Raw genomic sequence first — 57,671 nt, forward strand, 5'->3', positions numbered from 1 at the left:
GACAAAAAGCGCTCAATTAGAGCGCTTTTTGTCTTTTAGGCTAAGTGTTTTTTAGCGTTATAGCGATGAACAAGAGGCCTATATGCAGGCCTCTTCAAGATGGGTTAGTTTTTGATTGGCGTGACCTGTTTAGGCAAGTACTTTTTCGTTGCCTTAAGCTCCGATAAGTAAGGGCCTTTGTGCAGCTTATCTGGCCAATCTAATAACATCATAGCCAATACATTACGGTGCTCACCGATAACTAAGTCTGGGTTGCCTCGCGGAGACGGAATGATCTGCTCTTTGGTGTCGAAGGCATTAATTATGTGTTGCTGTGTTTTTTTCACCACAGGGTGATCAGCTTTGCCCGCAAGCAAGAAGCTTATTCCCACTTCGGCAATAATATCGTCTGTAGCATCTTCTAGAATGCGGTCAATGTTGTGCTCGAAATGATCCAAAATCCAGGCGAACTCTTTGGCATCGACATTGTGCTGGTAGTATTCGCTGGCAGCGAAGATAAAGTGAGTCATGCCGTATAGCTTGTTGCGATACTGTTTTTTATTGAGCTTACTATCTTTACTGTCTGGGTAGACTTCGATAAAGGCTTGCTTGTAATCTGCGAGGTAATCCCCCACGCCAATCTGCTTGGCCCAGTATACATAGTTCACTAGCTGAGCCGCCCAAGTCTCTATCATGGCTTTATCGGTTAGCCCGGTTTTTAAGTCGGCACTCTTCAGTGCGGCGGTTAGCTTGTCGTGACAGGGGCCAGTAAAGCCAAACTCATTGATTCGGCTCGAGAATCGAAGTAGAACATCTGTGTAGAAGATAAACTCAGGAAAGGGCTGTAACGCCTTCTTACGTGCTTTGGCGCGGGGGCCTTTGCCAAGTACTGAGATAGCTTGTTCGGCTTGGTCGCTGATAAAGCCAGGCTTATCGAGATTACAGGCGTAGAAAGCTTGCGATTCGGTAACCGCATAGAGATCGACAAGTGCTGCATTGGCATACTTACTATCACCGGTCATACGGTATTGGCGTATGCCGTAATGCCCTTGTACGCGGGGGGGCAGTTCAAATAGATGTTCTTCTAGATTGTTTTTGATCCCTTGATACACTTGGGCTTTTGATGACTCTGTGACAGCAAGGTCTGCGGCAAAGCTATTTGCGCAAAAGAGTACAGCGGCGAGGGTGCTGATCTTGATGATTGAAGGCATGTTGAGTCCTTTTGATGAGTGAGTCATTAGTTATCGGCTCACCTAATAACAGCTGCAATCTGTCTGCAAGCTTGTTAGATGATTCATTAACCACTAAATAATCGAAAACAAGTTTTTGATTCTGACAGTCTTTTGTCGATTGGTAAATATAGTTTGCTAAGGCTTTTTGCCACAAGCTTTGGTAATAAACAGGCCCTTCATAGGCTATGGCACTATAGGTATAAGGGGCATCATTTATATTTTCCCAGCGAGCCCCAAATGCCTCTGTAAAGGCACTCTCAAGGTTGAACTTTAGCGGGCTATCACTTGCCAAGTAAGTATTGAGGGCGACTTTAGCTCTAAATACCTTCAACTGCCATGCATATTGCTGCAATAGCGCTTCTCTGCTGTCTTGCTTTAATGCTGGCAGCAGTTTGCCTTTAAGGTATTGCTGTAACCAGAAGGTATCAATTTGGGCGGTATCTTGGGTTTCGCCTATGGTGTTTGCTAAGTAATATTTCTGGCCACTTGCGAATTGGCTGATGATCCTTGCCAGCGCATCGATTACCTCGCTTTGTTGCTGATAGGTTTTTAACTCGGCTTTGAGCTCCAACTCAATCTGGCCAAATTGCTGACCCACAACTTGCTGGCGAATAGCTTTTACTTGGGTTTTAGTACTTAGCGTTATGTAGATATCGCCAAGTAAACGCCCCTCTAGCCAGACCCGGTATAGCTTGTCGTTAACCGGCGTGATCGCAATGGCAAAGGTTTCCAGTTCCGTCGCTATCTGTTGTAGCCAAAGTTTAGCTGAAATAGGGTTCACTTTAGTCGGCTGGGCCTGAGATAGGGTAGGACCTAAGTTCCAAGGTGCGATATCAATTGCTTGGGTTTGACCATTAAGAAATTGAGCCACCGACTCTGGCGTTGATAACCATTGTTCGTGGAGCTGCTGGTGGCTGTAGTCGAGAAAACCTACTTGCCTTGCCTGTTGCTGGCGTAGATCGAGGATCCTTGTTAATGGGGCTTTGTTGCGACTCGATGCCCTAGCTTGGTATGCCTGCCATACCTGCTGGCGGCAGGTCTCATTCGGCTGCTTAATTAAATAGCTAGCGAGTGAACCATTGAAGTCGATTGTCGAGGTCTTGTCACTGTCAGCGTCATCATCGGTAAGCTTACACTGCTCATTAAGAAAGTTGAGGCTCAAGGATTGACTGCTTATCCCTTGCTTGAATGCAGCCTGCGCGGTGTGCAATTGCGCCTTATAGTTGGGGGAGTCGCTATTTTTAGCGAGGCGGCTGAGGCGCATAGCTAGGGCGTTGACTGATGGCTCATCGCTGCCTGCTAAGCCGAACTGAATCGATTGGAACTTAGCCGAGTTAAAAAATAGCGCTAACTCATCGGCCAAGTAAAGTTGGCATTGCAGTAATAGCTCACGGTCGCCATAGTTTAGCGGGAATTGGCGATAATATTTAATTCTGTCGTTAATGTTGAAAAAACCGATTAGATCTCGCTCAAGTTCAATCGCTTGAATGTCGCTAGTTTGGCTTTTTCTGTGTTGGACTGAGGCGGTCGGCAGCGTTGGCAACTGGTAACTTAAACACTGTTCGACCAAGAGTGGGATAGGTGATACGGCAGCATGGGCTGCCGTACTAAACCAACAAGTAATAACTATAAGTACAGTTAATAGGCCGCTGATTTTATGAGTTGCTGGCACTGAAGTGTATTTTTGCATAGGCCACGCGTTCTTCCACTGACATATTGTGGTTACCCATTTTTTCAACATGGCGCAGATTAGGCAAAATACCACGGCCGTTGGCGATCTGAATCGCCAATCCCGGACGTGCGTTAAGCTCAAGTAACAGCGGGCCCTTATTCTTATCTAGCACCATATCGGTACCTAGATAACCTAGCTCCGACATCTCATAGGCCATAGAGGCGGTATGTAGCAGAGTATCCCACTGCGGCACGGCAATAGAGATCAGCTCTTTTTGGGTATCAGGATGCAGGTCAATCGGTTGATCGAACTGCACCGCATGCAAGCCTTTACCGGTCGCGATATCGATGCCCACGCCGACAGCGCCTTGGTGAAGGTTGGCTTTACCATCAGATGCTGCCGTTGATAATCGCAGCATGCCCATGATCGGGAAACCTTTAAAGATAATCAGACGAATATCCGGTACACCTTCATAGGAATAACCATCGAACACGGGATCAAATTGAATAAGACCTTCAACAATCGCCACATCTGGCTTGCCACCTAGGGAAAACAGACCACTGAGAATGTTAGAAACATGTCGATCGACTTCAGATGGCGTGACCTCTTGGCCATTAGGCTTATAGTAACGCCCATGTTCGACCTTGGTAACCACTAGAATACCTTTACCCCCAGAGCCTTTAGAGGGCTTGATGACGAAGCCCTCTGTGTCATTGACCATAGCGGGAATGCTGGCGATATCATGCTGTTCGCAGACCGTTCCGATCAGATCTGGCACCGCGATATTATTCGCCAGTGCCAACTGTTTGGTGGTTAACTTATCATCGACGCGTTTGTAATACTTACGCGGATTATATCGACCTATGTAGTCGATATTGCGCTTGTTCATACAAAGGACGCCGTTACGCCTTAAGTCTGAAGGGTTAGCTAGGAACATTATTTATCTCCGGCTAGTGGCTTAAAGCGCTTAAGCTCTAGTAAGCGATAACCTGTGTATTGGCCCATTAATAACACGAGCGCCAAAATCACTAGGTGAATACCTAAGAAGTTAAATACCCAATGCTGTACCCATGATGCGCTCATCGCTAGGTAGGCGAGGGTTGCAACAAACAGGCTACCACCACCTTGAACAAACACCTCTTTTGGACCTTCCTCTTCCCATAGGATAGACATTCTTTCGATGGTCCATGCCAAGATAATCATTGGGAAGAAGGTGATCGTTAACCCTTCGCTGAGACCAAACTTATAAGAGAGCAGGGTAAATAAGCCAATGATGCCGATCACCACGATAATCACCGCGGAGATCCGCGAGATCAGCAAGAGGTTGAGCTCCGATAGATAAGAGCGGATCATCAAACCGAACGCGACAATCAGTAAGAAGCCAATTAAACCCGTGAGTAGTGTGGTCTGGATAAAGGCCAAGGCAATCAATACAGGCATAAAGGTGCCCGATGTCTTGATACCGATAATCACGCGCAGGAACACCACCATCAATACGCCAATAGGGATAAGTAGGATCCCTTTAAATAGACTTTGCTCTTCTAATGGTAATTGATACAAAGAGAAGTCTAATGCGTTGTCATTCTTCATGACGTCGATAGCGGTGGCTAGGGCCGAACGCGTATCTTGCAGCATGGAGAAGTTAACTTGTGAATTGACGCCCCCGATCACATCAAGCACAGAGGTGCCAGAGCGATCCCATAGTAGCAAGTTATCTGGGCGGCCTTGACTGCCATCTTCAGCATTGAATAGGTGCCATTGACCGTCATGGTAAACTTCAACAAAGTTAGCGAGTTGCTGTCTGCGGCGTTGGTCTTCTAAATAGAGACCACTGACCTCTTTTGCAGGGATCCCTTTGCTGTGCAGCATTCTGATGAACAGCTTGCTTGGGGAGTTGCTTGTTAGCAGTAGCTCAATATTTTGGCTGCGCTCGTTGGCGTTTAACGCCTTGTTGAGTTGCTGTGCAAATGAAAGGCTGGTTGCACTTCGAGACCATACCTCTTCAATAGCTTGCTGTGCAGCGGCTTCCTCTGTTGCGGGCCAAGTATAAGTGCTTGGTGCGGCAGGGATGCCATCGGCCTTAAGTATACCTTGGCCAGTTGGGATCAAGGTGACCTTGTAATAGAGGTCTTGGGTACCAGCGGCCCTTCTTATCGACCAGATTGCGCGACGGTCGATCTCGTTATTGGTAATGGTTAAACCGTAACCTGGAGATGTTGCGTTCTCGACTAGGATCTCATATGCAGGATCTTCAGGCAGTGAAAAAGAAACTTCAGCTGGCTCGCCTGTACCTTGAAAGCTAACTTTAGCATCCACAGTCCAGCTTTGAACCTGTTTACCCGGTAGGAATGGAACATTGTGCTCAATGCCACGGTAAACGCTGGCAGCTATCCCGGCGATAAACAGTAAAGCGACTAAAATATAAAAAGGCTTTCTAGAATGCATTTGCAATTATCCTATTATTTCGTTTTCGACGCTTTAGCGTCTTGTTTTTTTCCGTGGATATAGGTTTGCCCAACATCGACAACCGCGATGTCTTGCATAAACTTGCGGCCAAGTAGTAACGGATACTCCAAATGGCTACGATCGCTTAAATTAAGATCGGTCTCGGCTTTATATTGACCAATCTCTAAGTGAGCGTGAATAACTGGGCGACGATCGCTTTTATTGTCGGCGTCTTGTTTGATGCGTACGAAACGTTCAACTTTTGACTCGAAGGTTTTAGCTGGCTGCTTCTCGCCTTGGGTAAAGACGTCAAATCGTACCCACTGACTGCCGTCTCTCTCAAATAGGATGATGTTGCGCGCATCCAATGATGAAGACTCGGCGCCGGTATCGATTCGGGTATCAAAGCTGGCCTTAACCTCATCGACGTAAACATGTTCGACAGCACCTAGCATAAACTTGTCACCGATAGGCGAAGGTGGACACTGCACTGGAGCGACAACAGGCACGACAGCGGCTTCTTTTTTCACTTCTAACTGAGCCACTTTGGTATTGAGTGCCTCTATTTGACTGCTTAGTTGGGCATATCCTGCAGACTGGGCTTGGTTGCAACTATCAATTGCTCCAAGAATATTTGTTTCTTGTTTCGTTAGACTGGCTTCGAGCGCTGTGGCATCAACAGGGATCGGTGCGTTAGTGTCTTTGGTCGTTGCACAACCTGAAATAAAGGCTGAAATTGCGGCGATACAAATTATCTGCTTGAACATAGTGCTTCCCATTTACTATTTGGCTAGATCAAATCTTTGTTAGGCTGATTCTTGGTGGCAATGATGGTGGCTCTCTTTGGTGCCGGGTAGCCTTCCACGGTTAGGCTAACATCATTAGGGTCTAAATAATCGACTAGTGATTCATTTGGCATCCAAGGAGTGCTTCTTTGCTCTGCTAAAGAGGTCACATCGACATCAACACAACGTATGTCAGTGAAGTCGCATTTCTTAAGCCATAGCATTAGCGCATCAACAGAGGGCAAGAACCAAACATTATTCATCTTGCCATATCTATCTTTCGGCACAAGTACGGTATTCTCATCACCATCTATGACTAATGTTTCGAGTACAAGCTCGCCGCCAGTGCGCAGCTGATCTCTTAATTGATAGATATGATCGATAGGGGAACGGCGATGATATAAGACACCCATCGAGAAAACCGTATCAAACGCATCTAACGCTGGAAGCTCTTCAATTCCGAGTGGTAAAAAGTGAACAGGATGTTCATTACCCGCTAAGCGTTTAACTGCTTCGAATTGGCACATAAATAGTGGTGATGGATCGATACCCACAACGTGTTTCGCGCCTTCACCCAGCATACGCCACATATGGTAGCCGCTGCCGCATCCGACATCTAGCACGGTACGATTTTGCAGTGGTGAGATATGGGGAACGACCCGTTCCCATTTCCAGTCGGAGCGCCACTCGGTATCGATTTCGATTCCGTGTAGTGAGTACGGTCCTTTACGCCAAGGCTTGAAAATCCCTAAAAGGTTTTCAAGCTTTTGTCTTTCACCATCGCTAAGCTGTTCACCTGATCCAATCTTTACGCTGGTCTTAAAATCGATGATATCGGCTTCAGGGTAATGCAGTTTATTGAGTACCTTTTCCCACTTTGGCAGTGAGCCATGTTTATGCTCACGTTGCCATTGACCGAGAATAGCAGGAAGAGTCTCCAGCCAGTGTTGAAGGCTAGAGTCAGAAATTTGTTTGTAAAATGAGCTAAAGCTAATCACTTAATTGCCACCATTGATGCGAAGTTAAAACATTGGAACCAAACGCTGAACTGGCTAAATCCTTGTGCTCTGATCCGATTCTCATGTTCGATGAGTGTATCAGGTTTCATCACATTTTCTAACGAACTACGTTTTTGACTGATCTCTAACTCACTGTAACCATTTGCTCTTTTGAAATCGAGGTGTAAATCATCTAATGTCGATTGGATTTTGTCCTCTTTAAAGTAAAGTTTTTCAGAGAGCACCAATAAACCACCGGGCAGTAGGCCTTGATAAATTTTGTTGAGCAGGCTTTCACGATCGCTTGGCGCAAGAAATTGCATCGTGAAATTAAGCACGACTAAAGAGGCGTTTTCTATCTTAATATCGCGAATATCACCACAGACCAGCTCAACAGGGGTTTCACTCACATAAGCCGATAGGTTCTCACTGCAGCGCTCAATCATAGATTCGCTATTATCTATAGCGATGATCTGGCAGTTACGGCCTTCTACGCGGCGGCGAATACTTAACGTTGCTGCGCCTAGTGAGCAGCCTAGATCATAAATTTTACTGTTAGGCGTAGCGTACTTTTGGGCTAAATCCCCAATAGTATTGATTATTTGACCATAACCAGGAACGGAGCGCCTGATCATATCATTAAATACACCTGCTACTTTGTCATCGAATTGAAAGTCGCTGACGCGTTCGTATGGCTTGGCAAAGAGATTGTCTTGAGAAGAGTTCATGTGATCAAATAGTGAGAGTTCAACTCTTCATTCTAGCTAAACATGTCTATAACCAGCAAGACTAGCACTGGAATTTCCTCATAAAATTTTGTCTAATAGCAATAATGAAACAAAAACAATTCAGTTTGTTAACTTTGTGGAAGATGTAATTGAAAACTATCACTTGTTTATTGCGACTTTTTGCGCTGATGTTTATCGCGTTTCCGGCCTTTTCGGATGCCGAGGTAAAGGAAACACCCCTAACCATTGCAATGAGCAACGACAGTTACCCCTTTCAATTTGTCGATGAAAATAATCAGCCAAGCGGTCTTTTGGTCGATATCTGGCTGGAATGGTCGAAGCAGACCAATAGGCAAGTGCTCTTCAAGCCGTCTAACTGGGACACATCATTAAAAGATGTAGAGATGGGCGATGCAGACGTTCATATCGGTATGGCCAAGACAGCCGCGAGAGAAGATGACTATGAGTTCTCTGAAGAGATAGCCAGTGTAACCAGTTACCTCTACATTAATTATCAATTACCAGTAGCACATAGTTTTGCCGATATTATTCCTTATAAAGTCGGTGTCGTTAAAGGTGCGGCGCAAATAGCAATCTTAGAAAAGCTGCAGCCAAAGCTGACATTTACCTACTTTGATAATCGCAGTGAACTCATTAAAGCAGTGATTAATGAGGAGGTTTTTGTATTTGTGGGTTTGGAGGGCTTTTTACGTCAAAGCCAAGTTAACAATATTATTTCGGTTAATTTTCCCGTTGAGAATCGTAAACTTATCTCGGCCTTGTCAATTTCACCCGCACTAAAAAAAGGCAATCATCACCAGGCAGCCATGATTGCCAAAGGGTTTTGTGAAATTAACCCCGAGGTGATAGAGGGTCACCAGCGTAGGTGGCTTGGCAACTTGCGCTATCAAAACGATATCGTGATAGCGATGCAGACAGGCGTCGAGCCTTTTGCTGATATTGGCTCTGATGGGTTACCCCATGGATTATTAGTCGATATCTGGAAGCTATGGTCTGAAAAAACAGGGCTGCCGATACGATTCGTAGCCGGTAGCATGAAACAGAGTATCGATAATATTAAGCGCGGTATTGCCGATGTTCACTTAGGCTATCCAGAATCTGCTGCGATGCAGACGGGCCTGAATCGCACTCACACGATATATCGTGTAGCCAGCCGTTTATTTTCATTTGAAAAACCGTTGCAAAGCTTGGACGATCTTAAGGGAAAAGTCGTGGCGGTTGCTCCAACGGCGCCTTACTTACCTGAATTAGTCGATGCCTTGCCGGATTCGGATATTCGTTACTATCACTCTGTCGACAGCATGATTGAAGCCGCTAAGAGCGGCGAGATCAGCGCGTTCGTTGCAGCAGCAGCTTGGACTCAACATTATCTGCTTTTAAATCACAGTTGGGAGCAGTTTCATCAGTATATGGACTTAGAGTTTAAGACTGATCTGTTTGTGCTCAATCGCGGCAGTGAGCAGGGCTTCGCCCAGCGGGTTGCGGCGGGATTCAACCTTATAACCCAGGGGGAATTGGCTAGCATTGAACGCAAGTGGATGTTAAACCCAGAGGATAGGATCTATAAGAATAAACGGGGCTTAATTGATTTAACGCCTGTTCAGCAACGATTAATCGAAGACGTTGGTACTGTAAAGGTGGGATATTTGCGTAACTGGCGACCGATGGAGTATCAGCAAGAGGGGCAGTATGGGGGAATAAACAGTGATATTGTCAATATTATCGCTGAAGAGTTGGGCCTTAATATTCAAACGCAGGTGTTCGATGAATGGCAAGATTTACTTGATGCACTAATAAGCGGAGAGGTCGACATGGCGGGCTCGGTGGCTAAGACGCCAGAGCGAGAGTTTCAATTAAGCTTCACCGATTCATACTGGCCTGCGCCTTGGGGGCTGGTGACTTCATTTAATCACGTTAACGTTTTTAGCCTAGATGATCTCAAGGGACAGAGAGTCGCTGTGGTTGAGGGCTATCATATTATTAGTCAGTTAATGCGTGAACATCCAAGGTTAAAGCTGATTTTAGTACCCGACAGTCAAGCTGGATTAAAAGCGGTAGAGCAGGGCAAGGCGGATGTGTTTATCGACAAAGTGGTGAACTTAAGCAGTAACTTGCGCAATGATAAGTTTGCCAACTTAAAGATGTCGATGTTAGTTGGTTTTGCCCAGCAGCGTAGTCACTTTGGAGTCCATCATAGTAAAAAAGAACTGCTGCCGTTAATCAACGCGGTTTTGGCGAATATCGACTCCACTCGGCAGCAACAGATCCATCAGAAGTGGGTGTCGCAGACAGTTGAGTTTGGGCGTGATGAATATGAGAACAAACTCAAAATGGGTATAGTGGCATTTTCGATTCTGACCTTAGTCATTATCGTTGCCTTACTGGCTATTCGGCGTTTACGTAGAGAGGTTGCGCTGCGTATTGAAGCCGAGAATAAGATGGCACACTTTGCCAAGCACGATGCGTTGACTCAGCTACCCAATCGAATGTTAATCGAAGACAGGCTCGAGCAGGCGATATTACAGCATGCCCGTGATACTGCCCAGTTTGCGGTGATCTTTATCGACTTAGATGGTTTTAAGTTGATCAATGATAAGTATGGCCATCAGGTTGGCGATAAGTTTTTGGTGCATGTGAGCGAGGTGCTCGCCAACAGCATTCGTCGCTCAGATACCGTAGGGCGCCTTGGTGGCGATGAGTTCGTGGTAATTTTAAATGATATCAAAGATGTTAAATCGGTTTATGATGTGACCGAAAACTTACTAAGCAACCTGTCAACGCCCTTTGTGATTAATGAACAGAGTGTCAGCGCATCGGCGAGTATCGGCATCGCCGTTTATCCAAAAGATGGTGATTGTATCGATGCGCTATTGAAAACAGCAGATAAACAGATGTATCGTGCAAAAAATGCGGGTGGCAGGGCATATCGAAGCACCTAGTTTTGCTAAGATAAGCCAAACTATTTAATTTTTAATCTAAATTGATTGATAGTTAGCCGACTAATCGAGAAGTTATTTGGAAAACGGCAATATTTCTCTATAATGCCGCTTTTGTCTTATTTTGAACCAGATCCTCAAGCATCGCTTTGCGGAATAAAGGAAAGAGTTAAATGCGCAGTCATTATTGTGGAGACGTCAACAAGTCTCACGTAGGTCAAGAAGTGACCCTAGTGGGTTGGGTTAATCGCAGCCGAGATTTAGGCGGCGTTGTTTTTCTCGATCTTCGTGATAGAGAAGGTATCGTTCAGGTTGTTTATGATCCAGACCTTCCGGAAGTTTTTGATGTTGCAAGCACACTACGCAGCGAATTTTGTGTTCAGATTAAGGGCCTTGTAAGAGCAAGACCCGATAGCCAGGTTAACGCCGATATGCGTACTGGTGAGGTTGAGATCTTAGGTCTAGAGCTAACCATTTTGAACAGCTCTGCGCCATTGCCGATCAATATGGACAAAAATCAGCACAACACCGAAGAGCAGCGTCTTAAGTATCGCTATTTAGACTTACGTCGCCCAGAGATGGCCGACCGTATTATCTTCCGCTCTAAAGTGACGAGTGCAGTAAGACGTTTCCTAGACGGTAACGGTTTCTTAGATATTGAAACGCCAATTCTGACTAAGGCGACACCAGAAGGTGCGCGTGACTACTTAGTACCGAGCCGTACTTACAAAGGTCAGTTCTTCGCTTTGCCACAATCACCACAGTTGTTTAAGCAGTTGTTGATGATGTCTGGTTTTGACCGTTACTACCAGATCGTTAAGTGTTTCCGTGATGAAGACTTACGTGCCGATCGCCAGCCAGAATTTACTCAGATCGATATCGAAACTTCATTCATGACCTCTGAGCAAGTCATGGATAAGACAGAAGAGATGGTTCGCGGTTTATTTAAAGAGTTATTGAATGTTGATTTAGGCCAGTTCCCTAAGATGACATTCGAAGAAGCGATGCGTCGTTTTGGCTCTGATAAGCCAGACTTACGTAACCCGCTTGAGCTGATTGACGTTGCCGATATCGTTAAAGATGTTGAGTTTGCAGTATTTAATGGCCCGGCTAACGATCCTGAAGGCCGCGTTGCGGTACTGAGCATTCCAGGTGGCGCTAAGCTTTCACGTAAGCAGCTAGATGAATACGCTAAGTATGTCACTATCTATGGCGCCAAAGGCCTAGCTTGGATGAAGGTTAACGATCTTGAGCAGGGCATGGAAGGCATCCAGTCTCCAGTGCTTAAGTTCCTAAGCGAAGACGTTGTTAAGGCACTACTAGAGCGCACTGGCGCAAAAACTGGCGATCTAATCCTATTTGGTGCAGATAAAGCCAATATCGTTGCCGAAGCGATGGGCGCACTGCGTCTAAAAGCGGGTGAAGACTTCGAACTACTTCAAGGTGAGTGGAAACCGCTTTGGGTTGTTGACTTCCCAATGTTTGAGCGTACCTCTGATGGCGGACTGCATGCAATGCACCACCCATTCACCGCGCCAAGCAACATGACACCTGAAGAGCTAGAAGCTAATCCAACGGGTGCGATTTCTGACGCTTATGACATGGTATTAAATGGTTGTGAATTAGGCGGTGGTTCTGTGCGTATTCATGACAGTAAGATGCAGTCAGCAGTATTTAGAATTCTAGGTATTAATGACGAAGAAGCGAGCGAGAAGTTTGGCTTCTTGCTTGAAGCACTGCGTTACGGTACACCACCACATGCAGGCCTAGCCTTTGGTCTTGACCGTATCATCATGCTTATGACGGGCGCAAGCTCAATCCGTGACGTGATGGCGTTCCCTAAGACAACGACTGCAGCTTGTCCGTTAACTAATGCACCAGGATTTGCTAATCCTGTGCAGTTAGCCGAGCTTGGCGTCAGCGTTGTTGAAGCGGAAACGAAAGATGCTGAAGCAAAAGACGCTGAATAAATAAGCTGAAATAAGAGCCGAGTTAAGACTCGGCTTTTTTTTCGACTAATTGAGACCAAACAGTATAATAATTAGCCCTATACCCAAGTCACTTGCATATTAATTTAGTTATTTCTTACGATTTTCAGGTAGTTTGGGTATAAAAGGCATTTAGGAGAAAGATATGGCAGGACACAGTAAATGGGCCAACATCAAGCATCGTAAAGCGGCTCAAGACGCAAAGCGTGGCAAACTTTTTACCAAGTTCATTCGTGAGCTGACAGTCGCCGCTCGTGAAGGTGGCTCTGACCCTGACTCAAACCCACGTTTACGTGCAGCTATCGACAAGTCTCTCTCAAATAACATGACTCGAGATACGGTAGAGCGTGCAATTAAGCGTGGCGCTGGCGAGTTAGATGGCCAGGTACTGGAAACCATTATTTATGAAGGTTATGGCCCAGGTGGCACCGCGGTGTTAGTTGAAACCATGACAGACAATAAAAACCGCACCGTATCGGGCGTTCGTAATGCATTTAGCAAGTCTGGTGGTAACCTAGGCACCGATGGCTCAGTGGCTTACCTGTTCGATAAGAAAGGCATCATCTCTTATGAAGGTGTCGATGAAGACACTGTGATGGATGCGGCATTGGAAGCGGGAGCCGAAGATGTGGTGACCAATGAAGACGGCTCTATCGACGTACTCACATCCCCTGAAGATTTTGGTAGTGTGAAAGATGCATTAGATGCAGCAGGACTCGAGTCTGTCAATGCTGAGGTAACGATGATCCCATCGACTAAGGCCGAGTTAGATGCCGACACTGCACCTAAATTCCTACGTCTAATTGATAATCTTGAAGATCATGATGATGTTCAAGAGGTTTATCATAATGCAGAGATTTCTGACGAAGTGATGGAAGGTCTGGAATAAAGCTTATATGGCAATAATTTTAGGAGTCGACCCTGGCTCTAGGATCACTGGATATGGCGTAATTAATTGCGTCGGTCGTCAGCAGATCTATGTCGGCAGTGGTTGTATTCGTACAACCTCTGACGAGCTCCCCATACGCTTGAAGCAAATTTTCGATGGTCTTTCTGAGATCATCAGACAATACCAACCCGACGAGTTTGCTATTGAGCGTGTGTTTATGGCAAAAAATGCCGACTCAGCGCTTAAACTCGGACAGGCTCGCGGCGCCGCAATCGTTGCGGCGACTGCGGCAGATCTGCCCGTCGCTGAGTATAGTGCGACGCAGATTAAAAGTGCGGTGGTGGGGACGGGCCGTGCACAGAAAACTCAAGTACAGCATATGATCCAGCAGTTACTTAAATTACCTAGCGCCCCGCAAGCCGATGCCGCCGATGCCCTTGGTGTGGCAGTGTGTCATTATCATACTTGCCAGAGTTTGGTCGCCCTTGGTGGTAGAGCCAATGTAAGAACATATGGACGATATAAATGATAGGTCGTATTCGCGGATTATTAATAGAGAAACAGGCACCCGAAGTGCTAGTGGATGTTTCTGGGGTGGGTTATGAAATTCAAATGCCCCTCACCAGTTTTTACGAATTACCAGAATTGGGTCAAGAAGCCGTTATCTATACACATTTTGTTGTGCGAGAAGATGCCCAGTTACTCTATGGTTTCGTCTCTAAACAGGAGAGAAGCCTATTTAGACTGCTGATTAAGGCTAACGGTGTCGGTCCTAAGCTTGCGTTAACGATCTTATCGGGCATGACGGCAAGTGAATTTGTCGCTTGTGTCGAGCGCGATGATATCGCCACACTCGTTAAGTTACCCGGTGTTGGTAAGAAAACGGCAGAACGATTGTTGGTGGAGATGCGCGATAAACTCAAGAGCCTGATGGAAGCTTCTGTTGGCTCCGAGCGAGAGTTTATGCTTCAATCCAATTATAAGGTCCCTGAAGCGGTTAATACCGCCGAAGAAGACGCAATCGCTGCGCTACTCTCTTTAGGTTACAAACCTGCACAAGCAAGCAAAGCGGTTTCGGCGGTTTATACAGATGGCATGAGTTCAGAAGAGCTGATTAAATCAGCACTGAAGTCGATGCTTTAAGGAAAATAGATGATTGAAGCTGACCGACTGATCCAGCCCAACATTTTAGATAGAGATGAAGTAGAAGCTGTCGATCGCGCCATGCGACCTAAACTGCTGGATGAGTATACTGGTCAAGATGATACTCGTGCACAGTTAAAAATCTTTATCGAAGCGGCGCAGAAGCGTGGCGAAGCGCTGGATCATATGTTGATTTACGGCCCGCCAGGTCTCGGTAAAACCACATTGGCGATGATCGTTGCCAATGAGATGGGCGTAAATATTAAGTCTACATCGGGTCCCGTGCTTGAAAAGGCGGGAGACTTAGCGGCGCTGCTAACGAACCTTGAGCCAAATGATGTGTTGTTTATCGATGAAATTCATCGCTTAAGCCCTGTGGTTGAGGAGATCTTATACCCAGCGATGGAGGACTATCAGCTGGATATCATGATAGGAGAGGGACCTGCCGCTCGCTCTATCAAGCTGGATCTGCCACCATTTACCCTAGTTGGCGCGACAACCCGTGCAGGCGCACTGACATCGCCATTAAGAGCGCGTTTCGGCATACCACTAAGGCTCGAGTTTTATAACGTTAAAGACTTATCGAGCATTGTGAAGCGCTCGGCTAAGGTGATGGAACTTGAGATCGATGATGAAGGCGCTATCGAAATCGCCCGCCGTTCACGTGGTACACCGCGTATTGCTAACCGTTTACTCAGGCGGGTTAGAGACTTTGCCGAGGTCAAACATAGCGGAGCGGTTACCAAAATCGTCGCCGAACAAGCATTAGACATGTTAGATGTCGATGCCGAAGGTTTCGATTATATGGACAGGAAGCTGCTACTCGCCATCATAGATAAGTTTATGGGCGGCCCTGTAGGGTTAGATAACCTTGCGGCAGCGATTGGCGAGGAGCGAGAAACGATAGAAGATGTGTTAGAGCCTTTTTTAATTCAGCAAGGCTTTATTCAAAGAACGCCAAGAGGGCGGATCGCCACACCTCGCGCCTATAGCCACTTCAATATTATTCAGCCGAATATTTGAGCCAGTGGCTATTACTTCTATCCTCTTATCATGTTTTATCCTTTATGAATTCGGGGCCTGCGGCCCCGAGTTCCATCAGCGCATTGATTTATCCCCCCCTTGCTCAAGATAATGCTTTAGGCTCGTGCTCTTTAGGTTGAGTCATATTCACTGTTATTGTTCTGTGATGCTGATTGATGAGCGTAATCGAAATTTCTGAGTTTTCTCCTGTCTATTAATTTATCAAAAATCCAACACCAACCTTTGTTACAACTGTTCACAAATGGCCTCCTTTACGGCTTATAAAGCTGAATAAAGGCTGACTACTAACCCAAATAGTATTTAAAAAACATGAGCAATATCTAAGAAATACAACTAAAAACGGTCCTATTACTAAATTCATAAGTATTTTTTTGTGATCGGTGTCACATTTTGGTGTTTTCGGTAGGTTAACAAAAAGTTGTGATGAGTTTGGGTTAAAAAACTGTCAAATTGCACTTTGGAAGTGATTTTAACTGGCGCGTGACGTACGTCTCATTGTTAGGTGGAGGTTGATATAAATTTTGTTACTTTTCTCGTTATTTTAATTAACAATCCCCGCCTGATGGTTAATAAATTGCTTGATTGACGCCCTAAACGTGAAATTGCAGTATCCATATCAACGTCAAAAATAACAAATGGCGTGTATATAAAAATAAATAGGTTAGGGAGTACTACATAATGAACAGACCATCTAAATTGGCCTCTGCGATTAAGTTTGGTTTAATCGCCTCGGTTTCTACCAGCGCTTATACCGTGTCAAATACAGCGTTTGCTGAAGAAGTCGGTGCCGATGTAGAGCGCATTGCTGTTACCGGCTCCCGTATCCAGCGTCAAGATATGGAAACGGCGTCACCAGTAACAGTTATTGGCGCTGCAGAAATTCGTGCAGAAGGTTTTACTTCTGTTGATGAACTTCTACAGGCTCAAACATCAATGGCGGGCGCCGCTGTTGGTTCAAGTACAAACAATGGTGCAGACGGTGTTGCACAGGTTGACCTACGTGGTATGGGGTCACAGCGTACACTAGTACTATTGAACGGCCGTCGTATGGTGAACTCAGGTTCAGGTGCGGATAGCTCAGTCGATCTTAACGCTATCCCGGTAGCAATGATTGCACGTGTTGAAATCTTAAAAGACGGCGCATCTGCTGTTTATGGTTCAGACGCGATTGCGGGTGTGGTTAACATCATCACTAAGAAAGACTTTGAAGGTTTCCAAGTTGATGTTACCGGTGGCATGACCGATAAGAGCGACGGCGAAAACGGCGAGATCAGTGCACTTTACGGATTCAATACCGACACGGGCAACTACACCTTTGGTGCAGCATACTCAGAGCGTAAAGGCGTAGTTCAGTCTGACCGTGATTGGACAGATCCAGGTTCAAGTTCATTCATTCCAAACGGCTCTTTGGGCGGCAAGGTTAAAGATGAGAATGGCAACTGGGTTGACCGCGAAGAAGGTTACGATTACACCCAAGATAGCTTCTATCAAACACCAAACAAGCGTTACAGCTTATTTGCTAACATGACCCAAGAGCTAGGCGATGACATCGTCCTAACCGGTGATGTGCTTTACACTAAGCGTAAGTCTAACCAGCAGTTAGCACCGCAGCCAGCGAACATCATGCTAGATGTATGTGAAGCGGGTGATGATCCTATGACTTGCTTAGAGCTTGATCAAGACATGATTGACGCAGGCATCAAGCCAGATGACAAAGGTCAAGTTAACTACAGAAAGCGTATGAATGACGTTGGTCCTCGTATCTATAGTCAAGATACTGATACTTGGAGGATCTCTGCAGGCCTAGAAGGTTCATTAGATATCAATACAGGTATGAACTGGGATGCGTCTTACACCTACGGCAACAACAAGGCTAAGACCAAGGTAGAAAACTCTATCAATGCAAACTTGATGGCAGATGCTATTTATGCGGATCAAGATCCTTGGTTAACAGGTCAGCCAATGACCGACCAAGAGTTACTAAACAGCGTTGCATATACTGAAAATGCCGATGGTGGTAACGAGCAGCACGTATTCTCTGCAGGCCTAAACGGTGAGCTGTTTGACTTAGACGCAGGTGCTGTTGCTTTTGCAATCGGTGCGGAATACCGCTACGAAAGTGGCTATTACAATCCTGATCCAGTTGTAGTAGCAGGTGAAAGTACTGCAGCGCAGCAAGACCCTACAGACGGTAGCTACAACGTTATCTCTGTGTTCCAAGAGGTGAGTGTACCGTTTACCGATAAGTTAACTGGTGAATTTGCATTACGCTTCGATGATTACTCAACATTTGGTAACGCATCGACTTGGAAGATTGGTTTAACTTATGAAGCGACCGATGACTTAATGCTACGTGCCGTTGCCGCTACAGGTTTCCGTGCACCAAGTGTTAGTGAGCTATATGGCGGTGATTCAGGCTCTTACGACTACCTGACAGATCCTTGGGAAAATGAGCAAGACCCACAGATCTTAGTTAACCGTACATCGGATGAAGATCTTAAGCCTGAAGAGTCAGAGTCTTATACTGCAGGTCTAGTTTACTCGCCAAGCTATGTTGATGGTTTGTCGTTAACCCTCGATTACTGGCGCTTTAAAGTTAAGAACGCGATTACCCGTCTTGACACACAAGCTGGCCTAGATGCTTGTTATGCAGGTGATGCATCAGCATGTGAAACATTCAACATCGGTCCTAATGGTGACTTGTCTAACTTGACGAACTCATTGACTAACGTTGGTTTCCAAGACACGAGTGGTATCGACTTTAACTTAGCTTATAGCTTCGAAGTCTTGAATCTTGACTGGGTTGTGAGCAACGATACAACTTACTTGCTGAACTTTGAGCAAGACGGTAAAGATTATACCGGTACAATCGATGGTAACTTCGGTGCTTATGCCGAGTTCCGTAATAACTTCAGCATTAAAGCGGGTCAGGATGATTGGAGTGTAATGTACTTCAACCGTTACATCGGTGAAATGGATGACTTAGGCACAGGTGACACGGTAGATTCAGTTCTTTATCACAACATCTCTGCTTCTTACTTCATTAACGATGCTTGGATGCTAAGTGCTGGTGTTAAGAACTTTACTGATGAAGAGCCATCAAAAGTTTCTAACGGTAGCGACGGTGGTACTGTACCAGAGGTATATGACACTGTTGGTCGCACCTACTTTGCTGGTGTAACCATGAAGTTCTAAATAGCGTTTGCTATTAACCTTAAAGAAAAAGCGCCGTAAGGCGCTTTTTTATTGGCTGATAAAGGCGAAGTTAACGATTGAAAAGGTTAACCTAAGCCTTTTTCTGCAGAGCTCATCTGAATAAATTCAATCTTATAACCGTCAGGATCTTCTACAAAGGCGATCTCTGTCGTGCCGCCAGCAACTGGGCCTGCAGGGCGAATAACTTTACCCCCTGCAGCGGCGATAGCATCACAGCGGGCATAGATATCCTCTTCGCCGATAGCGATATGGCCAAAGGCGTTACCGTGATCATAAGACTCTGTGCCCCAGTTATAGGTCAGCTCAATTACCGCGCTACCCGTCGATTCTTCGTCGTAGCCGACAAAAGCCAGAGTATATTTATATTCATTGTTTTCGCTTTGTCTAAGTAGCTTCATGCCTAAGACTTTGGTGTAAAACTCGATACTGCGTTCAAGGTTACCAACGCGGAGCATGGTATGTAGTAGTTGTGCCATGATAAATATCCAAGTAATAGGGTGTGAGCTGAAGTATATCGAAATTAATGATGATAGATACACTTTGTAAAAATTGAGCGAGATCAATTTCTTTAGTCTGGCATGGATCACAAAATACCTAAATTACTCTGGGAAACTCCCCTGTTTCTTATACTATTAGCTAAGTATTTTAAGGAGAACATCATGCAAACTGAACTGAAAATGTCACTGGCTCTTACAGCAATTATTGCTGCGTTTTTAACTGTTTTCTTTATCTGTATGTACTAAGCGTACGGATACAAAAAAAGCCGCTATTAGCGGCTTTTTTTGTATCTATACCTAGGTCAACCTAGCTAAGCCTTGAATCGGCTAAAGCTAAATTTAAGGCTAAACTGGATCACTCATCAGGGTAGACTTTGTCTTTAAATTCACATAAGTCTTCAATGATACAGCTGCCGCAGCGCGGTTTACGGGCGATACAGGTATAACGACCGTGCAGGATCAGCCAGTGGTGTACATCGACCTTAAACTCGGCTGGCACCACTTTCAGTAGCTTCTTTTCCACTTCGACAACATTTTTACCCATGGCGAACTTGGTTCTGTTTGAAACCCTGTCGATATGGGTGTCGACAGCAATCGTTGGCCAGCCAAAAGCGGTGTTTAACACCACATTAGCCGTCTTTCTGCCAACGCCAGGAAGCGATTCAAGGGCTTCTCTGTCTTCTGGTACCTCGCCGTTATACTTCTCGACTAAGATCTCACAGGCTTTGACCACATTGATGGCCTTGTTGTTATACAGGCCAATGGTTTTGATGTAAGGCTTTAAGCCCTCAACCCCTAAGTCTGCGATGGCCTGAGCGGTATTCGCTACCGGAAAGAGTTTATCGGTGGCCTTATTAACACTTACATCGGTTGCTTGGGCTGATAATGTGACGGCAACGAGCAACTCAAACGGACTTGAGAAATTAAGTTCAGTTTCTGGATGAGGGTTATGTTCTCTAAGCCTTTCAAGGATCAGCCGACGTTTCTCTGCGTTCATTATCTCGTATCCGTCTCGTTTGTTATTGTAATGCTTGCTGCTTCTCTCATTGCGCTAGTGCACTAATGGGTTAATTCACTTTGGTAATGCGTGCACGTGTCGGCGCTTCTTGTTCCACTTTAGGCTGCCTAGACGCCAAGTACTGGTCGATAACGTTTTTAAGTGCGATTAACAAGCCCATGCCGATAAAAGCACCGGGCGGTAGCATAGCTAATAGGAAGCTAGTATCGACTTGCCAAATATGGATGGTTAATGACTTAGCCCACTCGCCGAGTAACTGATCAGCGCCATAAAATAGCGTGCCTTGACCCAATATTTCTCGAGCCGCGCCTAAAATAGATAGGACTAAGGTGAAACCTAAGCCCATCATCAGCCCGTCAAAGGCTGATTTGGCGACATTATTACGAGAGGCAAAGGCTTCCGCACGACCGATAATCACACAGTTGGTGACGATGAGCGGCAAGAAAATACCCAGCGACAGGTATAGGCCATAAGCGTATGCGTTGATAAGTAGCTGCACCGTGGTCACAAGCGCGGCAATGATCATCACAAACACAGGAATACGGATCTCTTTAGGGACAAAGTCTCGCACCAAAGACACTAGGATGTTGGAGCCAATCAATACCAACATGGTCGCGAGTCCTAGACCTAAGGCGTTGGTTAAGGTTGCGGTAACCGCGAGAAGAGGGCATAGCCCGAGAAGCTGTACCAGTCCTGGATTATTTCTCCAAAGACCTTGTTTGGCTAGCTCTTTATAATCACTCATTTTCCAACCTCGCAATTGGCAGGTGCCGATAACAGCTGTGCCTTATTAGCATTAAAATAGCTAACGGCATTTCTGACCGCTTTGACATAGGCGCGTGGCGTGATGGTCGCGCCAGTAAATTGGTCTATGTCACCGCCGTCTTTTTTAACATTCCAGCGCTTATCTTTATCTGACAGTAAAAACAGTCCGTCGAATGAGCGCACCCAGTCAGACTTTCTCAGTTCAATCTTATCACCCAGACCTGGTGTTTCTTGGTGGGATAGGGTGCGAACGCCTAACACCTCTCCTTTATCGCTTATGCCGACAATGATGCGAATATTGCCGTTGTAACCGTCGGGAGCGATAGTTTCAATGGCGATAGCAACGCCTTTGTTATTCTTTGTCGCGATATAAGCGGGCAGGGCGTTGTCAGTGCCTAAAAACTCTACCGAGTTGAGCAAGATACAGTGAGCGGTGAGTTCGTTGTCGTGGATCTCATCAGGAATGATTTGATGGAGTACACGCGCTAGCTCAATCTGTTCTTGTTGCTTAATTTTATCGTAAGTAAATTGGTTCACTGCAGCGACTAGGCCTGTGCACAAGAGCGCAAAAAGACCGAGAAGCAAACCATTCTTTAACATTGATTTTTTCAAAATAAATTCTCTTTATGCTCAGTTGCCCGTACGGTGACCATAAGTGCGAGGCTTGACGTAATAATCGATAAACGGTGCGCAGAGGTTCGCCAGTAAGACTGCGAATGCAAAAGCGTCTGGGTAGCCGCCATAGGTGCGAATAACATAGACCAATACACCGATAAGGGTGCCGAACAGTAGGCGTCCTCGAACACTGGTTGCTGCGGTAACGGGATCGGTTGCGATAAAAAATGCTGCAAGCATGGTTGCACCGGAAAAAAGCTGTAGCAACGGCCCAACGTGGGTATCTGGGCTGAGTAGATAACCAAAACTGCTACAGATAAATAGGGAACCTAGAATCGCAAAACTGATATGCCAGCGGATAACCTTGAGCTTTAACATGACAAGACCGCCCGCAAGGTAGGCCATGTTGACCCAAAACCAACCGATTCCGTAGCCGTCACTAAATATCGCTTTGCTTAGGCTTTCAGAGGTCGTTAATCCTAAAGAGAGATCCGTCTTAACGGTATCGAGCGGGGTTGCCATTGCGATGCCATCAAAGCCGAGTTTATAAAGGTTTAGCTGCTCGGCACTCATGGAGCCGAAAATGGCCTCAAGCGTTAAGCCAATATCCATTGGATTTTGAGCTATAGCCGTTGGAATCGACCAGCTCGTCATCTGTACTGGAAACGAGATGAGCAGCATGACATAGGCGGCCATTGCTGGATTGAAGATATTTTGTCCTAGACCACCATAGAGCTGCTTAACCAGAACGATGGCGAACAGGGTGCCTATCACCACCAACCACCAAGGCGCGATGGGGGGAATGGCAACACCAATCAATATTGCCGTTAATACGGCGCTGTTATCGCTAATCGTTGCAAGTACGGCGCGCTTTCTAAGGGCGAGCACCGCGGCTTCTGCTGCCAATGCGACAGCAATGGCTAGCATGACTTGTATGAGCACGCCCCAGCCGAAGAAATAGCATTGGGCAGCAATACCCGGCAGGGCACATAAAATAACCCGGCGCATCACACTTTGGGTCTGTAGTTTCACCTTCAAATGAGGTGATGAGGCTAACTTAAACGCCATGGTTTATTCCTTCTCCTGCAATTTTTGTTGCAATTTTTTCGCTTTTGCCTTGGCGACTGCGGCGGCGATGCGCGCTTTTTTCGCATCTTCGGCTGACAGGGCTTGGGTGGACTTCGTCTCAACTAGCGCTGGTTCGACCGATTCAGTGACTGAAGTCTCGGTGTTCGATAAGCTTGCATCAGAGCTTTGAACATCAGAGCTTTGAGCTACAGGGGGGTCACTAGGCTGAGGCTCTGCGCCCTGAGACTGCTTCTTGGCTTTAGCCTTAGCAACTGCGGCGGCGATACGTGCTTTTTTCACATCATCGGCCGATTCTGTTACAGAAGTCTGAGTGACAGAAGTCTGTGTATCTAAAGTTTGAGGAGCAGAGCTTTCACTAGGCTGAGGCTCTTCGCCCTGAGACTGCTTCTTGGCCTTAGCTTTAGCTACTGCGGCGGCGATACGTGCTTTTTTCACATCATCGGCCGATTCTGTTACAGAAGCCTGAGTGACAGAAGTCTGTGTATCTAAAGTTTGAGGAGCTGAGCTTTCACTAGGCTGAGGCTCTTCGCCCTGAGACTGTTTTTTGGCCTTAGCTTTAGCAACTGCGGCGGCGATACGCGCTTTTTTCGCGTCATCAGCCGAGGGCTTGTTTTCCTCGCGGTTCAGCTGCTGCTCTGTGTCACCGGTTTTGGCGGCCTGCGCCGCTTTCTTAGCCTTGGCACGGGCGATGGCAGCCGCCACTTGCGCTTTCTTGTCGGTGACAGCGGTATCGACAGGCCCAGTATTAACCTCAGTATTAACCTCAGCTTTAGCATCGACTTCAGCTGAGTCAGCTTGCGCAGCTTTCTTGGCTTTAGCGCGGGCAATGGCTGCTGCCACCTGCGCTTTCTTATCGGTTAGCGGTGCCGCATCGGCTGTTTGACTGTCATCAGGTTGAGCGTTTGTATTGCCTTTCTTAGCTTTAGCTCGGGCAATCGCTGCTGCAACTTGGGCTTTTTTATCTTCTACTGAAGGTGCTGTCTCACTTTGCTGGCTTTCAGCTGCTTTCTTAGCCTTAATACGCGCCATCGCTTCGGCGACAGCGTCTCTATCGCCGCTAGACATCGTCGTCTTGCGTCGTTCAGCAGCTTCTTTGGCTTTGGCCTCTCGAGCAAGCTTTTCTTCTTCTAAGCGCTGCACTCTTGCTTCGAAACGTTGCTTCGCAAAGTCTGCCTGTTTCTTCTCTTCTGTTTGGGTGCGTATTGCAGATTTAGCGATACGGTAATACTCCACTAGGGGAATATCACTCGGGCAAACATAGCTACAGCAACCACATTCGATACAATCATGTAGGTTAAAGCTCGCGGCCTTATCGTACTCTTCGGCTTTGGCATGCCAAAACAGTTGCTGTGGTAACAGCAGAGTCGGGCAGACGGCAGCGCATTCACCGCAGCGAATGCAGGGTTTTTCAGCTTGTTCTGGCGCGATCTCTTCACTGCTTGGCAGTAGCACGCAGTTTGTACCCTTGAGCACGGGCGCTGAGATATCTGGCAGAGAGTGACCCATCATAGGACCACCAATAATTACTTTGTCTTGGGTTAGATTGCCGTTAAAGCCAAGCTGTTGTAGCAGATGACTTACAGGCGTGCCAATCGGAACCCAGTAGTTACCCGGCGTTTGGCTGTTTAAGCCCGTCACTGTTACCACGCGGCGGGTCAATGCTTGGCCGTTTACAACTGCATCGTGGATAGCGTAAGCGGTACCGACATTTTGCACTAACATGCCTAATTGAGCTGGGATAGAGCCCGATGGCACCTCTTGACCAGTTAAGATTTGAATTAACTGTTTCTCACCACCTGATGGGTACTTGGTCGGAACGGCTGTGATCCTGGCGCTATCTGTCGCTAACTCGCTGCGATTAAGCGCATGTTGCATTGCTTCAATCGCCTCGGGCTTGTTATCTTCGATGGCAATAATGATGCGCTTTGGCTTGAGCAGTCTCTGAATAATAGCAATTCCGGAGAGGATCTCATCGCTATGCTCGCGCATCAGACGATCATCTGAAGTGATATAGGGTTCGCACTCGATACCGTTAATTATAACCAGTTCGATATCACTGGCGGGGCTGAGCTTAATGTGGGTTGGAAAAGCCGCTCCCCCTAGGCCTGCAATACCGGCTTGCTGAATCTTGCTCAGGATCTCTTGATTGCTTAACGCTGCTACATCGGCTGCAATAACCTCGACCGATTCATCTAGGCCATCAGCATCGATAACGCAGCTCAGTACTGCAATACCAGATGCATGATTGCTTGGCATCGGTTGTATCTTGCTGATAACACCTGAGGTGGGCGCGTGTACAGGGCTGTACGCGAAGCTCGTTCCCTTAGTTAGGCTCTGACCCTTTAGGACGCGATCGCCAACCTTTACCGTGAGCAGGGCACTATCGCCAACTTGTGTCAGGGGCAAAATATACTTAACGGCAAGTGGCAGTTCGCTGATAGTGGTTTTGTTAGAAAGCGTTTTTAATTCTGGAGGATGAACACCACCATGTGAGCGCCAAAGCGTCCCTTTATCAATTTGCTCTAATAAAGTTAACACGGCTTATCCTCTTGCAACTGCTTAACAGGAATGGCATTGAGTTGCCAGTTCCAAGTCTTGGTGGTTTGTTCTACGGGTAGCATGTCAATACAGTCTACCGGGCAGGGCGCAACGCAGAGATCACAGCCCGTGCAGTAGTCGGTAATAACGGTATGCATCAACTTGCCCGACCCCAAAATCGCATCGACAGGGCAGGCTTGAATGCACTTGGTGCAGCCAATACATTCCTCTTCACGAATAAAGGCAACTTTTTTTACTTGAACGGCTTCAGTGGCGTTAAGTGGCTCGGGTTCGACCCCCATCAGATCGGCTAGCTTTTCCATGGTTGCGGTGCCGCCCGGCGGACACTTGTTGACCTTGTCGCCGTTAGCAATGGCTTCGGCATAAGGGCGACAACCAGGGTAACCACACTGGCCACATTGTGTCTGTGGCAGTAGCGCTTCGATTTGATCGGTAAGGGGGTTGCCTTCAACTTTAAATTTCTCAGCGGCAAATCCAAGTAAGACACCGAAGACGAGCGCGAGTATTGTAAGTACAACAATAGCGATGACGATAGCAGACATGTTTATTTAACTAACCCCGTGAATCCCATAAACGCAAGTGACATCAGTCCAGCCGTAACCATTGCGATAGCCCCACCTTTAAATGGCGTAGGAACATCGGCAGCGGCAAGGCGCTCTCGCATGGCGGAGAATAGAATCAGAACCAGTGAAAAGCCAACAGCAGCGCCAAATCCAAAGATAGCTGATTCAATAAAACCATGTTTTTCATTGATATTAAGAAGCGCGACACCGAGTACGGCACAGTTAGTGGTGATTAAAGGCAGGTAAATGCCTAGCGCACGATGCAAGGAGGCACTGGTTTTTTGAACTAGCATCTCAGTAAACTGCACGACAACGGCAATCACGAGAATAAAGCTCATCGTTCGCAGATAGCCTAGGTCAAACGGCAGTAATAAATACTGATTAACCAGGTAGCTTAAGATAGAGGCCAGCGTTAACACAAACGTTGTCGCCATCGACATGCCGATGGCTGACTCCAGTTTGCTAGATACCCCCATGAAGGGGCAAAGGCCAAGAAATTTTACTAATACGAAGTTGTTGACCAGCACTGTGCCGATCAATAACAGGAGATATTCGCTCATCTCTAATCAATTTGTTAGACAGAATTACCGCTATTATCGGCTTTTCCTAAGCCATTAACAACACATAGAAAGCAAGGATAAAAAGTTTGCTTTATAAATAGTCAGAATTAAACGGTATTTGCTGTCTTTTCCTCCTGCTTCAATGGGCTAGGTTCGGCGATATAGTAGCCTTGCAAACCATCGATAAGCAGTTGTTCCATCGCAAGCTTATCTTCTTGTTTTTCAACACCTGTGGCGATGACTCTGATCCCAAGCTTGCGGGCAATATCGATAATCATTTTAACGAAAAACTTATTGTGTGGATCTAGGGTGATCTCTTGGGTATAGCTATGGTCTAACTTAATATAATCGGGACGAACCTCTTTAAAGAACTTAAATGAGGTAAAGCCGAGCCCAAAGCGCTCTATAGAGATCCGTGAACCTACGCTATGGAGTTCATTAATAAAGTGATAGGTGGCACTGAGATTTGTCTGCATACCGGACTCACTCACCTCAAACACGAGCCTTGCAGCTATTTGCCTCTGTTTGGTTAATATATTTTTTAACCAAGAGACAAAAGACTTGTTAGTTGCTGAGGCCGCGCTGATATTGATGCCAATCAAGCCTGTCAGGTTCGGGGTTTGCAGCAACAACCTTAAGGTATTGAGTACGACTAGCTTATCCAGTTCTTCACTCATGCCGTGACGTTCGGCCATAGAAATGACAGTTGTCGTGGGTAACAGCTTTCCTTCGCTATTATAAAATCGGGATAATAGCTCACGATAAGATTCAACATCATTACGACATGGGCGGATCGGTTGAATATAAAACTTGATGGCTTTACGTCTCAGTAGATCGTTGATGGCCACCTTCCAGCGACTTTCGCCAAAAAGTTCTCCACCAGTGAGTTTCTCCTGAATATGATAGCAATTGGGGCCGAGGGTTTGAGCGATACTGACGGCCGTGTCGGCAAGGGTCATCAAGGATGCAGGATCGCTGTCTTCAAGGTAAGGCACTATACCGATATGGGCGATGGATGGCGTGCCAATCTGGTGTTGATACTCTCGAAAAGCTGATTTCAACTGGTTGGCGATGCTTGAACACTGTTTAATTGTTATATCCGGGATAACAACGGCGAAATCGGCTGTAGAGATCCTAAAGAACTGCGTGCGTGAGGGTTCATTTATAGCAAGCCTAATCTCGTTAGCAATTCGACAAAGGTAATCATCACCGGCCTCTCTACCATGCAGTTGGTTGATATTGGCAAGCTCCGTGGCTTTGACTATCACTAAGACCCCGAACTCCTTAGACTCGGCTCTACAGATCTCATCGAGTTTCTCGGTAAAACGTGCTTTTGTCGCGAAACCTGTAATCGGGTCTTGAAAGACGGTTTTACTCAGTTGGTTATTAAGCTCATTTAGTTCACCGACTTTCGCCTTTAGCGTCTGTTTCGCCTTCTCTAAGGTTAAGCCGGTATTTCGAAACTCTCCTCTAAACTGAGATTGGTCGATAGCTTCAAAAGAGAGCTGACTGAGTTTTTCGATATTAGCCGCGATGCAGCGAATGCTTTTTCTTTGTTTTAGGCTGAGCAGAAGGTGGAAAAAGGCAATGACAACAAAGCAGCCCCAGATAATGAGCAGATGATTTTGGAATTGGCGGATGGTTTGTTTCTGTAATAACTGGCTGGAAAGTTTGATCTGTAGCCGGCCCGCCTGCAAAACTTGAGTATGGGGTGATTCAATGAGAAATAATTTCGCTAACATAGAATCGCTTGCTGCGATTAACTTCCCCTTGGTGAAGTTATTACCGCTGTCGGACGCATCGATATATTGGAAAAACTGAAAGCTAAATTTGGGCTTAAGCATTTCGTAAAGTGTTTGACCCTTACCTTGCCATGCTTTTTCTTGCGCGATCGCTGTCGAGTATTGATCTAGTTGCTGAGCTGTTTGTTTAGTGAGGTTTTGCTGTGCGTATTGGTAGCTTAAATAGGAGAGTCCTATAAATAGCAAAAAAAGAAACAACTGGAAATATTTTGAGGTTGTCATAAAGAATCCGTTCAACACGATCAAAAAACTCTTAGGGAGAGTGATACTGGTTTAGTGGGATGTATTATAAACAGGTTTGATCTTGAATTGCAGTGGATTTATTACGTGATAAAGAATTGAAATGAAAAGCAGGTGAGGTGTTAGGAAAAGGTTGGCTCCCCAGACTGGACTTGAACCAGTGACATACGGATTAACAGTCCGCCGTTCTACCGACTGAACTACAGGGGAGTCGTAAAAACCTTTCAAACATTCTAGCTAAATTAAAGTGGCTCCCCAGACTGGACTTGAACCAGTGACATACGGATTAACAGTCCGCCGTTCTACCGACTGAACTACAGGGGAATCGTAATACTTTAACTTATTTTAATAAAGTTGGCTCCCCAGACTGGACTTGAACCAGTGACATACGGATTAACAGTCCGCCGTTCTACCGACTGAACTACAGGGGAATCGTAATACTTTATTTTAACTCTTTATAAAGTTGGCTCCCCAGACTGGACTTGAACCAGTGACATACGGATTAACAGTCCGCCGTTCTACCGACTGAACTACAGGGGAATCGCAATACTTTATTTTAACGCTTTAATAAAAGTGGCTCCCCAGACTGGACTTGAACCAGTGACATACGGATTAACAGTCCGCCGTTCTACCGACTGAACTACAGGGGAAACGCAATACTTTTATTAACACTAAAAATGGCTCCCCAGACTGGACTTGAACCAGTGACATACGGATTAACAGTCCGCCGTTCTACCGACTGAACTACAGGGGAATCGCTATTTTTAGTCCGATAATCATTTAACTTTGTAAAAGTGGCTCCCCAGACTGGACTTGAACCAGTGACATACGGATTAACAGTCCGCCGTTCTACCGACTGAACTACAGGGGAATTACTTTTTACATTATTAGATAACTATCTAATCTAACTTAAACTTGGCTCCCCAGACTGGACTTGAACCAGTGACATACGGATTAACAGTCCGCCGTTCTACCGACTGAACTACAGGGGAATCGTTTAAGTTACGTCTCGTTGAAGACGGAGCGCATATTAAATCGCTCTTACAATTGAGTCAACTCGACAAGGGAAAAAAAATGAAATTATACGCTTAAGTGCTCACCTAGTGCACATAATGCTGATGGATGCAGCGTTTTTGTTAAAATATGAACAGTTATAAATGCAAGTATATGAGTTAATCACTATTTTCTATCACTAAATCATTTATGTGGCCTTAAGTTATGCTGTGATAATTACAAATGTAGGAAACTTTCAGATATTCCTGGCTTCATACTTTAGTTTTAGCAAGTGCTACAAGCCCCTGTAGATAAGCTCTGTAAGAGTTATCCACTGAATCTGTGGATAAGCCTGTGGGTTACACCGGAAAATCACCGGCAAATGCCGATGAAATGGGCGTTGACCTTAAATTGAGCGAATTTCTTGATTGTTTTTTTTAGGCAGTAAAAACAACATGATGGAAAAAGCAACACTTTATTGTGGCGTTTTCAGAATTGTTGCTGCGGTGTAACTGTTTTGTCAGTGGTTCTTGTGAATTAAAACGCCGAATCTACTGGCTTTGGCAATGGCAAACTCTAAAAAACGCAATTTTACTAGACGTTATAAAGTTTCATATGGAATAAATCTTAACCCTATGGGTTATAGCGGGTATCGTTGTTAAATATTTGGCCCTAGAAAGGCTGCCTCGCCATGATTGGGGGCGGGGAGCATTTTTGCTTGAGAGCGTCGCTGAGTATAGCTATAGCATGTCGCGAGCCTAACCCCATATCAGCGGTAATCGCGGTGAGCCAATGCTGTGTTTATATACCGACTGATAAATTAACGATTACGCGCCATTTTTGAGCAAATTAGGGTAAAATAATGGCTCATCTTTCGAGGGAAGTATCTGAGTGTCAGAATCTGTATTTCAATTAGAGTCCATGTATAAACCCGCGGGCGATCAGCCTACGGCAATTCAACAGTTAGTCGATGGGCTAGAGTCGGGCGTTGCGTGCCAGACATTACTGGGGGTGACAGGATCTGGTAAAACCTTCACTGTCGCTAATGTTATTGCAAAAATGTCTCGCCCAACCATTATCATGGCGCCGAATAAGACGCTAGCAGCTCAGCTTTACGGGGAGATGAAAGAGTTTTTCCCCCATAATGCGGTCGAATATTTCGTATCTTACTATGACTATTACCAACCGGAAGCCTATGTCCCTTCAACGGGGACTTTCATTGAGAAGGATGCATCGGTCAACGCCCATATCGAGCAGATGCGTTTGTCAGCCACTAAGGCACTATTAGAAAGAAAAGATGTGGTGTTGATTGCATCGGTGTCGGCGATTTATGGCTTGGGTGATCCTAAGTCTTATATGAAGATGCTATTGCACCTGCGTGAAGGTGGGATCATGCAGCAGCGCGATATCTTAAAGCGTCTCAGTGAATTGCAATATACCCGGAACGATATCGAATTGCAGCGAGGTACTTATCGGGTCAGAGGCGAAGTGATCGATATCTTTCCTGCCGACTCCGATAAGCATGCCATTCGCATCGAACTGTTTGACGATGAGATTGAACGATTAAGTTTATTCGATCCACTCACCGGGCACGTGATTAAGCGTATTGCTCGGATCACCGTCTATCCTAAGAGTCACTATGTGACACCTAGGGAATCTATTTTAGCCGCGACAGAAGAGATTAAAGAGGAGTTAAGGGAGCGAAAACAGCAGCTGCTCGACCTTAATAAGCTTATTGAAGAGCAGCGCATTACCGAGCGGGTCCAATATGATGTCGAGATGATGACTGAACTTGGCTATTGCTCAGGTATCGAGAACTACTCCCGCTATCTGTCGGGGAGAGCGCCTGGCGATGGACCTCCTACCTTGCTTGATTATTTGCCTGATGATGGCTTGTTGATCATCGACGAGTCCCACGTGACGGTACCGCAAATCGGCGCCATGTATAAAGGTGATCGCTCAAGAAAGATGAATCTTGTGGAGTATGGCTTCCGTCTGCCTTCGGCACTAGATAACCGTCCGCTTAAGTTTGAAGAGTTTGAGGCCTTAATGCCTCAGAGTATTTTTGTCTCGGCAACGCCTAGTGAATACGAAATTGATAAGTCTGATGGTGAAATTGCCGAGCAGGTCGTCAGGCCTACAGGGCTACTCGATCCTGAGATCGAAGTGCGGCCAGTATCGATTCAAGTCGATGATCTGTTGTCTGAGATAGGCAAACGTGTGGCCGTCAATGAGCGTGTGTTAGTGACGACACTGACTAAGCGCATGTCCGAAGATTTAACCGAGTATCTCGATGAGCACGGTGTCAAAGTTAGGTATTTACATTCTGATATCGACACCGTTGAGCGCGTTGAGATCATCAGAGACTTGAGATTAGGCGTATTCGATGTGCTTATTGGCATTAACTTGCTCCGAGAGGGCTTAGATATGCCTGAGGTCTCTCTGGTCTGTATTCTCGATGCTGATAAGGAAGGTTTTTTACGCTCTGAGCGTTCACTGATCCAGACGATTGGGCGCGCAGCCCGTAACGTTAATGGTAAGGTGATCCTCTATGGGGATCGTATTACCAAGTCGATGGAGAAAGCGATCACCGAAACCAACCGTCGTCGAGAAAAGCAGCATCAGTATAATTTGGAAAACGGGATCACACCAAAAGGGGTGGTGAAGCGCATTACCGATGTCATGGATGTGGGCGATCACGAATATGTTGATAGCGAACGCGGTGTGGCAGAAACTGCGGCTGACTATCATGTGGCTAAACCTGCCGATATCAGCCATGATATCGATAGGTTAGAAAAGCAGATGCATGAACACGCTAAAAACCTCGAGTTTGAAGAAGCCGCAGCCATCCGCGATAAAGTCAGCCGACTCAGAGAGCAGTTTATTAAGGCGTAGTTTATTAAGACTGAGCGATAATAAGACATTAAACGAGAAAAGGAGAGCAGCCAAAGCTAGCTCTCCTTTTTTATTATTAATGCTTGATGCGATGACACTATTTCTGGGGCTGAGTTTTTTATTTATATGATTTATAAACTGTGCGGCTTATAAGCCAAATATTTGAAAGCCAATAGCGCTGCAGCACAGATAAGCCCACTTAAAAGGCCGACTAAATGGGCTTCGGTTGCCACTCTGGCGCCGATAAGTTCAGTCATCTCGCGACTCGCACCAAAAAACTGCTCATAGCCAACTTTTAAGATCACACCTAGCAGCAGTAAATACCCAGACTTTAACCCACGGCGAATATCCATAATTGCGCCATAGGTAAAGAGGCCGTGAAGCATACCGCTTAAGCCAACATAACCCATAAGGCTTGGGCAAAACAGCAGTAAGCCTATGCCCTGCATGAGGCATAACACAAAAAAGAGTATGGCAAGTCCTTGGGCGCGATAGTGTGGCTCATGCAGTGAGATAATGACCCAAAAGCCTGCGAGGTTCATGTACAGATGCCAAGCATTGGTATGTAAGAGGTTACCGCTCAGTAGGCGCCACCATTGACCATCGAGGATGAGTGGTCTCTGATAGGCCAGTAGCTCATCAAGCTTAAAGTAAAATAGGCTGATACAAACGAGCGTAATTACAAACGCAAATGTATAGGGGCTATTAGCCCCTAACTTGAGTTTTAGCATTTAGTCGCAAGTCTTGCTTGTATCGCATCTTTATCGGCGAGGTATTCTTCTAGGCCACGCTTTCTTAATAGACACGCTGGGCAAGTACCACAGCCATCGCCCTTAATCCCGTTATAACAGGTTAAAGTTTCATCGCGAATTAGCTCAAGACTTTGGTATTTATCTGCTAAGGCCCAGGTCTCTGCTTTATCTAACCACATTAATGGAGTCTGAATCGTGAGCTGCTTATCCATGCCTTGTTCAAGCGCTGCCTGCATGGCTTTGACAAAATCATTACGACAATCTGGGTAGCCTGAAAAGTCAGTCTCGCACACACCCGTAATCACCACATCGGCGCCCAGCTGATAGGCGTAGATCCCAGCGAGTGTTAGAAATAGGATATTTCTTCCCGGTACGAAGGTGTTCGGCAAGCCGTTATCCATCAGTTCGTTGGACACAGGAATTGCATCACGGGTCAGGGCTGAGATGGCCAATTCATTCAGTAGGGTGACGTCCATGACCTTGTGGCTGGCAAGATTAAGTTTTTTGCCTAGACTCTTGGCTATTTCAATCTCTTCTCTATGTCTTTGTCCATAATCGAAGGTGATCCCGTGAACTTCATCAAATTGTTGAAGGGCTTGAATGAGGCAGGTTGTCGAATCTTGACCACCACTAAAAACTACAACGGCTTTTGACATAATTAAGCTTTAATCTTTCAATAAATAAGACTGAGTAGTTTAGCGCAGCTGTGAATGCTTTTAAACTACTTGCGACTATGAGCAAAATCCACTATAAATGCGGCCCAGCTAATCAAGAGGTCAGATAATGAAATATCCAGTTAATGAAGTGTTTGAAACAATACAAGGCGAGGGGACTTATACAGGAGTGCCAGCGCTTTTTGTTAGACTTCAGGGCTGTCCTGTTGGTTGCTCTTGGTGTGATACCAAGCAAACTTGGGAGTTGTTAGAGGAAAATCGTGTCACTCCAGAGTTAGTGATTCAGGTCGATGGCACAGTCGGTCGCTGGGCGGAGTTAACTCCAGAGCAGCTTGTCAGATCATTTGAAGAAAAGGGCTTCAATGCCAAGCACGTAGTGATCACAGGTGGTGAGCCATGTCTATATGACCTGAGTGAGTTAACTGAGTATCTGCATAGCCAAGGTTATCAGACGCAAATTGAAACCAGTGGTACCTTCGAGGTTTTGTGTGCTAAAGACACCTGGGTCACAGTATCGCCAAAGGTCAATATGAAGGGCGGCTATCCTGTATTAGCCCAAGCGCTTAATCGAGCCAATGAGATCAAGCATCCTATTGCGACGCAAAAACATGTTGATGAGCTAGATGAGTTATTAACAGAAATTGATTTAACGGGAAAAACAGTCTGCTTACAGCCTATCAGCCAAAAGCCTAGAGCAACGGAGTTGGCGATGAAGACCTGTATCGAGCGTAACTGGCGTTTATCGATTCAAACCCATAAATATCTCGATATTGATTAACTCCTTATCGGTAATATTTTAATAAAAAAGCCCTTGGATGTTAGCATCGCAAGGGCTTTTTATTTTTATCAGGTCTATTTTAGCTGTCGAGATTATCGTGCATTCGGACAGTTTAATACGGATGTAGAGCTGAACTGCTCTAGAGCTTCTTGGTAGGGGGCAAGTTCACCGATATTTTGTGCTATCCACTCGCTATTGTAATAGGTATCTAAATAGCGCTCACCGGAATCACAAATGAGGGTGACGATAGAGCCCGTCTCACCTTTGGCTGCCATTTCGCTGGCTAGTTGTAGTGCGCCATAGAGGTTTGTACCGGTAGAGGCGCCAGTTTTGCGGCCAATAATTTTTTCAAGCCAATTGATCGTAGCCACCGATGCAGGATCGGGGATCTTGCGCATCTCATCCACTACGCCTGGAATAAATGAGGGTTCGGCGCGGGGGCGACCAATACCCTCAATCTTGCTGCCGTTACAGCAGCTGATAGTGTTATCACCGCTATGGAAGTAATCGAAGAATACTGAGTTTTCAGGATCGACGACACAGAGTTTCGTATTCAGTCTTTGATAACGAATATAGCGGCCAATGGTGGCAGAGGTACCGCCTGTGCCTGGGCTCATGACGATCCAAGTTGGAATAGCGTATTGTTCTTTCTCCATCTGGTTAAAGATAGAGTTGGCGATGTTGTTGTTTCCTCGCCAGTCAGTTGCGCGCTCCGCATAGGTAAATTGGTCCATATAATGGCCATCAAGTTCCTGTGCTAATCGCTCTGATTCCGCGTAAATTTTGCTCGAGTGATCGACGAAGTGGCATTGACCGCCATAAAATTCGATTTGTTGAATTTTCTTCTTAGCCGTGGTGCTTGGCATAACGGCGATAAAGGGTAAACCGAGTAAGCGTGCAAAGTAAGCTTCCGATACTGCGGTACTGCCAGAAGAGGACTCGATGACCGTTGTGCCTTCCTTTATCCAACCATTACACAGTGCATAGAGAAACAGAGAGCGGGCGAGGCGGTGCTTTAAACTTCCCGTCGGGTGGGTGCTTTCATCTTTGAGGTAAATATCAATACCCTGTAAATTCGGAGTATCTAGTTTGATCAAATGCGTGTCAGCGCTTCGTTGAAAATCTGCTTCAATTTTTTCGATTGCTTGATTTACCCAAGAGTTAGTCACGATGTCGCCTCAGTAAAAATATTGATGCTAAATCATAGTGAAAAGGCGTTGGGAATGATAGTGCAAAAGTGACGAGTTTAAATTTGCTGCAAGTTATAACTGTCTGATTAACATTGCTAATGTTTTTGTGGTGTTATTCAGCTGGTAGGTATTTAGATTAAAGCTTAGTAGCGGTAGAGGCATTTCACGGCAGAGTTGAGATGGGTGAAGAAGTGGTGGAGGGAGAAGGATTCGAACCTTCGAAGGCTGAGCCGTCAGATTTACAGTCTGATCCCTTTGGCCACTCGGGAACCCCTCCACATTGTCTTACTTCRTCTTACGCACAATATTGGCCTATTGTGTTTACWGCTTTAACTTTTACTTCAAAATTACTAATACAAKAATATTAGTGAGTTAAGAAGTGGTGGAGGGAGAAGGATTCGAACCTTCGAAGGCTGAGCCGTCAGATTTACAGTCTGATCCCTTTGGCCACTCGGGAACCCCTCCACATTGTCTTACTTCATCTTRCGCACAATATTGGCCTATTGTGTTTACAGCGTGTTCAACTTGATAGAAATGGTGGAGGGAGAAGGATTCGAACCTTCGAAGGCTGAGCCGTCAGATTTACAGTCTGATCCCTTTGGCCACTCGGGAACCCCTCCAAGAATATCTTTCTACAAATTGTGTGCAAATGGTGGAGGGAGAAGGATTCGAACCTTCGAAGGCTGAGCCGTCAGATTTACAGTCTGATCCCTTTGGCCACTCGGGAACCCCTCCTCAATTGCGGCGGCAATAGTAGTCAGAATTTTTTCTGCTGTAAAGCTTAAATATGAAATAAACCCCAAAGTCATTGACTGTTTGGTCAATTAACTTACAACGGCTTGTTTTGGCGCTTTATTCTTGTTCAATATGACGATTAATTAGCGTTTAACTCAATGGTGCAATCTTAGTGTGCTGCTCAAGTATATGGCTAACTCACCTAATAATAGTGAGTTAATGGTTAGTAGAAGTGATTTGGGTAACTGAGCTTTCTGAGCTTATTTGGGCTTAAATATGAAATAAAACCTAAAGAATTCGTTTGCGCGGTCGATTACCTACTAACGAGTTGTTTTATTGGTTTATTTTTGTTCAGAATGAATGTGGCGCAGGTAGAAAGTACATTAATCAACGAATCTCAGTTAGGTTCGAGACTCAATCATGCAGTTGGTGCTAACCGACGGGGTGAGTTTGGTCTATTGCTTTCTATGCTATCGGAAGATGCGCGGGATATGGCGCAATTTCAGACTGAAGCTCATCTTAGCCATGATTTACGCTCCAAATTCGAACTGCCGACGCCGCAGGCGTTAGTTGGGCAACTCGATGGAGACATCATGGTGACCGACAATAGCCAAGTTCACCAACAAAGTGGCGCCACCGCTTTTCGGTTAGCGAATGTACTTAATGAAGAAGCTTTGGTCATTCGCCGTAAAGAATCGTTAGAGATGCAAGAGGTGTTGGCTAACTGTGCCCTGTCTGTTCGTCAGCGTTACAACCAAGTGACTGTTACACCTAAAGTGGAACTCACCCACTTTGTCGATCAATTGGTCATCCAACGTCAAATGGGTGAATTAATAGCCCAAGCTTGAAGATGAGTCTGCTTTATTTTGAATTGCTGATATATAATCAAACATTCAAATGATCCATAGTGAGACACGTTAAGATGAAAAATATTCAAAAGGCACAATCAGATTTAGTTAATGATACCTGTAATGACTGTGGTAGCTTCGTCGATGTTGGTGCAATTATCGATGAACACGATACGGTACTAGAGCTGGAATTAAATGGCGAGAACTGTGAGCAATTGGCTACAGAAGTGATTGAAAAGGCGCAGCAGCGTTTCGATGGTGTGACCGCACAGACTCAGTTTGAAGGCCAAAATGCAAAGGTTAGTCTAACTTTTTCATTTAGCGCTGAAAAAATGATATTCCAACTAGAAAATGGTCTATAAAATAGCCTAGAACATCTTGCTGAAAATAGATTAACTCGTGTAGTCTTGTACCCTATAAAAATATAGTTTTTTTGCTTTAATTTATAAAGCCATTGGTAGACGCTTTTGTTTACCTTATCTAGGATAGCGCGTGAAGAAGCATAAATCTCAGCAATTGTTAGAGTATATTGTTAATTCTGAAGCAAAACAGCAAGGTGACTTTAGGGCCACGGCACAAATTGCATCAGAGTTACTCTCTAAGCTGTTTAGTGTGTCTCGAATTGTCGTTTCTGCATTATCGTCAGAAACAGATACGCTTGAGCAAGTGGTTTCTCTATCTGTTGACTCGACTTCATCAGGCGCTATATCCCGTCCAAATCCATCAACATGTCCCTTATTTATCCGTCAACTTAAGGACGAGCTCTATATTACCGCGCAGAGTTGCTGTGATGACAGCCGTTTGCTTGAGTTAAAACCCTATTACCAAGAGCATGGCGTATTGTCAGTCTTGGAAGTGGCCATTCGAATAAATGGTCAGTTAGAGGGGATCCTTAGTCTAGAACGTACCATGGTACTAGCCCCCTGGAACGACAGTGAGGTTCAGCTTTGCTCTCAAGTTGCCGATCAACTTGCACTGACCTTAGCGACGCAGTACGGCTATGACAAAGATGAGCGCTTAACGCTCTTTTTGTCAGCAGCAGAGCAGTCTGACCATATTATGATGGTGGTGAATCTAGCGTCAGACTGTATCGAGTACGTCAATCGGGCACACTTTAATTTAACTCAGGTGCCCAAAGCGCGAATATTAGGGCGCAAAGTTCAAGTTTTAGATCTGTTCAAGCAACATCCTTTGTTAGCTGAAGCGGTATTAGTGAAGGCGCGAGCCGGAGAGGCCGTTGCCGAGGAGGTCAATCTCGTCCGCCATGATGGATCTTCCTACTGGATGCGCTTTTCTGTAAAGCGCTTTATCTCGAGTCGAGGTAACCATTTCGCGTTGGTTAACGCCAAAAACTGCACCGAAGAGCATCATCACCAAAGTGAGTTGGTCCGCCTCGCATGGCGCTGTAGCTTAACAGGACTCTATAATCGCACCCATTTTAGTCGAGTACTCGAACGTGCTACATCGGGTCATCTAGTTCTGGTCGATCTTAGAGGGTTTAAACGTTTTAATGACACCTACGGCCATGCCAATGGCGATGTGATGTTGGTTGAAATTGCGAGACGAATTCGCCACTTTGCCGAGATCAATCAACTGTCCGAGGTGGCACGAATTGGTAGTGATGAATTCGGTATTTTATTTGAGAACGAAGAAGATGAGTCGATAATCGAGCAGGCAACAGAGCGCCTATATCGTCAGCTTGAAGCGCCTATCACTATTGGAATCGAGCAGATAGAGCCGAAACCCGCGATAGCGCGAGTGGATCTCGCCTCGATTGAGAAGCAGTTCTCCGGACTAACTTGTGCCGACATTGCGCTGCAATATGCGAAGAGCAAGCAAGGTCAAGCGGTTCAGGTATTTAATTCCGCTTTGCTCAATGCCTTTAAAGAAGATGCTCAGATAGAAAGGGATCTTGCGGTTGCTGTAAAGGGACGACAGTTTGAGCTCTACTATCAACCCCTTAAAGATCTTAAAAAGCAGTCCTATATAGGCGCGGAAGCTCTGCTTCGTTGGCACCACCCTAAGAAAGGGGTACTTTACCCAGGTGCCTTCATCGATATTGCCGAGCAGACAGGATTGATAAGTGACATTGGCTCCTGGGTACTCGAAGCCGCTTGTAAGCAGCTCAATTTATGGCAGCGACATCAAATCGATATCTCTATGCACGTAAATGTTTCTGCAAGACAGTTCTTTAGTGGCAGCCTATTTGAGCAGGTTTGGGAGTTGGTGACCCGTTATCGATTAAAGCCCCATAGTTTAATTCTTGAAATCACCGAAACGGAATTGATGGAAGATATTCGTTCTGCAACAAACTTATGTCATGAGTTGTCAGAGTTGGGCGTCGGCCTGGCGATTGATGATTTTGGAACAGGTTACAGCTCGATGCGCTATCTCAAGCAGTTCCCAATTAGTAAGCTTAAAATAGACCGTTCATTTATCTCCGATCTCTCTGTAAGTCATGAAAGCCGCGAAATTGTCAGTGCGATAATCGCGATGGCATCGGCATTAAATATCTCTTTAACGGCCGAAGGGGTAGAGACTCGCGAGCAGGAGCAATTTCTCGCACAACATCATTGTCATCAGGCCCAAGGCTTCCTATACAGCCCAGCTTTAAGGGTATCTGAATTCGGTCAGTTTTTGCAAAAACCGACCTCAATTCACTAAGCCAGCCTTAGGTCACTTCTTTAACGTAAAGTGACTATAAGCGCTATTTAGCACAGCACTGCTTAAACTTCTTACCACTTTGACAAACGCATTTGTCGTTACGTTTTGGCAATATTGGCGCCTTCTGCTCACCTTGAGTGTAGAACCAGCGACCATCTTGTTTAATAAAGTCAGAGCTCTCATGGATAGCGTCTAGCTCATTATCGAGCTTATACCAAGCCTGAAAGCAGACTTGCCCTGAATCACCATCTTGCTCGCTCGATATGACATCTAAACTCAGCCATTGTGGCAGCGGCTCTTGGGCTAAGGTGTGCTCGTTGAGCCCGTCTAAATAATCACTGTGATGGGTGTCGATTAAATAGGGATAGTTTTTTAGGTAAAAAGCGCAGAATCTAGAGCGCATAAGCTGCTCAGGACTCTGTGCTAACTGTAGGTTTAGGTGCAGCGGTTGACAGCAGTGTTGGTAACTCCTCCCCGAGCAACAAGGGCAAGGAGAGTCAGCTTCAAAGTTATGGTTTGTCATGGGTATTGGGTAATGCGTTTTGGCTTAATGCTGGAAATTGACGCCCATAATAAAGGTTTGGGCTGGGTTTGGCATTATAATAAAACGAAGCTTCGGCTCGGTTATTAGTATCGACCGTTAAGTACCATTTGCCATCACGTTTCTTTTTGGACACACCGACAAACTTTCCTGCAAATTCGCTAGTAGGTTCACCGTCATCGACGGGAGGGTGGAAACGAATAAGGTAATAGCCAATATCGGTTGCGCTATTGCCTTCAATATTGCGTTCAATAACCCGAAAATCGACCTCGATTTTGGCATTCTTGTGTTTGATTTTGCCAAAAAAAGTCTCGTACAAGGCGACAATATTGTCGCGGCCTAAGGTGATCTCTTCATCTTGCCCCTCTGGGATATAGCAGGCATCTTCCGAGTAGATCGATTTCATTATATTGGCATCTAGCTCATTAAAGGCTGCGCTAAAATGGCTATAGACGGCATTAAGCGCGTCGTTATCATTGGCGAAAGCGACTTGAATGAGGCTGAAGTATAATGTGCTTACTAATGTAAGCGCTGTAGCAACTTTTTTGAGCATCTAATTAGGATAAACCGAGAACATATTGATTATCACTATAATAGATGGTTAAGGTGAACTAAAGTACTAGATCTTTACAAGATGTGTAGAAATATTCTTTTAGACCTGTAATTAGCCAATTATTAGCTGTTCAAGGTAGTTTGGGGCGTGAAGCCGATGGGAGTGCTTATGGGTGAAGAGGGTATGAGTCTTTTTCTCGAAGAGATGGCCAATGTTCGGCCACTAAAAAATAATACTGCTTCCACGATTGGGGAGCAGAAAGTCTCAACGCAGGCGCAAAATTTACGGCGAGCTCAACTTCAAATGAGCGAGCAGTTGGCAAAGTTAGCAACCGATGTTAACAGGATCGAATCCGTTGAACCTGAGGCGGTGATTGAATTCAAGCGTGACGGCGTACAAGACGCAGTGTTTCATCGCTTCAGCCGCGGTGGTTATCCGATAAAACATGAGATCCTGCTGCACCAGCTAAAAGTACAGCAGGCGCGAGAAGTCCTCTATAACGAGATCCAAAAGAGTCGGCAGAAGGGCGAGAGGAGTATTCTGGTTGTTCATGGTAAAGGGGTTAACAGCAAACCTATCCCTGGGTTAATGAAGTCTTTTGTGGCGAGTTGGCTTGAGCAGATAGATGAAGTGCTGGCGTATCATAGTGCGCAGACCCACCATGGCGGCGCGGGGGCTTTATATGTAATGCTGGCAAAATCCGAGCAGAAACGGATTGAAACCAAAGAGACCAACCATAAAGGCGTCAATATTCGCTAATCTTTTAAGATTTAAAAGGCCATCAAACCCGAAGGTAAGATGGCCTTTTTGTTTTAGTACCAATCTGCAAATATTAGCAGGCTAGTCGGCGTTTTTTACCAACCACACTGTCGGTTAGCAGTTTTGTTTTGCTCATCTAGCCAAGTTTGCAGCGGCGCAAAGTAATCGAGTACCGCATTGGCGTCCATCTCTTTAGTGCCTGTCACAGCGGCTAAGGCTTCAGGCCATGGCTTACTCTGGCCCATCTCTAACATGGTGTTTAACTTAGCACCGGCTTCTTTATTGCCGTAGATACTACACCTATGCACTGGGCCATTATCGCCAGCAATCTCACATAAAGACTGATGGAACTGGAATTGCAGGATATGGGCTAAGAAATAACGTGTATAAGGGACATTGCCCGGTACGTGGTACTTGGCGCCTGGGTCAAAGTCAGTTTCGCTGCGGGCGATAGGGGCTTTAACACCTTGGTATTTTTCCCGTAAATCCCACCATGCCTGGTTATATTGCTCTGGAGTGATCTCGCCGCTGAACACTTTCCAGCGCCATTGGTCGATCATTAAACCAAAGGGCAAGAATGCGACTTTATCCAGAGCTTGCTTTAGCAGTAGGCCAATATCTTTAGACTCATCAGGAACCTCATCAAGTAAGCCTATCTGCTTGAGGTAGTTCGGTGTGATAGATAGGGCAACCGTATCGCCTATTGCTTCATGGAAGCCATCGTTGGCGCTATTTTTAAAGATAAACGGTTGTTCTTTATAGGCACGTTGATAGAAGTTGTGGCCGAGTTCATGATGGATCACGGTAAAGTCTTCGGCGGTCTTTTGAATACACATCTTGATGCGGATATCATCGCGGTTATCCAGATCCCAAGCCGAGGCGTGACAAACCACGTCACGGTCTTCAGGCTGGACAAATAAAGAGCGCTCCCAGAAAGTGTCGGGTAGTGGCTCGAAACCTAAAGAGGTAAAGAAGCCTTCGGCTTGCTCAACCATCTTTATCTCATCATAATTGTGCTTGGCTAACAGTTCGGTGACGTCATAGCCAGGATCGGCATCTTCAGGGGCCACTTGATTGTAAATATTGCCCCAACTCTGTGCCCACATATTACCCAGTAGGTGAGCGGGTATTGGGCCCGATGCTGGAGCGACCTCATCACCATATTGCTCGTTCAGTTCACCACGAACGTAACAGTGTAGCGAGTCATATAGGGGTTTGACTTGGCCCCATAGTCGGTCGAGTTCGGTTGAAAATTCATCAGGTTTCATATCGTAATTGCTACGCCAAAGCTCAGATAGGTTAGCGTAACCAAGATCTTTTGCTCCCTCGTTAGCCAGCTCGACTTCTCTTTCAAACAGGGGACGCATGGGTTTAGCTATCTCTCGCCAGCCTTGCCAGACTTCCAGCAATTCATCGGGATTTTTAGACTCGCCCATAATGGCCGATAGCTCGGGCTGAGTGAGGCAACGGCCATCTTCGAAGCAATACTTACCTTTACCGTATAAACCGTTCAGTTCGGCGCTGATCTTTGCTAACTCGGCGTTTTTAGCAGGATCAAGAGGAGCGGGGAGTACGATTGAGCTTCGTAGAATATTGAGTTTACGTTTTTCTTGAGCGCTTAAGGGGAGGTCGGCGTACTGAGCCGATTTAGTCGCGAGCTCGACCGATGTCGCGGTGTATTTTTCAGAAACGCTAGCGGCAAGTGCTGCGGTATCCTGAGTAATAAAGTTGCTGTAGATCCATTCAGAGCGATTAATCTCAATAGATAGATCGGCCATCTTAGATTCTGCATCCTTGATAAACTGTTTTGCTTCTATGGTCTTATCGGCGCTTACTTCTGTACTCTCAACATCAGTGCTATTACAGGCAGCAACGCCAAGTGTTAACGCTATGATTGCCGACAGCTTAGAAACCTGAACTAGGTTTTTATTCATCGTTTAAATCCCTTGTTATTATTGTGTTGCTTATTTTACTTATTTTGTTGCTGATTAATAGCGGATTAAAACAGGTATGCCAACGATGCGTCTGTTTTGGCCGATATCGGGATTTTGTTTGACAATGGGCAAGCGAATGTTTAATTTAAACGAGTGTTTTAAATAGATATAAAGGCAACGGAATGGCAAATCGCTCCGATACAAAAACAAGAATACTCGATGCTGCGGAAAAATTATTTGCAGAAAGAGGTTTCTCAGAGACCTCTCTAAGACTAATTACCAGCAAAGCAGAGGTAAACCTTGCGTCTGTTAATTATCATTTTGGCTCTAAAAAAGAGCTAATTAGAGCGGTATTGGCCCGTTACCTCGATGTGTTTATGCCTAGCGCTGCAGACGCTATCATCTCAGTTCAAAAAAACAATGCCGACGCGTCGTTAAACGATATATTCTCAAGTTTAGTCGCCCCACTGCTCGATCTGAATAGTTTAAGAACCGAAGGTACCACAACCTTCCTGCAACTACTTGGTCGTGGCTATATAGAAAGCCAAGGTCACCTTCGCTGGTTTATCACCACACATTATGGCCAGTATTTGGGGCAATTTGTAAAGGCTGTCGCCCAAAGTGCACCGCATATTCCGCCTGCAGAGATGTTCTGGCGACTACACTTTACCTTAGGCACGATCGTCTTCACCATGGCCTCAGCCGATGCACTAACCGAAATTGCAGAAGCCGACTTTGGGGAGCACAATGATATTGAAGCTGTTATTAGAAAAGTCATTCCGTATTTGTCTGCCGGAGTGTCCGTTCCACTTACTAAGGATGTAATGTAAAACTTATGGCTACGACATTACTAGTGCTATTGCTTATCGCAATAGTGGTTGTATTCAGTGTTAAAAATATCAGGATGCAGTTAATCACGCGTCCTGTTTTCAGTTTTTTCAAAAAAGTGCTGCCACCGCTCTCCAATACTGAGAAAGAAGCGATGGAAGCGGGTGATGTTTGGTGGGAGGGTGAGCTATTTAAAGGCAAGCCAAACTGGCAGGTACTTCACAGTTACGGTAAACCGACTCTGACCTCAGAAGAGCAGGAGTTTATCGATAACCAAGTCATGACCGCATTAACTATGATCGATGATTACAACATAGTTAATGATAGAAAAGACTTACCGCCTGAGCTCTGGGATTACTTTAAGAAAGAGGGATTTTTCGCGCTTATCATCCCTAAAAAGTACGGCGGCAAGGCATTTTCAGCCTACGCGAACTCAACGATTGTCAGTAAAATTGCCAGCCGTAGTGTTAGTGCTGCGGTCACCGTTATGGTGCCGAACTCATTGGGCCCAGGTGAGCTATTGACCCATTACGGTACTAGCGAGCAGAAAGATTACTGGCTACCACAACTTGCCGATGGCCGTGCGATTCCATGCTTTGCGTTAACAGGCCCAGAAGCGGGCAGTGATGCAGGCGCTATCCCCGATTCAGGTATCGTTTGCCGTCAAGAGTTTAACGGTGTAGACACCTTAGGTTTAAAGCTTAACTGGGATAAGCGTTATATTACCCTTGCGCCAGTGGCTAATGTACTCGGTCTTGCCTTTCAAATGTATGACCCTGACGGCCTTCTCGGTGATACTAAGCATATCGGTATTACCTGTGCCTTGATCCCAACCGATCATGATGGCGTTGAGATAGGTAGCCGTCATAACCCACTCAACTTGGCCTTTATGAACGGCACAACTCGCGGTAAAGATGTGTTTATCCCACTGGATTGGATTATCGGTGGTTCACAATACGCAGGGCGTGGTTGGAGAATGTTGGTTGAGTGCTTATCGGCAGGGCGCGGTATTTCATTGCCTGCACTGTCAACGGCTTCAGGTCATATGGCGACCAAGACAACGACCGCTTACAGCGCCGTTCGTCAGCAGTTTGGTTTAGAGATCGGTAAATTTGAAGGCGTACAAGAAGCGCTAGCTCGTGTGATCGCCAATACTTATCAGCTTGAAGCGGCTAGACGCTTAACCACTACCGGAATCGACTTAAAGGTTAAACCTTCTGTGGTGACTGCGATCGCTAAGTATCATATGACAGAGCTTGGCAGAAAAGTTGTCGATGATGCGATGGATATCCAGTCGGGTAAAGGGATTCAATTGGGGCCGAAGAACTATTTGGGTCACGGTTATATGGCGCTGCCAATCTCTATTACTGTTGAAGGGGCGAATATTTTAACCCGCAGCCTGATGATCTTTGGTCAAGGGGCGACGCGTTGTCACCCATATGTATTGGCTGAAATGGAAGCGGCGGGCATGGAAGATAGCAGTGCTGGCCTTGAGCGTTTCGATGCCTTATTGCTTGGGCATATTGGTTATGCTACGCGTAATGCCTTTAGTGCCTTGGGTAACGCCTTGACTGGAAGTCGTTTCGCTCAGTCACCTGTTAGTGGTGAAACTAAGCAGTATTATAAAGATATGACCCGTTTATCTGCAGGTTTAGCCCTGATGACCGATGTCTCTATGTTGATCTTAGGTGGTGACTTAAAACGCAAAGAGATGCTCAGTGCGCGTATGGGCGATGTGTTAAGTCAGCTCTACTTGGGCTCAGCCACATTGAAGTTATTTGAAGATAACGGTCGTCAGTTTGATGACTTACCTGCAGTGCGCCATGTAATGGCGACTCGCTTGCACTTAGCTGCCAAAGCGCTCGATGAAGCGATTCGTAACTTCCCTAATCGTGGCGTGGCGTTATTGCTTCGAGCATTAATTTTCCCACTGGGTAATCGCTTTAAAGACGCCAGTGACAAGCTATCGATTGAGCTTGCTAATGCGATGAGCCAGCCAGGACCTGCCCGTGACAGACTGACGTTTCTTTGTCCTGACTTTGAGGGAGATATCGGTGGTATTGCCGAAGTCGAAAATGCGTTTGTTGCTAAGCATGCATGTAAAGGCCTGTATAAAAAGCTTAAGAGTGCACAGAAAGAGGGCAGTTTGCCCGTTAAGTTAGCGCCATTGGCATTGTTTGATGCTGCGCTAGAGATATCATTGATCACCGAGCAAGAACATCAAAACTTAGTGAAAGCCGATGAGCTAAGATTAGCGGCCATCGCCGTTGATGAGTTCGAAAAGCTTTAACTGATTTAAGGGGTAATAAAAAAGGTACGCAATGCGTACCTTTTTTTTAGCTAAAGCCATAAACGTTTATGGCATTATAGTATGCGCTTAAACGACAACAACCTTACTGGTGTTAGTGCCACCAACGGTTTCCATCGCATCGCCCTTAGTCATCATCGCCATATCACCTTTTTGTAGGTAACCCGCTTGAGCTAAGGTGTCGAGTGCCTTTTGTGCAACCGCTTCTGGAGAATGGGTTGTCGAATCAAAGTACACTGGTTGAACACCACGATAAAGTGCCATCTTAGCCAAAGTAGACTCATGACGAGACAGAGCAAAAATTGGCAGGGCAGAGCTGATGCGTGACATCATCTCTGGAGTTGCACCTGATTCGGTCAATGCGATAATCGCCTTGATACCTTCAAGGTGGTTGGCAGCATACATGGTCGATAACGCAATGGTTTCTTCGATAGTTGTAAACTGCTGATCCAATCTGTGCTTAGACACTTGAACACTTGGGTGAGACTCGGCGCCTAAACAAACCTGAGCCATGGCTTTAACCGTTTCTTCTGGGAAGTCACCAGCTGCGGTTTCGGCGCTAAGCATTACGGCGTCAGTACCATCGAGTACTGCGTTCGCAACGTCCATCACCTCTGCACGTGTTGGCATTGGGCTAGAGATCATTGACTCCATCATTTGAGTTGCCGTGATAACAGGCTTATTCAATTGACGAGAACGGCTGATAAGCTTCTTTTGTACAGCAACAAGTGCAGGATCACCGATTTCAACACCTAAGTCACCACGAGCAACCATCACTGCATCAGATGCAATGATCACATCATCCATCGCTTCGTCTGTAGCAACGGCTTCTGCACGCTCCACTTTAGACACGATCAATGCGTTGCTACCCGCTTTACGCGCTAAATCACGTGCGTAATTAAGATCTGCTCCGCTTCTTGGGAAAGAGACGGCAAGGTAGTCAACATTAATCGCTGCAGCAGTAATGATGTCTTGCTTATCTTTTTCAGTTAGCGCTGCGGCCGAAAGACCACCGCCTTGCTTGTTGATACCTTTATTGTTTGATAAAGGACCGGCAACCGTCACAGTGGTGTGAACCTTGTTACCTTCAACACTTTCAACGCGCAACTGAACGCGACCGTCATCAAGCATTAAGATGTCACCAAGACTGACGTCTTGTGGTAACTCTTTATAATCGATACCGACTTGGTTCTCATCACCTTCACCTTTCGCAAGATCAGCATCAAGGGTATAGGCTTGACCAAGCTCTAACATCACCTTTTTGTTGTCTTTGAAAGTAGAGATACGGATTTTAGGACCCTGTAGATCGCCTAAAACAGCAACATGAACACCGAGCTCTTTTGCAATCGCTCGAGTATCGTCTGCGCGTTTCTTATGATCTTCTGGTGCACCGTGAGAGAAGTTTAAGCGAACAACGTTAGCGCCGGCAGCAATAATGCGGCGTAAGTTGTCATCACGGTCGGTGGCTGGACCCAAAGTTGTTACAATTTTGGTTCTGCGGAACATGACATACTCCGTTAAGTTTAAAAAATTCTGACCCTATATTAACAGACAATATCCTTTAATGTAGTAAAATTACGAGCAAAATGATCTAACTCAAGTTTTTAATTTTGTGACCTATTCCAACATATAGCTGAAAACAGGCAATTCAACCTAAGCCAAATTGCCTAAATTCTTGTAGGAAGTCAGTTACAGAACTGGATCTTTGTCTATTCTTGATTCTTTTAACACTTCCTTTACTCGCTTCAAATTCTCACGGAAACGAGGACCTCGTCTAAGTGTAAATCCTGTCGCTAGCACATCTATTATAACTAATTGTGCTAAACGTGAAGCCATAGGCAAGTACATATCGGTATCTTCTGGTACTTCCATTGTTACGGGAAGTGTACACACAGTTGATAGCGGCGAATGTCTGGCAGTAATGCCGATAACTGCTGCGCCATTTTCTCTCGCAAGTTTTGCGATATCGATAAGCGACTTAGTACGGCCTGTATGGGAGATCAATACCACTACATCGCCCTCGTTACTGTTTATACAGCTCATACGCTGCATAAGAACATCGTCGAAACTGATGACAGGCACATTAAAGCGGAAGAATTTATTTTGAGCGTCATGGGCAACGGAAGCTGACGCGCCTAGGCCAAAGAAGGAGATTTTTTTAGCCTGGGTAAGAATGTCTACCGCCTTGTTGATAGCAGCGGTGTCGATACTTTGTCTAGCGGTATCTAAAGAGGCCATTGAAGATTCGAAAATCTTAGTGGTGTATGAGTCAGGACTATCGTCTTCTTCAACATGGCGGCTAACATAAGGCGTACCGTTAGCTAGGCTTTGCGCTAAGTGGAGTTTAAAGTCTGGAAAGCCCTTAGTATCGAGGCGGCGACAGAAGCGGTTAACCGTTGGCTCACTTACATCTGCCATCTTAGCCAGCGTTGCAATACTCGAGTGAATAGCGGTCTGTGGCGAAGATAAAATGACTTCTGCAACTTTACGTTCAGATTTACTAAAATGGGTAAGGCTTTTCTGCACCTTTTCTAGGGTATTCATATGCGTACGTCCACTCAATAGTAATGTAGCTTTATTATATTTTGATGAAGTTTTGAATTTGTCGTTTGATTACCGTTAATTACAGAGCGCTATGGCCTACATTAATTTATAATGACAACAGGTACAAACACGATAATTTTTAGTAATTTTATCACGAAAGCATATCAGATTATGGCGTAACATAGCTAATAGGCTAACTTGAAGTTTATTATAAAATTTAGATGCAATTAGTGATTTGTGTTGTTATATTACAACAAACGTGTGAATACTCATCAAAAATGATGGGGCACAGTGTCAAAAGGAGATTTTGAAGCGATGGGCATTACGACACCTAAAGCCAAAGCTTGTGATTTTGTTCTATTTGGTACCAAGGGAGATCTTGCCAAGCGTAAGTTACTTCCTTCTTTATATCAGCTTGATAAAGCTAATCTGCTAAATGTCGATACAAAAATTCTCGGCGTTGCAAAAGATGAGTTTAGCCAAGAAGAATACCGTGAGCTGGTGGTAAACGCCTTAACGACTTTTGTTAAAGACAAGCTTTGTGAAGAGACGGTGAGTCGTTTCTTAGACAGATGTCATTATGTAGGCACTAACTTTACTGAGTCTGAAGGCTATCGGGCTTTCCATGATATTCTCGAGCCAGAAAAACGCGTTATGGTGAGTTACTTTGCCACGCCACCCGCTATTTTCGGTGATATTTGTCGTTGTCTTCACGAACAAAACCTCATTTTCCCAGACTCTCGTGTCGTTCTAGAAAAACCCATCGGTTCCGATCTCGCAAGCTCTCGCATCATTAACGATCAAGTCTCAGCCTATTTCGAAGAAAGCCAAGTTTATCGTATCGACCATTACTTAGGTAAAGAGACGGTACAGAATCTTCTTGCGCTGCGCTTCGCTAACTCTCTCTTTGCCTCTAAGTGGGATAACCGTACTATCGATCATGTACAGCTAACGGTTGCTGAAGAGGTGGGCATCGAAGGCCGTTGGGGTTATTTCGATAAAGCCGGTCAGATGCGTGACATGATCCAAAACCATCTTCTACAGGTATTGACCTTAGTTGCTATGGATCCACCTGTTAACTTAGATGCTGACAATATTCGTGACGAAAAAGTCAAAGTTCTTAAGTCGCTGCGCCCAATAAACGCCGACAACATATACGAAAATACGGTTCGCGGCCAGTATAGCTCAGGCTTTTTAAAAGGAGCCCCTGTTCCGGGTTACCTTGAGGAAGAGGGCGCAAATGTTCAGTCAAACGCTGAAACCTTTGTTGCCTTGCGCGTCGATATCGACAACTGGCGCTGGGCTGGCGTGCCTTTCTACCTTCGTAGCGGTAAGCGTATGCCATTCAAGAGCTCTGAAATTGTGGTGTACTTCAAGAACCCACCGCACAACTTGTATAGCTCTAACTACCGTAACCTGCCACCTAACAAACTGACGATTAGATTGCAGCCTCACGAAGGGGTTGAAATCCAGATGTTGAACAAGGTGCCAGGTCTTGGTGAAAAGCAACGCCTGCAAACGACTAAACTGGATTTAAGTTTCTCTGAGACTTTCAAGAGCGAGCGCATTGCCGATGCCTACGAGCGTTTATTGCTTGAAGCCATGTTAGGTAATCAAGCACTGTTTGTTCGTCGTGATGAAGTCGAGCAGGCATGGAGCTGGGTCGATGGTATTATTCAAGCTTGGGAAGAGACCGACGAGAAGCCGAAACCTTATCCAGCTGGTACTTGGGGGCCTGTAGCTTCTGTCGCGCTTATCACTAAAGACGGCCGTTCTTGGGACGAATAAGGGGATCCAATGATTAAAGAAACCGTTTTTAAATCATTTGATAATAAAGAAGCACTAGAGGCTCAACTTGCCGAGCGTATCGCTAATCAACTGCAAGAAGCAGTGGATTCTCGTGGTAAAGCGAGCCTAATCGTATCTGGTGGATCGACTCCGCTTAAGCTATTTGAATTGCTAAGTAAGAAGGCGATCGACTGGAGTGATGTGTTTATCACCCTTGCCGATGAGCGCTGGGTCAGTCCAGAACACGGCGATTCAAATGAGCGCTTGGTGAGAAATCACTTACTTAAAAACCGAGCCGCCAGTGCAAAGTTTCGCGGTTTAAAGAACATGTACTCTTCGCCAGAAGAGGGTTGTGACATGACCATAGAACAGCTTGGCAGTTTTCCAAAGCCATTTGATGTTGTTGTATTGGGTATGGGTAACGATGGTCATACCTGCTCTTGGTTCCCATGTGCAGCACAAGCTGAGTTAGATAACGCTTTAACAACGAGTGACCTGTGTGTTGCAGTCAAACCAGGCAACGCACCGCATTCAAGGATCTCTTTGTCAAAATCTGCGATCTTAGCCAGCCGTCAAATCTATCTACATATCGTTGGTGAGCAAAAACTTGATGTTTACCGACAAGCACTAGCAAACGATGACAGTCGTGAAATGCCGATCCGAGCCGTTCTCGGACAGCATAAAACACCTGTTGATGTTTACTGGAGCGCTTAAGGAGTAATTATGCACAGCGTTGTACAATCTGTTACCGACAGAATTATTGAACGAAGCAAAGATTCTCGCGCTAAATATTTAGCGGCGCTCGATGATGCTAAGAATCAAGGGGTTCACCGCAGCGCGCTAAGTTGCGGAAACTTGGCCCACGGTTTTGCCGCTTGTAACCCAAGCGACAAGGCTTCTATCAAGCAATTGAATAAAGCCAACATAGGTATTGTCACCTCATTTAATGACATGTTATCGGCTCACCAGCCATATGGTGAATATCCTGACATGTTGAAGCAAGCCTGTAATGAAGTCGGCAGTGTGGCTCAAGTTGCTGGCGGTGTGCCGGCAATGTGTGATGGCGTGACTCAAGGTCAACCGGGCATGGAGCTGAGTCTTTTAAGCCGTGAAGTGATCGCAATGGGCACTGCCGTTGGACTATCGCACAATATGTTCGACGGGGCGTTATTGCTCGGTATTTGCGATAAAATTGTACCGGGTCTATTGATTGGTGCACTAAGCTTTGGTCACCTGCCGATGCTGTTTGTGCCCGCAGGCCCAATGAAGTCGGGCATTCCCAATAAAGAGAAGGCGCGCATTCGTCAAAAATATGCTCAGGGTGAAGTCGATAGAGCTGCGTTGTTAGATGCAGAGTCTAAGTCTTACCACAGCGCGGGTACTTGTACCTTCTACGGAACCGCCAACAGTAACCAGTTGATGCTTGAGGTGATGGGTCTGCAATTACCGGGCTCATCTTTCGTTAATCCTGACGATCCACTGCGTGACGTGTTAAGTAAGACTGCTGCTAAGCAAGTTTGCCGTTTAACCGAAACGGGCACGCAATATACGCCTATTGGTAAAGTGGTATCAGAGAAATCTGTGGTCAATGGCATCGTTGCACTATTGGCAACAGGTGGCTCGACTAACTTGACCATGCACATTGTTGCTGCGGCGCGTGCTGCAGGCATTATTGTCAATTGGGATGATTTTTCAGAGCTTTCTGACGCTGTACCGCTTCTTGCACGTGTGTACCCAAATGGTCATGCCGACATCAACCACTTCCACGCTGCGGGTGGTATGGCGTTCTTAATTAAAGAGCTACTCGATGGTGGCTTGCTACATGAAGATGTCGATACCGTTGCTGGTTTTGGTCTTAAGCGTTATACCCAAGAGCCACAAATTCGTGATGGTGAACTAAAGTGGGTTGAAGGACCGCAAACAAGTTTAGACACCGAAGTGTTAACTGGACTAAATGCGCCGTTCCAAAGCAATGGTGGCCTTAAGTTACTAAAAGGTAATCTTGGTCGAGCAGTGATTAAAGTTTCTGCGGTTCAAGAGCAGCATCGCGTTGTCGAAGCTCCCGCTGTTGTTATCGATGATCAGAACAAGCTTGAAGCATTATTCAAAGCTGGTGAACTCGATAAGGACTGCGTTGTTGTCGTTAAAGGCCAAGGCCCTAAAGCCATTGGCATGCCAGAGCTACACAAGCTCACGCCAATTCTAGGTACGCTTCAAGACAGAGGGTTCAAGGTAGCTCTGCTAACCGACGGCCGTATGTCTGGCGCATCGGGTAAAGTGCCTGCAGCGATTCATTTGACACCAGAAGCGCTAGATGGCGGTTTGATTGCTAAGATCCATAATGGTGATTTAGTTCGAGTCAATGCGACAACCGGTGAGCTATCGCTGTTAGTTGATGAATCTGAGCTCAATGCTAGAGTCGCCGATAAGGTCGATCTGCATAAAACAAGTTATGGAATGGGACGAGAGCTTTTTGGTGCACTACGCGCTAGCTTAAGTAGTCCAGAAACTGGTGCACGCAGCACTAGTGCAATTGATGAACACTATTAGAGTTTAAGGAAGAGTAACGCAATGCTTGAGAATAACTGGTCAATACAGCCACAAGATATTTTTAAACGCAGCCCTATTGTTCCTGTCATGGTGATCAATAAGATTGAACATGCTGTGCCGCTTGCTAAGGCGCTTGTTGCGGGTGGCATCTCTGTTTTGGAAGTGACACTACGTACCGACTGTGCATTGGAAGCTATCACTAAGATTGCTCAAGAAGTGCCAGAAGCACTAGTGGGCGCGGGCACCATTTTAAATAAGGCACAGCTAGAGCAGGCAATTAATGCCGGCGCACAGTTTGTTATTACTCCAGGTGCAACAACGGAGCTGTTAGAGGCCGCAATGCAAGGCACAACGCCGCTCATTCCTGGCGTGGCTAGCATCTCAGAAGTGATGAAAGGTATGGCACTGGGTTACACAAACTTTAAGTTCTTCCCAGCCGAAGCGTCGGGCGGTGTGAATGCTCTTAAAGCCTTCTCTGGCCCACTTGCCGATATTCGCTTCTGTCCAACAGGTGGCATTACTCCAAGTAGCTATAAAGATTACTTGGCACTTAAAAATGTTGACTGTATCGGTGGTAGTTGGATTGCGCCGACAGATGCGATGGAGCAGGGCGACTGGGAGCGCATTACAGCCTTGTGTAAAGAGGCGATTGGTGCACTGAAAGCTTAATTTACCAAAGCAAATTACTCGCATAAAAAAGCTACCCTAAGGTAGCTTTTTTTATATCTAACTCCTTTATAGCCAAATAATTATTTCGCGGCTTCACCTGAGTAGCTAAATGGCGACTCCACTTTCCATACGCGGTAACGCACCTGCGTATTTTCTGGTAGATAGAATACTTTAGGTAAGCGGCTATCGTATTTCAGCATCAGATCATCACGGATCGGCAAGAACTTTTCTGTTTTAGCTTGATCGAAGCAGGCCATCATAGTGCTAGGCCCCTCGCTAATTGAGTCTACTTGATAATAGTTATAACCCCATCCTTTCACCGAGTGCTGCTTGAGCTCACCATTTAAACCATGCTTGTTACAGTCGACCATTTTTGTTTGTCCAATCTGGATCTCTACCCTGTAGTCCGCTTCATTTTCAAGCTTAGGTAAGGTCAATATATGCTGGACTTGACCTGTTTGTGGGGCTGGAAACATCTTAGTCTCTTTTGTCGTACTGTAGTCATTAGCCGTATACATTTGCGCGCTGATCATATTTTGATTAACTCCAGATGGATGAGCTGGACTGGTTGCACTGGCATTGAATGAAAAGGCCGAAAGAATCAAAGAAGAAGCCAAAAGAGTACGAGTAAAACGTGTGTTACCAGTAGTGAATAAAGTCATAAAATCTCCAAAATAAAAAGGTATTGTCTGTGTTCAATACCTCTATAAACGGGGCAGTTTTCAAAAAGGGTTAAAAAAATTGAAAAAAATATATTAAGACCTGGATTAGAGAAAATACCCATGAATTCAAACTTAATATAGAGCCTATTATTACTGCTCCCAACAATTACTATTCCTTTATGACTGTGAGGTTCGGATAAAGTTCGCTTTTAGTTACCTCATTATTAGTAAAGCTTTTTACGCCGCTCGCCATCCATTTATAGTCACTAGAAAAAGCGCAAGATCACATAAAAGTGACCCTCTGTTGTGTTATCAGCTTCAAAAGCGCAAACTTAGTTTGAGTATCAAAATACTTGGTGTTCTAATAATTAGTCTGTCAAACATTTAGTTTGCTAGCCATTGAACTCGCGTTGACTAGGCTTAGCAGTAAATAGAAACGATTGATAAGAGCTAAACGCTAGCCGGGGCATTGATGGCTAGACGTTATAATGAAAAAGATTCAAGGGTGTTTTTTATGATCCATGGTGAACAGGCGACAGTGAACTGCGCAGATAAACAGAAATTTTCGACTCAAAATAGTGCAGGGGAGCGTAACACTGCCTATGTATTAGTGCTGACGATAGTCACTATGCTGGCAGAGATCATTGCTGGTACCGTTTATGGCTCTATGGCCTTACTTGCCGATGGCTGGCATATGGGAACCCATGCCGCTGCTTTTATGATCACATTATTCGCCTACCGTTATGCTCGTAAACATGCTAATTCTGCCGAATTTTCCTATGGAACAGGTAAGGTCAGTGTTCTTGGAGGCTATACCAGTGCCATCGCATTGGGATTAGTGGCCCTCGTGATGTTGGCAGAGTCGGGAGCTAGGATATTCAACCCCCATGAAATCCATTTTAACGAGGCTATTTTAGTGGCCATCATTGGTCTGATCGTTAATGTGGTGAGTGTTTTCTTGTTAAAAGATCACCATGGCCACGATCATAGTCATAGTCACTCTCATAGTGACGGTCATGGTCACAGCCATCATGAGCATGATGGGCATAAAGAGCTGAGCCATGAAGAAAAGCACCACGGCCATGATCATAATCTACGAGCCGCCTATTTTCATGTCCTTGCCGATGCGCTCACATCTATGTTAGCGATTGCCGCATTGTTGATGGGAAAATATTTCGGTCTTACATGGTTAGACCCTGTTATGGGCATTGTTGGGGCATTGATTATAAGTCGCTGGGCGTGGGGGCTATTAAAACAAACGGGCCCAGTATTGCTTGATGCGAGCATTGAGCAAACCTATATGCAACAGATTAAACACGCGATAACTCAAGAAAGTGCCCAGCTTATCGATCTTCATGTTTGGAAGATCAGTGCAGATCATTATGCAGCTAGCATGGTTATTGGGGTGGAAAGTGCTAAGGATGCGGGGTATTTCAGACAAAAGTTATCACATTTTGAGCGCTTATCTCATGTCACTATTGAAGTGAATCCTATTGCTCAGGCACAATAAGCCGATACTGACTAGGAATTAAATAAATGAAAAACCACGATGATAGCTTAAATCATGCAATGATCGAATTTTATGAGAAGCTGTCATCATGGGAAATGGCGGTCGTCAAGGATAAAGGCTTTAGCTTGCCTCAAGTACATACCGTTGAGATCCTGGGGCTAAACGGCCCCATGCGCATGAAAGAGTTGGCACAAAAAATCGGGATTACTACCGGCACCTTAACGGTTCAAGTCGATAAGATGGTCGATGCTGGCCTTGTGATCCGTACTCCTCATGCCAATGATAGGCGCTCTATTTTAGTCGAGCTCACCGACAGCGGACGAAGCATGTTTGAAGAGCATGACAAACTGCATATGCAGCTAACGCAAGATCTAACTGTCAAATTTACAGAGTCTGAGAGAATTCAATTATTAGATTTTTTCGAGAGGATTAATCGCGAATTTTAGTGCTTGCTGGCACACTTTTTAGCCTTGTTCCATTTATACTGACTGATATTATCCCTCTCATGCGGCTGCTCCTCTGTGAGCGCCCCTTAAGTCTTTTCAACTGAGCTAAGCCCACAGAATAGCGATCTACTTTCATTGTTAGCATTGGTGTATTTCTCTTTGCTGTTACAAACGATACATTATTAGCAAAAATGTTTTGTAACTTTGATTGATACACTATTAGCGTTTTTGTTGCGGTGGTAATATGTGCCTCTGTGACAGGCGTT

The 57,671-nt window shown here is 45.6% G+C and carries 46 protein-coding genes and 12 tRNA genes; 21 read left to right on the forward strand and 37 right to left on the reverse strand.

Going from position 1 to position 57,671, the window contains the following annotated elements:
• Positions 1 to 104: 104 nt before the first annotated feature.
• The 7 genes from L1D44_RS13725 to cmoA are packed head-to-tail and all read right to left on the reverse strand — an operon-like array spanning position 105 to position 7,839.
• The gene (locus L1D44_RS13725; protein ID WP_239891478.1) at positions 105 to 1,190 is read right to left on the reverse strand and encodes a DUF3541 domain-containing protein; all 1,086 of its coding nucleotides are present in this window, start codon (positions 1,188 to 1,190) and stop codon (positions 105 to 107) included.
• Positions 1,135 to 2,901: a M3 family metallopeptidase gene (locus tag L1D44_RS13730; protein WP_239891480.1), complete on the reverse strand. Its 1,767-nt coding sequence runs from the start codon at positions 2,899 to 2,901 to the stop codon at positions 1,135 to 1,137. Before L1D44_RS13730 ends, L1D44_RS13725 begins: the two co-directional genes overlap by 56 nt.
• The gene (locus L1D44_RS13735; protein ID WP_220768424.1) at positions 2,867 to 3,820 is read right to left on the reverse strand and encodes an alpha-L-glutamate ligase-like protein; all 954 of its coding nucleotides are present in this window, start codon (positions 3,818 to 3,820) and stop codon (positions 2,867 to 2,869) included. Before L1D44_RS13735 ends, L1D44_RS13730 begins: the two co-directional genes overlap by 35 nt.
• Positions 3,820 to 5,328 (reverse strand): UUP1 family membrane protein, encoded by a 1,509-nt coding sequence (locus L1D44_RS13740; protein ID WP_239891482.1) that lies wholly within the window; start codon positions 5,326 to 5,328, stop codon positions 3,820 to 3,822. Before L1D44_RS13740 ends, L1D44_RS13735 begins: the two co-directional genes overlap by 1 nt.
• Before the next feature lie 14 nt (positions 5,329 to 5,342).
• Positions 5,343 to 6,095 (reverse strand): ATP-dependent zinc protease, encoded by a 753-nt coding sequence (locus L1D44_RS13745; RefSeq protein ID WP_239891484.1) that lies wholly within the window; start codon positions 6,093 to 6,095, stop codon positions 5,343 to 5,345.
• Between the two features lie 23 nt (positions 6,096 to 6,118).
• A complete protein-coding gene (cmoB, locus tag L1D44_RS13750; protein WP_220768427.1) occupies positions 6,119 to 7,111 on the reverse strand; it encodes a tRNA 5-methoxyuridine(34)/uridine 5-oxyacetic acid(34) synthase CmoB in 993 nt (330 codons plus the stop codon).
• On the reverse strand, positions 7,108 to 7,839 hold the full coding sequence (cmoA, locus tag L1D44_RS13755; protein ID WP_239891486.1) for a carboxy-S-adenosyl-L-methionine synthase CmoA: 732 nt from the start codon (positions 7,837 to 7,839) through the stop codon (positions 7,108 to 7,110). The genes cmoB and cmoA overlap by 4 nt, the downstream gene beginning before the upstream one ends.
• 149 nt (positions 7,840 to 7,988) lie before the next feature.
• Here cmoA and L1D44_RS13760 point away from each other — a divergent pair, with 149 nt between their 5' ends.
• The 7 genes from L1D44_RS13760 (at position 7,989) to L1D44_RS13790 (ending at position 19,055) form a co-directional block, all read left to right on the forward strand.
• Positions 7,989 to 10,799: a transporter substrate-binding domain-containing protein gene (locus L1D44_RS13760; protein ID WP_239891488.1), complete on the forward strand. Its 2,811-nt coding sequence runs from the start codon at positions 7,989 to 7,991 to the stop codon at positions 10,797 to 10,799.
• Positions 10,800 to 10,969: 170 nt separating this feature from the next.
• The gene (gene aspS / locus L1D44_RS13765; RefSeq protein WP_239891490.1) at positions 10,970 to 12,766 is read left to right on the forward strand and encodes an aspartate--tRNA ligase; all 1,797 of its coding nucleotides are present in this window, start codon (positions 10,970 to 10,972) and stop codon (positions 12,764 to 12,766) included.
• Between the two features lie 163 nt (positions 12,767 to 12,929).
• Positions 12,930 to 13,673 carry a YebC/PmpR family DNA-binding transcriptional regulator gene (locus L1D44_RS13770; protein WP_220768430.1) on the forward strand — a complete coding sequence of 248 codons (744 nt, stop codon included), beginning with the start codon at positions 12,930 to 12,932 and terminating at the stop codon, positions 13,671 to 13,673.
• Between the two features lie 7 nt (positions 13,674 to 13,680).
• Positions 13,681 to 14,202, forward strand: a complete 522-nt coding sequence (gene ruvC, locus L1D44_RS13775; RefSeq protein ID WP_220768431.1) for a crossover junction endodeoxyribonuclease RuvC — start codon at positions 13,681 to 13,683, stop codon at positions 14,200 to 14,202.
• Complete coding sequence (ruvA, locus tag L1D44_RS13780) at positions 14,199 to 14,816, forward strand: Holliday junction branch migration protein RuvA (protein ID WP_202720246.1); 618 nt, start codon at positions 14,199 to 14,201, stop codon at positions 14,814 to 14,816. The genes ruvC and ruvA overlap by 4 nt, the downstream gene beginning before the upstream one ends.
• Before the next feature lie 9 nt (positions 14,817 to 14,825).
• A complete protein-coding gene (ruvB, locus tag L1D44_RS13785) occupies positions 14,826 to 15,839 on the forward strand; it encodes a Holliday junction branch migration DNA helicase RuvB (protein ID WP_239891493.1) in 1,014 nt (337 codons plus the stop codon).
• 699 nt (positions 15,840 to 16,538) lie between these two features.
• On the forward strand, positions 16,539 to 19,055 hold the full coding sequence (locus L1D44_RS13790; protein WP_239891495.1) for a TonB-dependent receptor: 2,517 nt from the start codon (positions 16,539 to 16,541) through the stop codon (positions 19,053 to 19,055).
• 86 nt (positions 19,056 to 19,141) lie between these two features.
• Here the strand turns inward: L1D44_RS13790 and gloA are convergent, their stop codons facing one another.
• The 17 genes from gloA to L1D44_RS13875 all read right to left on the reverse strand — a co-directional run bounded on the left by gloA (position 19,142) and on the right by L1D44_RS13875 (position 29,776).
• Complete coding sequence (gloA, locus tag L1D44_RS13795) at positions 19,142 to 19,552, reverse strand: lactoylglutathione lyase (RefSeq protein WP_239891496.1); 411 nt, start codon at positions 19,550 to 19,552, stop codon at positions 19,142 to 19,144.
• 376 nt (positions 19,553 to 19,928) lie between these two features.
• Positions 19,929 to 20,570: an endonuclease III gene (gene nth / locus L1D44_RS13800; RefSeq protein ID WP_239891498.1), complete on the reverse strand. Its 642-nt coding sequence runs from the start codon at positions 20,568 to 20,570 to the stop codon at positions 19,929 to 19,931.
• 70 nt (positions 20,571 to 20,640) lie between these two features.
• Positions 20,641 to 21,336, reverse strand: a complete 696-nt coding sequence (locus tag L1D44_RS13805; protein ID WP_239891500.1) for an electron transport complex subunit E — start codon at positions 21,334 to 21,336, stop codon at positions 20,641 to 20,643.
• A complete protein-coding gene (gene rsxG, locus L1D44_RS13810; protein WP_239891502.1) occupies positions 21,333 to 21,968 on the reverse strand; it encodes an electron transport complex subunit RsxG in 636 nt (211 codons plus the stop codon). The genes L1D44_RS13805 and rsxG overlap by 4 nt, the downstream gene beginning before the upstream one ends.
• Before the next feature lie 18 nt (positions 21,969 to 21,986).
• Complete coding sequence (rsxD, locus tag L1D44_RS13815) at positions 21,987 to 23,039, reverse strand: electron transport complex subunit RsxD (RefSeq protein WP_239891504.1); 1,053 nt, start codon at positions 23,037 to 23,039, stop codon at positions 21,987 to 21,989.
• 3 nt (positions 23,040 to 23,042) lie between these two features.
• On the reverse strand, positions 23,043 to 25,598 hold the full coding sequence (gene rsxC / locus L1D44_RS13820; protein ID WP_239891506.1) for an electron transport complex subunit RsxC: 2,556 nt from the start codon (positions 25,596 to 25,598) through the stop codon (positions 23,043 to 23,045).
• The gene (gene rsxB, locus L1D44_RS13825) at positions 25,592 to 26,161 is read right to left on the reverse strand and encodes an electron transport complex subunit RsxB (protein ID WP_239891508.1); all 570 of its coding nucleotides are present in this window, start codon (positions 26,159 to 26,161) and stop codon (positions 25,592 to 25,594) included. Before rsxB ends, rsxC begins: the two co-directional genes overlap by 7 nt.
• A 2-nt stretch (positions 26,162 to 26,163) precedes the next feature.
• The gene (gene rsxA / locus L1D44_RS13830; RefSeq protein ID WP_012155587.1) at positions 26,164 to 26,742 is read right to left on the reverse strand and encodes an electron transport complex subunit RsxA; all 579 of its coding nucleotides are present in this window, start codon (positions 26,740 to 26,742) and stop codon (positions 26,164 to 26,166) included.
• Positions 26,743 to 26,849: 107 nt separating this feature from the next.
• Entirely contained in the window at positions 26,850 to 28,766 is a 1,917-nt protein-coding gene (locus tag L1D44_RS13835) for an EAL domain-containing protein (protein WP_239891510.1), read from the reverse strand.
• Between the two features lie 152 nt (positions 28,767 to 28,918).
• Positions 28,919 to 28,994 (reverse strand) — tRNA-Asn (locus L1D44_RS13840).
• A 38-nt stretch (positions 28,995 to 29,032) separates the two neighbouring features.
• A tRNA-Asn gene (locus L1D44_RS13845) sits at positions 29,033 to 29,108 on the reverse strand.
• 31 nt (positions 29,109 to 29,139) lie between these two features.
• Positions 29,140 to 29,215, reverse strand: a tRNA-Asn gene (locus L1D44_RS13850).
• 33 nt (positions 29,216 to 29,248) lie between these two features.
• Positions 29,249 to 29,324, reverse strand: a tRNA-Asn gene (locus tag L1D44_RS13855).
• 34 nt (positions 29,325 to 29,358) lie between these two features.
• Positions 29,359 to 29,434, reverse strand: a tRNA-Asn gene (locus L1D44_RS13860).
• Between the two features lie 28 nt (positions 29,435 to 29,462).
• A tRNA-Asn gene (locus tag L1D44_RS13865) sits at positions 29,463 to 29,538 on the reverse strand.
• 41 nt (positions 29,539 to 29,579) lie between these two features.
• Positions 29,580 to 29,655 (reverse strand) — tRNA-Asn (locus L1D44_RS13870).
• Between the two features lie 45 nt (positions 29,656 to 29,700).
• Positions 29,701 to 29,776: transfer RNA gene (locus L1D44_RS13875), tRNA-Asn, on the reverse strand.
• An 892-nt stretch (positions 29,777 to 30,668) separates the two neighbouring features.
• Between L1D44_RS13875 and uvrB the strand changes: the two genes are divergently transcribed.
• Entirely contained in the window at positions 30,669 to 32,672 is a 2,004-nt protein-coding gene (gene uvrB / locus L1D44_RS13880; protein WP_239891512.1) for an excinuclease ABC subunit UvrB, read from the forward strand.
• Between the two features lie 131 nt (positions 32,673 to 32,803).
• Here uvrB and rrtA read toward each other — a convergent pair whose 3' ends face one another.
• Positions 32,804 to 33,403, reverse strand: a complete 600-nt coding sequence (gene rrtA / locus L1D44_RS13885) for a rhombosortase (RefSeq protein ID WP_239891514.1) — start codon at positions 33,401 to 33,403, stop codon at positions 32,804 to 32,806.
• On the reverse strand, positions 33,397 to 34,080 hold the full coding sequence (gene queC / locus L1D44_RS13890; RefSeq protein WP_239891516.1) for a 7-cyano-7-deazaguanine synthase QueC: 684 nt from the start codon (positions 34,078 to 34,080) through the stop codon (positions 33,397 to 33,399). Before queC ends, rrtA begins: the two co-directional genes overlap by 7 nt.
• Before the next feature lie 127 nt (positions 34,081 to 34,207).
• Here queC and queE point away from each other — a divergent pair, with 127 nt between their 5' ends.
• A complete protein-coding gene (queE, locus tag L1D44_RS13895) occupies positions 34,208 to 34,876 on the forward strand; it encodes a 7-carboxy-7-deazaguanine synthase QueE (RefSeq protein WP_239891518.1) in 669 nt (222 codons plus the stop codon).
• Positions 34,877 to 34,968: 92 nt separating this feature from the next.
• Here the strand turns inward: queE and L1D44_RS13900 are convergent, their stop codons facing one another.
• The 5 genes from L1D44_RS13900 to L1D44_RS13920 all read right to left on the reverse strand — a co-directional run bounded on the left by L1D44_RS13900 (position 34,969) and on the right by L1D44_RS13920 (position 36,801).
• A complete protein-coding gene (locus L1D44_RS13900) occupies positions 34,969 to 36,045 on the reverse strand; it encodes a PLP-dependent cysteine synthase family protein (protein WP_345773638.1) in 1,077 nt (358 codons plus the stop codon).
• Positions 36,046 to 36,258: 213 nt separating this feature from the next.
• Positions 36,259 to 36,343, reverse strand: a tRNA-Tyr gene (locus L1D44_RS13905).
• 103 nt (positions 36,344 to 36,446) lie between these two features.
• Positions 36,447 to 36,531 (reverse strand) — tRNA-Tyr (locus L1D44_RS13910).
• Between the two features lie 70 nt (positions 36,532 to 36,601).
• Positions 36,602 to 36,686, reverse strand: a tRNA-Tyr gene (locus tag L1D44_RS13915).
• A gap of 30 nt (positions 36,687 to 36,716) precedes the next feature.
• A tRNA-Tyr gene (locus L1D44_RS13920) sits at positions 36,717 to 36,801 on the reverse strand.
• Positions 36,802 to 37,157: 356 nt separating this feature from the next.
• On the opposite strand from L1D44_RS13920, the gene L1D44_RS13925 reads away from it, so the two are divergent.
• The 3 genes from L1D44_RS13925 to L1D44_RS13935 all read left to right on the forward strand — a co-directional run bounded on the left by L1D44_RS13925 (position 37,158) and on the right by L1D44_RS13935 (position 40,313).
• The gene (locus L1D44_RS13925) at positions 37,158 to 37,649 is read left to right on the forward strand and encodes a VC2046/SO_2500 family protein (protein WP_239891578.1); all 492 of its coding nucleotides are present in this window, start codon (positions 37,158 to 37,160) and stop codon (positions 37,647 to 37,649) included.
• 74 nt (positions 37,650 to 37,723) lie between these two features.
• The gene (locus L1D44_RS13930) at positions 37,724 to 38,011 is read left to right on the forward strand and encodes a DUF406 family protein (protein ID WP_239891520.1); all 288 of its coding nucleotides are present in this window, start codon (positions 37,724 to 37,726) and stop codon (positions 38,009 to 38,011) included.
• Positions 38,012 to 38,141: 130 nt separating this feature from the next.
• Positions 38,142 to 40,313, forward strand: a complete 2,172-nt coding sequence (locus tag L1D44_RS13935) for an EAL domain-containing protein (protein ID WP_239891522.1) — start codon at positions 38,142 to 38,144, stop codon at positions 40,311 to 40,313.
• Between the two features lie 43 nt (positions 40,314 to 40,356).
• Here the strand turns inward: L1D44_RS13935 and L1D44_RS13940 are convergent, their stop codons facing one another.
• Both L1D44_RS13940 and L1D44_RS13945 read right to left on the reverse strand, forming a co-directional pair.
• Complete coding sequence (locus L1D44_RS13940; RefSeq protein ID WP_239891524.1) at positions 40,357 to 40,836, reverse strand: YchJ family protein; 480 nt, start codon at positions 40,834 to 40,836, stop codon at positions 40,357 to 40,359.
• Positions 40,823 to 41,407, reverse strand: a complete 585-nt coding sequence (locus L1D44_RS13945; RefSeq protein ID WP_275660484.1) for a nuclear transport factor 2 family protein — start codon at positions 41,405 to 41,407, stop codon at positions 40,823 to 40,825. The genes L1D44_RS13940 and L1D44_RS13945 overlap by 14 nt, the downstream gene beginning before the upstream one ends.
• A 168-nt stretch (positions 41,408 to 41,575) precedes the next feature.
• Between L1D44_RS13945 and smrA the strand changes: the two genes are divergently transcribed.
• Positions 41,576 to 42,166 carry a DNA endonuclease SmrA gene (smrA, locus tag L1D44_RS13950; RefSeq protein WP_239891528.1) on the forward strand — a complete coding sequence of 197 codons (591 nt, stop codon included), beginning with the start codon at positions 41,576 to 41,578 and terminating at the stop codon, positions 42,164 to 42,166.
• A 95-nt stretch (positions 42,167 to 42,261) separates the two neighbouring features.
• Here the strand turns inward: smrA and L1D44_RS13955 are convergent, their stop codons facing one another.
• Positions 42,262 to 44,100 carry a M2 family metallopeptidase gene (locus tag L1D44_RS13955; protein WP_239891530.1) on the reverse strand — a complete coding sequence of 613 codons (1,839 nt, stop codon included), beginning with the start codon at positions 44,098 to 44,100 and terminating at the stop codon, positions 42,262 to 42,264.
• 182 nt (positions 44,101 to 44,282) lie between these two features.
• On the opposite strand from L1D44_RS13955, the gene L1D44_RS13960 reads away from it, so the two are divergent.
• Together L1D44_RS13960 and L1D44_RS13965 are read left to right on the forward strand one after the other, a co-directional pair.
• Positions 44,283 to 44,930 carry a TetR/AcrR family transcriptional regulator gene (locus L1D44_RS13960; protein ID WP_239891532.1) on the forward strand — a complete coding sequence of 216 codons (648 nt, stop codon included), beginning with the start codon at positions 44,283 to 44,285 and terminating at the stop codon, positions 44,928 to 44,930.
• A 5-nt stretch (positions 44,931 to 44,935) separates the two neighbouring features.
• Positions 44,936 to 47,218 carry an acyl-CoA dehydrogenase gene (locus L1D44_RS13965; RefSeq protein ID WP_239891534.1) on the forward strand — a complete coding sequence of 761 codons (2,283 nt, stop codon included), beginning with the start codon at positions 44,936 to 44,938 and terminating at the stop codon, positions 47,216 to 47,218.
• Positions 47,219 to 47,305: 87 nt separating this feature from the next.
• Here L1D44_RS13965 and pyk read toward each other — a convergent pair whose 3' ends face one another.
• Both pyk and L1D44_RS13975 read right to left on the reverse strand, forming a co-directional pair.
• Complete coding sequence (gene pyk / locus L1D44_RS13970; RefSeq protein WP_239891536.1) at positions 47,306 to 48,742, reverse strand: pyruvate kinase; 1,437 nt, start codon at positions 48,740 to 48,742, stop codon at positions 47,306 to 47,308.
• Positions 48,743 to 48,925: 183 nt separating this feature from the next.
• Positions 48,926 to 49,780, reverse strand: a complete 855-nt coding sequence (locus L1D44_RS13975) for a MurR/RpiR family transcriptional regulator (RefSeq protein ID WP_012155570.1) — start codon at positions 49,778 to 49,780, stop codon at positions 48,926 to 48,928.
• 315 nt (positions 49,781 to 50,095) lie between these two features.
• Here L1D44_RS13975 and zwf point away from each other — a divergent pair, with 315 nt between their 5' ends.
• From zwf to L1D44_RS13995, 4 genes are read left to right on the forward strand one after another with little or no spacing between them, the layout of a single operon-like run.
• Positions 50,096 to 51,568, forward strand: coding sequence for a glucose-6-phosphate dehydrogenase (zwf, locus tag L1D44_RS13980; RefSeq protein ID WP_239891580.1), 1,473 nt, complete (start codon positions 50,096 to 50,098; stop codon positions 51,566 to 51,568).
• A 9-nt stretch (positions 51,569 to 51,577) separates the two neighbouring features.
• Positions 51,578 to 52,282, forward strand: a complete 705-nt coding sequence (gene pgl / locus L1D44_RS13985) for a 6-phosphogluconolactonase (RefSeq protein ID WP_239891538.1) — start codon at positions 51,578 to 51,580, stop codon at positions 52,280 to 52,282.
• A 9-nt stretch (positions 52,283 to 52,291) separates the two neighbouring features.
• The gene (gene edd, locus L1D44_RS13990) at positions 52,292 to 54,118 is read left to right on the forward strand and encodes a phosphogluconate dehydratase (RefSeq protein WP_239891541.1); all 1,827 of its coding nucleotides are present in this window, start codon (positions 52,292 to 52,294) and stop codon (positions 54,116 to 54,118) included.
• Positions 54,119 to 54,139: 21 nt separating this feature from the next.
• Positions 54,140 to 54,787 carry a bifunctional 4-hydroxy-2-oxoglutarate aldolase/2-dehydro-3-deoxy-phosphogluconate aldolase gene (locus L1D44_RS13995; protein WP_239891543.1) on the forward strand — a complete coding sequence of 216 codons (648 nt, stop codon included), beginning with the start codon at positions 54,140 to 54,142 and terminating at the stop codon, positions 54,785 to 54,787.
• A gap of 80 nt (positions 54,788 to 54,867) precedes the next feature.
• On the opposite strand, the gene eco is transcribed toward L1D44_RS13995, so the two are convergent.
• Positions 54,868 to 55,449, reverse strand: coding sequence for a serine protease inhibitor ecotin (gene eco, locus L1D44_RS14000; protein WP_239891545.1), 582 nt, complete (start codon positions 55,447 to 55,449; stop codon positions 54,868 to 54,870).
• A gap of 514 nt (positions 55,450 to 55,963) precedes the next feature.
• On the opposite strand from eco, the gene dmeF reads away from it, so the two are divergent.
• Positions 55,964 to 56,959, forward strand: a complete 996-nt coding sequence (gene dmeF / locus L1D44_RS14005; RefSeq protein ID WP_239891547.1) for a CDF family Co(II)/Ni(II) efflux transporter DmeF — start codon at positions 55,964 to 55,966, stop codon at positions 56,957 to 56,959.
• 26 nt (positions 56,960 to 56,985) lie between these two features.
• Positions 56,986 to 57,405 carry a MarR family transcriptional regulator gene (locus tag L1D44_RS14010; protein WP_239891549.1) on the forward strand — a complete coding sequence of 140 codons (420 nt, stop codon included), beginning with the start codon at positions 56,986 to 56,988 and terminating at the stop codon, positions 57,403 to 57,405.
• The last annotated feature ends 266 nt before the right edge of the window (positions 57,406 to 57,671 follow it).

It is taken from the genome of Shewanella sp. Isolate13 (assembly GCF_022398325.1).
Taxonomy (GTDB): Bacteria; Pseudomonadota; Gammaproteobacteria; order Enterobacterales; family Shewanellaceae; genus Shewanella.

Bases quoted from the DNA above. Each gene is read 5' to 3' on its own strand.
- L1D44_RS13725 (WP_239891478.1), bottom strand. From the start codon at position 1,190: ATGCCTTCAATCATCAAGATCAGCACCCTCGCCGCTGTACTCTTTTGC.
- L1D44_RS13730 (WP_239891480.1), bottom strand. From the start codon at position 2,901: ATGCAAAAATACACTTCAGTGCCAGCAACTCATAAAATCAGCGGCCTA.
- L1D44_RS13735 (WP_220768424.1), bottom strand. From the start codon at position 3,820: ATGTTCCTAGCTAACCCTTCAGACTTAAGGCGTAACGGCGTCCTTTGT.
- L1D44_RS13740 (WP_239891482.1), bottom strand. From the start codon at position 5,328: ATGCATTCTAGAAAGCCTTTTTATATTTTAGTCGCTTTACTGTTTATC.
- L1D44_RS13745 (WP_239891484.1), bottom strand. From the start codon at position 6,095: ATGTTCAAGCAGATAATTTGTATCGCCGCAATTTCAGCCTTTATTTCA.
- cmoA (WP_239891486.1), bottom strand. From the start codon at position 7,839: ATGAACTCTTCTCAAGACAATCTCTTTGCCAAGCCATACGAACGCGTC.
- aspS (WP_239891490.1), top strand. From the start codon at position 10,970: ATGCGCAGTCATTATTGTGGAGACGTCAACAAGTCTCACGTAGGTCAA.
- L1D44_RS13770 (WP_220768430.1), top strand. From the start codon at position 12,930: ATGGCAGGACACAGTAAATGGGCCAACATCAAGCATCGTAAAGCGGCT.
- ruvC (WP_220768431.1), top strand. From the start codon at position 13,681: ATGGCAATAATTTTAGGAGTCGACCCTGGCTCTAGGATCACTGGATAT.
- ruvA (WP_202720246.1), top strand. From the start codon at position 14,199: ATGATAGGTCGTATTCGCGGATTATTAATAGAGAAACAGGCACCCGAA.
- ruvB (WP_239891493.1), top strand. From the start codon at position 14,826: ATGATTGAAGCTGACCGACTGATCCAGCCCAACATTTTAGATAGAGAT.
- L1D44_RS13790 (WP_239891495.1), top strand. From the start codon at position 16,539: ATGAACAGACCATCTAAATTGGCCTCTGCGATTAAGTTTGGTTTAATC.
- gloA (WP_239891496.1), bottom strand. From the start codon at position 19,552: ATGGCACAACTACTACATACCATGCTCCGCGTTGGTAACCTTGAACGC.
- nth (WP_239891498.1), bottom strand. From the start codon at position 20,570: ATGAACGCAGAGAAACGTCGGCTGATCCTTGAAAGGCTTAGAGAACAT.
- L1D44_RS13805 (WP_239891500.1), bottom strand. From the start codon at position 21,336: ATGAGTGATTATAAAGAGCTAGCCAAACAAGGTCTTTGGAGAAATAAT.
- rsxD (WP_239891504.1), bottom strand. From the start codon at position 23,039: ATGGCGTTTAAGTTAGCCTCATCACCTCATTTGAAGGTGAAACTACAG.
- rsxB (WP_239891508.1), bottom strand. From the start codon at position 26,161: ATGTCTGCTATCGTCATCGCTATTGTTGTACTTACAATACTCGCGCTC.
- rsxA (WP_012155587.1), bottom strand. From the start codon at position 26,742: ATGAGCGAATATCTCCTGTTATTGATCGGCACAGTGCTGGTCAACAAC.
- L1D44_RS13835 (WP_239891510.1), bottom strand. From the start codon at position 28,766: ATGACAACCTCAAAATATTTCCAGTTGTTTCTTTTTTTGCTATTTATA.
- rrtA (WP_239891514.1), bottom strand. From the start codon at position 33,403: ATGCTAAAACTCAAGTTAGGGGCTAATAGCCCCTATACATTTGCGTTT.
- queC (WP_239891516.1), bottom strand. From the start codon at position 34,080: ATGTCAAAAGCCGTTGTAGTTTTTAGTGGTGGTCAAGATTCGACAACC.
- queE (WP_239891518.1), top strand. From the start codon at position 34,208: ATGAAATATCCAGTTAATGAAGTGTTTGAAACAATACAAGGCGAGGGG.
- L1D44_RS13925 (WP_239891578.1), top strand. From the start codon at position 37,158: ATGAATGTGGCGCAGGTAGAAAGTACATTAATCAACGAATCTCAGTTA.
- L1D44_RS13930 (WP_239891520.1), top strand. From the start codon at position 37,724: ATGAAAAATATTCAAAAGGCACAATCAGATTTAGTTAATGATACCTGT.
- L1D44_RS13940 (WP_239891524.1), bottom strand. From the start codon at position 40,836: ATGACAAACCATAACTTTGAAGCTGACTCTCCTTGCCCTTGTTGCTCG.
- L1D44_RS13945 (WP_275660484.1), bottom strand. From the start codon at position 41,407: ATGCTCAAAAAAGTTGCTACAGCGCTTACATTAGTAAGCACATTATAC.
- smrA (WP_239891528.1), top strand. From the start codon at position 41,576: ATGGGTGAAGAGGGTATGAGTCTTTTTCTCGAAGAGATGGCCAATGTT.
- L1D44_RS13955 (WP_239891530.1), bottom strand. From the start codon at position 44,100: ATGAATAAAAACCTAGTTCAGGTTTCTAAGCTGTCGGCAATCATAGCG.
- L1D44_RS13960 (WP_239891532.1), top strand. From the start codon at position 44,283: ATGGCAAATCGCTCCGATACAAAAACAAGAATACTCGATGCTGCGGAA.
- L1D44_RS13965 (WP_239891534.1), top strand. From the start codon at position 44,936: ATGGCTACGACATTACTAGTGCTATTGCTTATCGCAATAGTGGTTGTA.
- pyk (WP_239891536.1), bottom strand. From the start codon at position 48,742: ATGTTCCGCAGAACCAAAATTGTAACAACTTTGGGTCCAGCCACCGAC.
- L1D44_RS13975 (WP_012155570.1), bottom strand. From the start codon at position 49,780: ATGAATACCCTAGAAAAGGTGCAGAAAAGCCTTACCCATTTTAGTAAA.
- zwf (WP_239891580.1), top strand. From the start codon at position 50,096: ATGGGCATTACGACACCTAAAGCCAAAGCTTGTGATTTTGTTCTATTT.
- pgl (WP_239891538.1), top strand. From the start codon at position 51,578: ATGATTAAAGAAACCGTTTTTAAATCATTTGATAATAAAGAAGCACTA.
- edd (WP_239891541.1), top strand. From the start codon at position 52,292: ATGCACAGCGTTGTACAATCTGTTACCGACAGAATTATTGAACGAAGC.
- L1D44_RS13995 (WP_239891543.1), top strand. From the start codon at position 54,140: ATGCTTGAGAATAACTGGTCAATACAGCCACAAGATATTTTTAAACGC.
- eco (WP_239891545.1), bottom strand. From the start codon at position 55,449: ATGACTTTATTCACTACTGGTAACACACGTTTTACTCGTACTCTTTTG.
- dmeF (WP_239891547.1), top strand. From the start codon at position 55,964: ATGATCCATGGTGAACAGGCGACAGTGAACTGCGCAGATAAACAGAAA.
- L1D44_RS14010 (WP_239891549.1), top strand. From the start codon at position 56,986: ATGAAAAACCACGATGATAGCTTAAATCATGCAATGATCGAATTTTAT.